This is a genomic window from Nitrobacter sp. Nb-311A (genome assembly GCF_000152905.1).
GTDB lineage: Bacteria > Pseudomonadota > Alphaproteobacteria > Rhizobiales > Xanthobacteraceae > Nitrobacter.
On record NZ_AAMY01000005.1, the window covers coordinates 1 to 57,671 of the forward strand.

Consider the following 57,671-nt stretch of genomic DNA (forward strand, 5'->3'; position numbering starts at 1 on the left):
CGGTGTCATCCCTTGCCCTTGACCCTGAAGACGACCGGCAGCGTAAAGCTCAATCCTTCGTCCGCGATCAGCGGCGGCGGCGGGGGCACAGGGTCTGAGCGGTGCACCATGGCGAGTGCGGCCTGGTCGAAGACGGGATCGCCCGATCCCTTCACAATATTCACCGACACGACATGGCCGAGGCGATCGAGCACGAAGTTAATGAGAATCTTGGCGTTCTTCTGGGTGTGCTCCGGCGGATAACGCTTGTGCTTGTCGAGGTGGGCGACCAGTTCTTTCTGCCAGGTGGCCCGGATTCGGCGCGCGCTGGCGCCGGTGCCTTGCTGCGGCGCCACCGAACGCTCCGATTCCTGTGCGTTTTCAACGCTCGGCATCGCGGTTGCTTCAGAAGCCGCCGATTCCTGCGAGGCCGAGGTCTGCTTCTCCGCCTTCTCAGGGTCCTCTTCGACCGGCTTTTTTGACTCGTTCTCGGTGACGATCCGGTCCGGATCATCGGTCTCCGTCGGCGTGTCCTTGGGCAGATCGGTTTCCTTCTCGACCGCCTTCTGTTCGGCAAGCGCGGGCGAGGCCGTCGACGCGTCGGTGTCTGGCCCGGGCGGAAGGTCGGTCGCCTCGCGGCGCGGCGAGGATAGATCGAGTCCGATCTCGATCGCCGGCGCGCCAAGATCCTCGGCCGACTCATCCGTTTGCATCTGGGCTACCGCCAGCGCCACGCAGCCGAGGTGGATGGCAAGCGCGGCGGCCGCTGACAAAACCCAAAGACGGCGGGACGGCGCTGGCTCTACGACGATCTCAGACATGGTTCAGGGCTTTGCGTTAGCCGCGGCAGGAACCGATTGGGCGTCCGGAACCCCCTCGAGCGCGACCAGCTTGATTTTGGTGAAGCCGCCCGCGCGCAGGATCTCCAGCACGTCCATCAGGTCGCCGTAAGGCACCGCACGATCCGCGCGCAGGAAGATGAAACTGTCCTTGGTCATGTTCGGCGTGCTGTCCAACGTCCGCACCAGATCGACCCGCTTGACCATCGTCTCGCCGATGGCGACGGCAAGGTCGGCCTTGATGCTGACATAGGTCGGCTTGTCGGGCTTCTTCTGCGGTGTCGCGCTCGACGTCGGCAGGTTGACCGGAAGATCGACGGTCGACAGCGGCGCGGCCACCATGAAGATGATCAGAAGAACCAGAATGACGTCGATGAACGGCGTGACATTGATATCGTGCGCTTCAGCGTAATCCTCGTCGTCGTCGAAGCCGCCTTCTGCAATCGATGCGCCCATTGATCTACTCCGCCGCGCGCGAACTGATGGCCCCGCCATGGGTGCGGTCCAGATCGCGCGACAGCAACCGGCCGGCCGATCCCGACGCCCGGCTGACGAGTTCGATATAGCCTTTCGTCACCCGTGCGAAGTGATTGTAAATGATGACGGCCGGAATCGCCGCGACGAGACCCAGCGCAGTCGCGAGCAGGGCTTCGGCGATGCCAGGCGCCACCACCGCGAGGTTGGTGGTCTGCGCCTTCGAAATCCCGATGAAGCTGTTCATGATGCCCCACACGGTGCCGAACAGGCCGACGAAAGGCGATGTCGCGCCGATGGTCGCAAGCAGCCCCATGCCGAGCCGAACCCGCCGGGATTCAGCGCGGACGATTTCGGCGAAGCTCGACGCCGCTCTCTCCTTGATGCCGGCGTCGCTGGAAATGCCGGCCGAGAGCCGCGCCTCGTGCATCGCCGAAGCCAGCAATGACGCCAGCACGCCGTCCCTTGCGCCGAGCGCCATTTGCGCCTCCGCCAGCGACCGCGATTCGCTGATCTCCCTCAGCGCCGTGCCGAGATTGCGCCGCGCAAGCGACAGCTCCACCATTTTCGCGATGCAGATCGTCCACGTCACCAGCGAGGCAAACGCAAGACCGATCATCACCAGCTTGACGATGATGTCAGCCGACAGAAACATCGACCACGGCGATAATTCGTGGGACGATGCCGAGTCATTAGTGGTGACAGCGCTTGACGCGGATGCGGTGTCGGCGACAGGTGCGGGAGACGGCGGCGTCTCTCGGAATCCAGAACCAGCGGTAGATGATATGTTCGATGCGGACCCCTTGGAGGGAGAGCTGGGCGCGGTGACGGCCGGCGGATTCTGCGGGCGTTCTTGGGCGCGAAGCGGCCCGGATATACCGATCAGCAGGGCAATGCTGACAGTTGCGATGCCGGAGATCTGAGCATGGCGTCTTTTTGAGATCATCGTTCGCCTTGCACCAGGAAACGCTCCGGACCGGACTGATACTCTCCCGGTTTCGAACACCGAAACGATGCATGGCGCATTGATGGCGATCAGGACCGGCGTGAGAAGCGGGAGATTGATCATGTGAGCAAAAAAGGAAGCAGACACGAGACACCTTCCATGCGGGACGAATAGCTGACCGCAAGTTCAAGAATGTGAATGCGTGGGCTGCAAAGCCTCCGCAAGCAGACCACCGGCCACGTCAGGTTATGATGAGTTCCACGCTGTTTCTGCAGCGCAGCGACGCGTCAGACCGCGCGTGGAGGCGCTCGTGACAGGAAATTGTCAGAGGCTCGGACAACGGGTTGATATTCGTAGCCAACGAGCGAAAACCGCGTTACTGACGCCAGTTGAGCGGAGCCGACAACAGGCGCCTCGCCGACGATGCCAAGACTGGAAATAAGTGTGCAGGCAACACAGCAGGCCGGTTTCAGGACCGTAGGGTCTTCGTCGGTGCTGCCGGCTCCTCCCGAGCACAGGATCGGAAAGGAGCCGTCCGGAAGAGTGTATTGGGCGAGTTCGGCAGAGGACGAATGTTGGTTGGCAGGTTGATGAGCCATGCCCAACGTGACCATCGCCAGCGCGTAAAGCACTGCAATAGTGATAGTCGCGCACCTTCTCCTCAACGTCGCAAGCACGGGATTTGCTCCACTCGGACTCAATGACCCTAAGGTAATCGACTTAGCTTCGCAAGCTGCCGGCGTCCAAGTGTCCTTGACCGCAACGCGCGACGAATTGTCTCCTGCGTATCAAATGGAGGCTGGCGTGAGCAGTCGCACGAGGTCAACTTGCTAAGTGCCGGCAACGATCAGATCCCTCGAGCTCGTCTCTGGATAACCCGAGGGACGCTGAAGAAGGCTTTGATCTGCTGACGTGCAGTAAAGTGTCGGCATCTGTCCGGCTTTTCAGTTGCCGGGGCGTCGCGGGTGACCATACCATCTGATCTCTCCGGCTTGGCGGCCAGCGTTTTCGTGCTGCAACTGTTGCTCATCGGGAGTGAATTTTCAGACGCCGGATGGTTGCTTTAACATCACGGTAGCGCAGCTCGTGCCAGGACGCAGCGGAGTAAGGCTCGAGCGCCGAACGAAGACTTCGCGGGCGGTGTTCACTCTCGGCGCGAGTCGGTCGCAGACGCATCTTCTCGACACAAGAACCTCACCATGATAGTTCCCGTCGCGAAAGGCTGAGGGATCATGCGCCGGCGGCTGGGACGTTTTCTTCCGATCGTCATGCTTGCGATGCTGGTGCAGATATTCGCGCCCATCGCCGCGTGCCTGGCGTTCAGCACGACCACGGCCGACCCGCTGGCAGGCGCGATATGCTCGCACGCGCCCGACGCGCGTTCTCCGCAAGACCGCGAGACCGATCCGCAACAGACGCACGGCGCCTGCTGCGCACTGTGTTGCGTCATCCACGCTGCAACTCCACCTCCCGACCCGCAAGCGGTTGCTGTCAGCATCGCGCGTGACGCAACCGCCGTCGTTTGGCGAGGCGTAGCTTTCGGGCTTTCGCCGTTCTCGGTCGACTCCAACGCGCAGGCGCGCGCGCCTCCGTTCATGTCCTGATTCAACACATCCGCTCGACCGCCGCGACACCTTCGCGTTCGCGGCGATCCGATCTGCTTGAATGCGCCGGGCGATTGCCCGCATCAGGAAACGAAATACATCATGTCGAACGACACCGCCCTCGGCCGGGGCGGCGCGCTTTGCTGCGTGCTTGCAACCGTGGCCGTGATTGAAACTCCTTCGACTGCTTCCGCGCAGCCGAATTCCGATACCATGCTGCCGGCGGTGACGATCACCGAACCGGCCCGGCAATCCCTTCGATCCCAGCCAGACCGTGCGTCGCGCGCCTCCGCCGCACGACGCGCAACGCATCAAGCGGATTCCCGAACCTCCGCGACGCTGCCGTCAGCCACGCCTCCCGCCACCGCGCCCGGCACGATGAATGTGGAAGGAGAGCCAGGCCCGCTGAACCTCGGTGTCCCGAATGCGGCCGGCAGCCTCGTCGGGCTGACGCCGCGTGAGACACCGGCGACCGTCAACATCGTCACGCAGCGGGATATGCAGGAAAAGGGCCTCCGCACGATGGTTGAGACCTTCAATTCGGTTCCGGGCGTCATGTCGGGAAACCTTCCCGGCGAACCCGGCGTGATCTCCATGCGCGGGTTCTCCCGCGCGGCGACCGGATATGCGATCGATGGCGTTCGCGCGCCGGATCCTTTGATCGTCTCCCGGGATTTCGACACCTTCAATTTCGAACGTGTCGAGATTCTGAAAGGACCTGCTTCCGTCATTCAGGGTGTCGGAGCGCTGGCCGGAGCCGTGAACCTTCTAACGAAGCAGCCCATGCTCGGCCAAGCAGGCGCCCAAGGCCTGTTGAGCTATGGCAGCTTCAACTCGCTGCGGACGGGCATCGACATCAATGCTCCGCTCTCAACAAACGCGGCCGTCCGCTCGACGCTGAGCTACGGACAATCCGACGGCTTTATAGACGATACCCGATCGCGCAAGGTTGGCGCTACGACCAGCGGAATGCTCGCCCCAACCGACAGACTCACCTTTACAGGTTCCGCCAGCTTCTTTCACGACGAGTTCCGGACACCCTATCAGGGCATCCCGCTGATCGCCCGCTCGGCGGCGCGCGATCCCACGAACCTCATCTCGGCCCCCGGCGGGCTTGTGATCGACAGGTCCATTCGCAACCAAAACTACAATGTCGAGAATGGGCTGATGACGTCGGACACTATGTGGCTGCGCGGCGGCGCCGAGTACAAGCTGACCGACAACTGGACACTGAAGAACAACCTGAGCTTCTTCAAGGCCGACCGCTACTGGGCCAACTCCGAAGACTTCACGTTCAATGCCGCGACCGGCCTGCTCGACCGTTCGACCACAAAAATTACGCACGCGCACCAGTTCTGGTCGGAACGCGCGGTGGCGTCCTACGACGGCATCATCGGAGGATTCCGTAACCGTTTCGCGACCGGGCTTGAGTACGTCGAGATCGATTTCGACTCGAACAGACGGTTCGGATCCACCACGCCGGTCGATCCGTTCAATCCGGCTCGCGGCTACTTCCCTGCCGATACGGCTGCAAACTTCTCGACACGTCAAGACTTCACCAGTGGCCTTAAAACGTTTGCAGCCTTCGCGGAGAATGCCGTCAACCTGACGCCGGACTGGCTGATGCTCGCCAGCATCCGGCATGAGAGCATGAAGCTCGATCGCCGGATCGATGATCTGAACACGGGCGCGGTCAACCGCTTTGACAAGACCTTCGACAATCTGTCGTGGCGGGTCGGAACGGTTTACAATGTAACGCCCGGAACGGCGGTGTTTGGCCAGTATAACCGGGCTGCCGTTCCGATCGCGACGCTGGTGCTCAGCAACACCGCCAACGGGCGGTTCGACCTGTCCACGGGCTCTTCGATCGAGGGCGGAATCAAGTCGTCGCTCTGGAATGACCGCGTGGTGACGACCGCTTCGGTCTATCAGATCGAGCAGGACAATATCCTGACCCGCGATCCGACAACTCCGGCGTTGACGGTGCAGGGCGGCAGCCAGCGTTCCCGCGGCGTGGAGCTTGATGTCGCGGTGTCACTGACGCCGCAGTGGAAAGTGAGCGGGAACGCGTCCTTCATCAAGGCGGAGTTCACCGAGCTGTACAGCGCCACCCAGGATCTGCGCGGAAATCGCCCGATCAATGTGCCGGCGCAGGCATTCATGGTCTCCACCAGCTATCGGTTCGATCCGGTGCCGCTGACAATCGGCGCATCGGCGCAGCACGTCGGGTCGTTCTACACCGACACCGCCAACACCATCGAGGTGAGAGGGCGGACCTTGCTTGACGCCTGGCTGGCCTACGACATCGGCGGCGGAACGTTGCGGCTGCGCGGCCGCAATCTCACCAACGCATTCTATGCGAACTGGTCCGGATACAGCCCGACCCAAGTGTATCTCGGCGCGCCGCGCAGCTTCGACCTCTCCTACAACATCAAGTTCTGATGCGCGAATCGTGGCGGCTCGACCATCCGGCGAGCCGTCCCCCTTTCCGATGTCTGAAAGCAAATGCCGATGCCTAACTCCTTCTCAGCCCTGGCTCCGCACCGCACGGTCTGGCGCTGGCATTTCTATGCCGGTCTCGTGGTTGCACCCCTCCTGTTCATTCTCGCCGTGACGGGCGCGATCTATCTCTTCAATGACGAGATCAACGACGCGCTCCATCGCGACCTCCGCATCGTGGCGCCGGTGTCCGATCCCGTGCCGCTCAGCAAGATGGCCGAGGCTGCGGTCGCCGTCTATCCGGGCGGAAAGGTCACCCGCATTGATACGCCCCGTGCGCCGGATCGCAGCGTGGAAGTGTTCGTGACACCGGCGGCAGGGGATCCGGTCCGCGTGTTCGTCGATCCCGGCACCGGGCGGGTTCTCGGCTCCTATGTCTACGCCCGCACGCTGGTCGGCTTTGCCGACATCGCGCACGGCTCGCTGATGCTGGGACGCATCGGCGACAATATCGTCGAACTCGCCGCCTGCTGGGGCTTCATCCTTGTGGCGACGGGCCTTTACCTGTGGTGGCCTCGCGGTCGCTTTCGTCTCGGCGGTGTTCTCTATCCACGATGGGACCGTCAGGGACGGCCGTTCTGGAAGGAGTGGCACGCGGTTGTCGGAATGTGGTCCGCTTTCCTGATCATGTTCCTGATCGTCACAGGCTTGCCCTGGGCAGCCCTCTGGGGCGACCTGCTGCGCCGCGGCACCGACCTTGCCGGCATCGGCTACCCGGCAAGCCACCGGCTTCATGGATCGATTACATCCACAACGACGGTCAAGGACGCCGTGGGCAATGCCGCGCCCTGGACGCTGGAGCAGGCACCGATCCCGGATTCCGATCCGCATGCCGGACATCACGGGCACGTCACTGTAACCCGGCCCTCCGATAAACGCGCGCTCGATATCGATGACGTTGCCGCTATCCTGACGCGCGAGGGCTTGAGGCCTCCGTATCGCCTGACCCTGCCGAGAGACGCCAACGGCGTATTCACCGCCTTCACCTATCCCGATCAGCCGGAGACGCAGCGCACGCTGCATGTCGATCAGTATTCGGGACGCGTGGTCGGCGATATCCATTTCGCGGACTACGGATGGGCCGCGAAGGCCGTGGAGCTGGGCGTCCAGATCCACATGGGCAACTACTTCGGACGCCTCAACCAGATCGTGATGCTGATCCCCTGTATCGGGATCATCATCCTGACGGTGACGGGTCCGATTATGTGGTGGCGGCGGCGCCCGAAAGGAGAATTCGGAGCGCCGCAGCCGCTATCGCCGCCACGGCTGCGCATGTCGGCGATGATCGTCGTTGGTCTCTGCGTGATCTTTCCGCTGGCAGGGGCGTCACTGGCTATCGTGATGATTGCCGACCGGGTGTGGGAACGATCGTTGGCGTACCGGCTTCGGCCCGAGCAGCGAGCGATCGGTGAGTAAGCGCGGCGTGCAACAAGACGCTGACAGGCGCGTCTGGAGGTATCTTCTCGACAAGCCGACGCCGCGATCCAGGGTCGCTCCCGGCGCGAAACGCTGGAGGATTATGCGCCGGCGGCTGCGACGGTTTCTTCCGATCGTCATGGTTGCGATGCTGGTGCAGATATTTGCGCCCATCGCCGCGTGCCTGGCGTTCAGCGCGACCATGGCCGACCCGCTGGCGGGTGCGATTTGTTCGCACGCGCCCGACACGGGTTCTCCGCAAGACCGCGAGACCGATCCGCAACAGACGCACGGCGCCTGCTGCGCGTTGTGTTGCGTCGTCCATGCCGCGACCCCACCGCCCGACCCGCAAGCGATTGCTGTCAGCATCGCGCGCGACGCCACCGCCGTCATCTGGCGCGGCGTAGCTTTCGGGCTTTCGCCGTTCTCGGTCGACGCTAACGCCCAAGCGCGCGCGCCTCCTTCCATCTCCTGAACTGACAGGACCCTAACCGCACCAAAGTGCTTTTGTTTTCCATTCTCGGGAGAGAAACCAGTTATGTCTATTCGTGTGTTTGCGCGCTGCTTTGCGGCGTGCGCGACGTCTTCCGTCGCGATTTCATTCATGGTCAATAGCGCTTCGTCGCAGGAACAACCCGCTCCGCGAGGTCAGAGCGCTACGCTTCCGCCGATCACGGTGGAAACGAGCCAGGCTCCCAAGCGCAAGCCGAAGCGCGCCGCCGCGAGACCTTTGGTGCGCGCGACCACGACATCCAGCCAGCCCGCGCCCACCAATGCTCCGGCCGCGCCGGTCATCGAGCGAGGGACCGGTTTCGGCACCCGAACGGCCGACAGCGCCGGCAAGGGTTACGCGATGCCTGACGCCACCACCGCCACCAGGATGAACGGGCGGGTGTTCGAGACGCCGTATTCGATCCAAACCGTTCCGAGCGATGTCATCAGAGACCAGGCGGTGACGACGATAAACGATGCGCTCAAGAACGTCAGCGGTGTGCAGATCGACCGTGAGGGCATTTACGACGGCATCATGCTGCGTGGCTTCGCGCAGAATTCCGGCAATCGATGGATTTACCGGGACGGCTCGCCATTTCAAAATTCCAAGTTCGACTTTGCAAACATTGATCGGATCGAAGTGCTGAAGGGAACGGCGGGCGGCATTTACGGGCGTATCGATCCGGGTGGCCTGGTCAACGTGGTGACCAAGAAGCCGCTTGCGACGCCGCATTATTCGATCGAACAGTGGGTTAACAGTAATAATCTCGGCTACCGCACCGTCGGAGACGCCACGGGCTCGCTCACGAAGGACGGCTCGGTGCGCTATCGCGCCATCGGGGCCTTCGAGGATCGCGATTCATTCCGTGACTTCGTCGACTCGCGGAACGTCCTGCTGTCGCCATCCATCAGTTGGGATATCACGCCGACCACCGAGCTTTATCTGAACTACGAATACAGGCGCATGGAGCAGGTCTTCGACCTCGGCATTCCCGTATACAATAACGTGATCCCTGACGTTCCCCGCAACCGCTTTATCGGGTTGAAAAATCAGCCTCCCAGCGTAGTCGAGAGTCATCTGATCGATGCGATTCTGACGCAGCAGCTCGCCGAGGGTTGGACCGCGAAAGTGCGCGGAACCTACTCCAAGAGTAAGACCCATTCTTTTGATTCCGAGCCTGGCGGGTCGATGGTGGCTCCGGGTTTCACCAACATTTATTATGGTGAGTTCATTGGCACTTACGAAAGTCACTTCGTCGAGGCTTCGATCACGGGCGACACCCAGATCACGCAAGACATTCGCAACCGCCTGTTCGCCAGCGCCGAGTCCTATCATAGCGCACAAAACTACGGGTTTAACGGCACAACCGATCCGACGATCGTTCGTCCGCTCAGTATTGAGAACCCGGTCTACCAGAGCTGGCGGGAAGTCGCTGGGCTCCCGCTGACGATGGGGGGCAGGCCGTTTACGGAGTGGCGCGCTGTCAGCTTTCAAGACCAGGTGACCTTGTTCGACAGGCTGGATCTGATTGCCGGCGGCCGCTGGGACGGGAGCAATGCCGGCAGCGCCTCATGTGCATTGAGCGGCGGCGCGACGAGCTGTCCGCCGTCCACGCCAATAGATGCCAAGGCATTCAACGTCTTTAAGCCCCGCGCCGGCATCAACTTCCGGGTCACGCCGGAGCTCGCGCTGTTCACCAGCTATTCGGAATCGTTCGGCCCCATTGTCGGATTTGGCAGGCTTTTGGATGGCTCCTTGCCCGATCCGAGCGAAGCGAAGCAATATGAGGTCGGTGCGAAGTTTCAAACGTCTGATGGCCGCCTCAACGCTACGGTGGCCGCATATGATCTGACCAGAACCAACCTCGTAACGCCCATACCGGGCAACCCGAATGTTGTTAACCAGATCGGCGAGGCCCGCTCCCGTGGCGTCGAGGTGGACGTTTCCGGGAATTTGACGGATCGTCTCCAGGTGATGGCCAACTATGCCTACACCGATGCGCGGATCACCGTAGACACGACGGATGCTGGCGGCGTGGGTAACACCGGGCACAGGCTGTACAACGTGCCGCTTCACCAGGGCGGTATCTGGCTTCAGTACAGTCTGCCGTCGGGATGGCGTTTCGGCGGCGGCGCGTTCGCGGGCAGCAACCGATGGGGCAACAACGAAAATACGTTCAGGATCGGTGACTATGTTCGCGTCGATGCCAATGCGTCCTATAGCTGGGACACCGGATTCGGAAAGGCGACGGCGTCGTTCAACGTCCAGAACCTGTTCGATGAAAGATACTATGTAAGCGCGACCTACGTTCCCGCGGTGCTGCCCGCGCCGGGACGCACCTTCATCGCCCGCTTGAGGTTCGAACGCTGAATAAGGACTCTGCGAGCGGAGCGCGCCCAACCAACTGGCGCGTCCGCCGCTCACAGATTGCCATGAAGGGGTTCGCGATACATAGACGCTTCCGGGTGCTGCGGGTCCATCGATGCGCCGGCCTCTATCTTGGGTTCTTCCTATTTATCGCTGGTGTGCGACTGGCGCGATGACGCGAGCTTGACGATCCGCTGCATCGGTCCACGAAAGGCGACGCAAATTCCAAGCTATGTTGCTGCGACGGCATGGCAAGCCGTTCGTCGCGGTGCTGGAGCAGATGAGCGACCATGTTCACCCTCCGATTCTCTCAACGTCCGGCCTCGTTCTTCGAGCCAGAGTTCGATTTCGATGACGGCGGCGGCTCCGATGCCAGGCTCGGCCAGGAGCTCGTCCCGGGTGTAGGCGGCGGCGATCTCAAGCAGATGGTGGCCGCGTTTGGTAATGGTCTTACCGCCGAGCGAGGCGTAGCGGCCTCGAAGCAGCGCCTTAATGGCCCGCCGAGGAAGATTGCGAGGCGCGGCTTTATCGCTCTGCTTCCGGCAGAACGTTCGGACGTCATGTTCCTCGATGTCGAGGAAAGCGGCGATCCGACGATGATCGAGACCGAGCGCGCGGAGGATATTTACTTCCTCGCGCAGCCGCGCGAGAAATCGTCGTCGGTCGTGACCGCGCTGGCGTGCCATTGACCTTGGTTGTGACGCCGGCCATCGAGCGCGGTCATCGTTTACCTGCGAATGATCTTTCAACTGCGTCAGCATGATATGTTCTCCACTTATGAGCATGTCGATCCTCGCGGATCGTTTCTACTTCGTGAGTTCTGTCACCCGCGCCAACTCCATGGCAAAGCCGTCGAATGAGATGTTGAAGATGACTGAGAGGTTGAACGAGATGACGACGAGATCGCGAACGGCGCGCGGATGGCGATCTGGCCCGGGACGAGCAGCCGATCGGCGAAATCAGCAAGGATTGAAATAGACATGAGTTTTCTTCCACGCAGGGTCAGCAGTTGACCGCGAGTTCGGGGATTGCGAACGCTCACGCACGCCGGCCCTGCGCGCACCGGTCGCCAAGTCGCATTTCGGTTTGATGAATGCCGCGCCAGGTCGCGCAGTTACACGTCAGGCTATGCGTGGAGGCGCACGCGACCGGAAATTGTCGGAGGCTCGCGAAACAGGCTGATACGCATAGTTCGCCTGATAAAAGCCGGACAGCACCGCCAGACGTACCGGATGGACAACGGGCGGCTCCCCGATGATTCCGGGACTGGAAATAAGTCTGCAGGCGTCGCAGTGGGTTGATTTCGGGACTACACGGCCATCGTCCGTATTGCTGGTGCCTCCGGAACACAGGATCGGAAGTGTGCCGTCCGGAAGAGCATATTCAGCGAGTTCGGCGGAAGACAGATGGCGATCGGCAAGAGACGCATGTTGGCTGGCCGGCTGATGAGCCACACCCAAGGTCACCATTGCCAGCGCATAAAACGCCGCAATAACGATCCTCGCGTACCTTCTCCTCAACGTCGCAAGCACGGAATCCGCCTCACTTACATATGAGCATCCTAACAGCGGACGAAAGAAACGCAATCTGCGGACGAGATGTTCTGGACAATCAAAGCGCGACTGATTGTCCGGTTTGTTGCGTGCCTCGCCAGTTCGAGAGAGGCCATGAGCAGTCGCTTACCGCGCTATCCCGCATCGATGCTCAGTTTCAGCTGTCGTGAGCGTAATCGAGAACGTCCGTGACTGCGCCGAAGAATGTCGCAATATGTCAGCATAAGGCACCCAGAGTAAGGACGGGCTATACGACGACTACGGGCCGTGCGCTGGCGTTTATGATGTTCTTCAATGGGGCCGTCTTGCCGGCGTGCGGAGCGTCGGTACGCGCTATTGAGTTTACTGACCCCGGTGCAGCGCGAGGACGGATTCCGCGACCACAGCAACGGTCACCTCGAGCGCGGCAGCGGCAACTTCGGCTACCGGTTCTCGCCGGATGCGGAAACGCGGTTCTACGTGAACGCCAATACCTGGCGCCAGCGCCTGCCGGGCGAGTTGTCGAAAACGGTGGCGCTGAATACGCCGCGAGCAGCCGACCCTGAATTCGTGCGGCAAGACCAGCAGCGCAATATCGACTCAATGCGTGTCGCCAACAAGACCACGTTGCGCTTCGGCCCGACGACTGTAGACCTCGGCGTCTTCACGCACCAGCGCCACGTCGATCATCCGATCTATCGATATCTCGACTACTATGTCTCCGACTATGGCGGCTTCGCCCGGACCACTGACGATCGCCTGATCGGAGGCTTTCGCAATCGCCTGATCGCCGGCGTCAATCTCCAGGCCGGCGTGATCGACTACAAGGAGTACGCCAACCCGGGCAACGCCGTGAAAGGCGAGTTGCTGACATCCGCGCTGCAAAAATCCCAGAACCATTCGGTCTATGCGGAGAACAGCCTCTTTGTGCTGCCGAACGTCGCTTTGATCGCCGGTGGTCAGTTCCTGCATGCGGTCCGCAACCAGGAGGATCGCATCCTGTCGAATGGCGACCAGTCAGGCCGCCGCACCTATGACATCTTCAACCCGAAAGTCGGCGCGCTCTGGGACGTCGACCCGACATGGCAGGTGTTCGCCAATATCTCGCGCAGCGCCGAGGCGCCCACCTTTGACGCCAACACATTCAATTCGCCTGTGAGTTCGAACGTCAACGCCCAGACCGCGACGACCTATGAGATCGGCACCCGCGGCCGCCGCCCTGACCTGACATGGGATATCGCGCTTTACCGGGCCGAGCTTCGGAATGAGCTGCAGTGCCTGAGGTCGTCGCCGTTCAGTCTCTGCAGCGTGGTGAATGCGGACAGGACCGTGCATCAGGGCGTCGAAGCCGGGCTGGGCGTGGCGTTCATCAAGTCGGCCTTCGCACAGGAGGACCGTTTCTGGTTCAATCTCGCCTACACCTACAACGACTTCTTCTTCGATGGCGACGCGCGCTGGGGCAACAATCGCCTGCCGGGCGTGCCGCCCCACACGATTCGCGCCGAAGTGATCTACAAGCATCCGAACGGCTTTTACGCCGGTCCGAACGTGGAATGGATGCCGCAGGCGTTTTTCGCCGACAACGCCAACAGTCTGACCATCGATCCCTATGCGCTGCTGAATTTCAGGATCGGGCACGATGCGGGCGGTCCCGGCTGGTCCGGCTATCTCGAAGCGCGCAACCTGTTCGACACTCACTACATCTCGAGCACGATAACCGCCGATATCGCCACCCCGGCATCCGCCCTGTTCAACCCGGGCTACGGCCGAACCATCTACGGCGGCTTGCGCTACAGGATGTGAGGAGAAGACGACTATGTTGCGGATATTGGTTGCTTTGATCGTTGCGTTTTTCGGTCTGACCGGAGCCGCAAGGGCGGGTACGGATGAAGACGCGGTACGGCGTCTTTTGCATGCGACTTTCGACAAACCGGAGCAAAAGCTGGTTATCGAGCCGTTGGTCGTCAGAGCAGGCTACGCGATCGCGGGCTGGACCCAGGGTGATATGGGAGGGCGGGCGTTGCTTCAAAACAAGCGTGGCAGTTGGACTTTGATTCTCTGTGCGGGAGACGGAATCAAGACCGCCGATGCCTTGCGGCGAGCGGGCGTTGCTTCCGATGCCGCCGCCGCGCTTGCGCAGGCCCTCACCAAGGCAGAGCAAAGCGTCGCCGCAGACCGCCTCGCGATGTTCGCTCGTTTCGAGGGGTTGCGGCGCATGGATGCGGATGACAAACACCCGCCTGTTCCGCATCGCACGCAGTGAGGATCGCGAGCCACACGCCCTGAACGTTTGCCATGCTCGGCTGCGTCCGCGGAAGGCATGGCGTCGTCATCCCGTAAACCTCAGAACATAGGGTCAATCAGTTCCTGACAGGCTCTGGTTGTCGTGCGCCGCGATGAGGGCGTCGATATCGTCTTCGGTAAGCGCGGGACGGCTCAGCAGGGCCGCAGCGACGCGCTGGATCGCAGGCCAGTTTTCCTGGACCAGATCGGCAGTCTTTTGGGTCGTACGGCTGAATAGGCGGCCGAACTCCTCTGTCTCGGGACCGTCCAACTCGACGTAGCTGCCCGGCACCGCCGGCTTGCCGTGCTGCCGCAAAACCAGCATCGCCAGGAGGCTGGTCGCGTTGGCGCGATCCACGCGCCAACCACCGTCGCATGCGCGATTCTGGGCCGCGAGGGACATGGGACGATAGTGATGCTGGGCCTGCGGGCCGGCCAGCGCGACAATGGCGTACTTCTCCGGCGCCTCAAGGTCGTCGGGGGCGAGGTGCGTCGCGCTAGACGCCGTCACCACTGCGCTGGCGCCGTCGAATGCATCGAGGGTCGCGTAGCTTACCGGGATGTTCAGCACGCGCGCGATCACGGCGTGTCCGGCCTCGTGATGCGCGATGGTCTCTTTCTTCCCCATGGCGGCAGCTCCGGAATCTCCTGACAAAGCGGCCGACCTGGCGCTCGAACGCCGGATCGGACTGACCTGACCTCGGAGGTTACCCGATGGCCAAGCGGAAGAAAGGTAGCAAGGTAGCAAGACGGTGTCGAAGGGCAAGGCGCTGCTCCGGGAGTTGCCCTTGCCTTACGAGTGAAGCTTCAACTCTCGTCTGGTGCTCTTTACCGAAACCCTGCCGTCATTTGGCTCGCCACCTGCCACATGTGACTGCCTTCCTTTCACATGGATACGGTGCTTAACTTAAGAGATCGCTGAATTTCTGACGGCGTTAGCGTAACCGCGCAGTCATGCCTCGTCTGTTTTTTGGACTCTGGCATACGGCATAGCCCGCGCATCCAGAACACAAGCACCGAAGGAGAATACCAGATGCCGACTCTCTACACGATGCCCGGCACTTGCTCGCTTTCGCCGAACATCGCCGTCGCGTGGCTCAATGCTCCGGTCAAAATCCATAATATCCCTTATGGCGACCAGAAGAAGGACTACTATCTCGCCATCAATCCTCGCGGGCAGGTTCCGGCGCTGCGCTTTGAAGACAATGACGTGCTGACCGAGGCGGCGGCGATCCTCGCCTGGCTCGGCGCGACCTATAGTAAAGAGAGCTACGCTCCCAGTAGCCGGCTCGGCCGCAAGGAAGCCGAGGCGCTCGCTTATATGACTTCGGAAGTCCACGCGACGTATGGCGGCCACTTCAACACCCAGAAATTCGCCGAGAGCGCGGCGGCACAGGACGAGGTCAAGCGCAAGACCTATGAGAAACTCGCCGACCATTACAAGCGCTTGAACAGCGTGCTGAGCGAGAATGGCGGCGAGTGGTATCTCGGCCAGCGTTCCTTCGCCGACACTTTTCTTTATGTCCTGACGCGCTGGATCGAGAAGACGCCGCTGTCGATCGGCGATTATCCGGCGCTGAAAGCGTACCGCGCGCGTATGGAAGCGGACGATGGTGTGAAACAAGCCCTCGCGCGGCAGGCCATGGAGCCGATTGGATGAGCGAGGAAAATAGGGATTGGCCGGCCTTGCCTTATGGCGATTGGGCCGAAACGTGCTCCGCGCTCCATTTGTGGACGCAGATTGTCGGCAAGTACCGGCTCGCGCACACACCCTGGGTCAATCACTCCTGGCACGCCACGCTCTATGTGACGCCGCGCGGTCTAACGACGGGCGTGGTGCCCGACGGCAAGTCCGCCATCACCTTGACCTTTGACTTCCACGACCATGCGCTGATCGGCGAAACGGCCGACATGCGTGAGAGCTTTCCGCTGGAGGCGATGAGCGTGGCCGACTTCCTGAATCGGACGACCACGCTGGTCGAACGGCTTGGCGGGCGGATGGATATTCATGGCGCTCCGAATGAAATCCCCGATGCAACACCGTTCGCGCAGGATACCGCGTCGCGGCCCTACGAGCGTGAGGCGGTCGAGCGGTTCCATCAGGCGCTGGTGCAGATCGACCGCGTGTTTGCACGCTTCCGCACCGGCTATCTTGGCAAAGTCTCGCCGGTGCACTTGTTTTGGGGCTCGTTCGATCTGGCTGTGACGCGGTTCTCAGGCCGCAAAGCGCCGCTCCATCCCGGCGGGGTGCCCGCGCTTCCTGATTCCATTACGCAGGAAGCCTACAGCCACGAAGTCTCCTCGGCCGGGTTCTGGCCCGGTGGCGCCGGGGTGGATGAGGCGATGTTCTACTCTTACGCTTATCCGGTGCCGGACGGCTTCGCCGGCCGCTCCGTCGAGCCGGCGGCGGCCCGCTTCGACCAGAATCTCGGAGAGTTCCTGCTGCCTTATGAGGCGGTGCGGACCAGCGCCGATCCTCAGGAGTATCTCACCAGTTTCCTGCAATCGACGTATGAAGCGGCGGCGGATCTTGCCGGGTGGGATCGGCATGCGCTCGAATGCGATTTGGGCATCCCGCGGATTCCAACCGGCCATTCCGAAGCGCATCGCAATCCGTCGTCAATCTCCAAAGATCGGCGTTGAATCGATATCAATGTCTGCCCCGGTTCGCGCTGCGACGCGGTGCCCATAAACCGTCCGACCGCCCCTAAATGTTTCTTGCGTTGACGGAACGCCCTGTGAATGCAAGCAGCCCAGCAGATTCCGGGATAACAGGCGGCACGCGAAAGCCCGACCGAAGCCAGGCTCCCTCGCAGGCATTAATCGCGGTTACGACTGTCCGCCCTTGCGTCCAGCCGACGAGGCTTTGTCGCGGTCGTTGGCGAAGTTGCCCGGATTGTTCTCCCTGCCCTGCGCCTGTCCGCCCTTGGAGGCGATGTCACGCTGCTTCTGTTCGTCCATGCTCGCAAAGCCACGCTCGGACTGGCTGCCCTGAACCCGACCGCCTTTCGTATGCTGATTCTCTTGAGCCATGTATACGCTCCCTATTGCTTTCGCGACGGCACCATCGCCGTCGCGTGGGTAATGAGCCGCCAGACCTCTCGTTCCTGGGTCTCGCAATTACCTTAATTAGCGCCGCAGTAGGCAAAACGCGGTTCGGATTCATTGCGACGATGACCTGTGTATCCTGACGGAGCGTTTGAAAACATCCCGGACCTCAATCATGCCGATGTGGCCCGAGATGACTGCGGTGTGATCGCAATTGAATGCCGGCTTTAGCGCGCCTATCATCGCCCCACCGTGAAAATGCCCATCGACGGCTGCTTTTGATGCAACGATTGTGTGAACCTGGTAAGTAGGGAGACCCCATGTATCGACGAATCCTGATTCCAACCGATGGCTCGGAACTGGCGCATAAGGGCGTCGTGCATGGGTTGTCGCTTGCGCGCGCGGTGGGCGCCAAGGTTGTTGTTCTTACCGTTGAAGCGTTCAATCCATACGATGCGTCCGAGTCACGGATGAAAGAGGCGCGGGAGCACGCCGCTTCGATTCTGAATGAAATTGCTGAAGAGGCGAAGTCCGCCGGCGTGGAGTGCGAGACACTGCAGCTCATTCAGCACGATCCAGACGTTGCGATCGTAGCCACCGCAAAGGAGAAAGGCTGCGACCTTATCGTGATAGCTTCACATGGACGAACCGGGATCGCAGCGGCGCTGCTCGGCAGCGTTACTTCGAAGGTGCTTGTGCATACGGCCATTCCGGTGCTGGTCTGCCACTGAGGGGAAGTCGCAGTCCCGGCGAGTTAGGTCAGGCTTCCATAGTTGCATTAGCGTGCATACCTTCTGCGAACAGATGCTTGATACCGACGGTCGGCCTTTGCGAATGGCGTCCAATATGGTCTTGGACGCAACCAGCGTTCCGGGATGTGCAGAGAAATGAACCACCGAACCTGCTGTGTTGTCGGCGCCGGCCCAGCCGGCCTGATGTTGGGCCTGCTACTTGCGCGCGCGGGCGTCGACGTGACCGTTTTGGAGAAGCACGGCGATTTCCTGCGCGACTTTCGCGGCGATACGATTCATCCGTCTACTCTCGAAGTCATGCACGAACTCGGACTGCTGGACGGACTCCTGAAGCTGCCTCACACGCAGGCTCCGAGGTTGCACGCCGAGATCGACGGCAAGGACATCACCATTGCGGACTTCTCACGTCTGCCGACGAAGTGTCGTTTCATCGCGTTCATGCCGCAATGGGATTTTCTCGATTATGTCGCGCGGGAGGCGGCCCGGTTTCCGAATTTCCGGTTGATCACGCAGGCGGCGGTGACAGAGCTTATCGAGCAAGGCGATCGGATCGCCGGGGTTCGGGCGGCTATGCCGGGAGGTGAGCTGGAAATCAGGACGGCGTTGGTCGTCGGAGCTGACGGACGCAATTCGATCGTGCGGGAGAAGGCGGGACTTGAGATCGAGCGCTTCGGAAGCCCGCGCGACGTGCTGTGGACGAAGCTTTCACATAGGCCCGATGATCCGCCCTTCGTCATGGGACACGGCGGACCGCGGCAGGGGTTCGTCATGATCGACCGCGGCGACTATTGGCAATGCGGTTACGTGGTCCGGAAGGGCTCGTTCGATGATGTGAAGGCCGCGGGGCTTGATGCATTCCGTGCGGCCGTTGCGTCGATCTCGCCGCTTCCGCCGGAACGTATGGACGAGGTACGGACGTGGGATGATGTTCATGTGCTCAGCATACGCATTGATCGGCTGCGCAGCTGGTGGCGGCCGGGCCTTCTCTGTATCGGTGATGCCGCTCATGCGATGTCGCCGATTGGTGGCTTCGGCGTAAACCTTGCGATTCAGGATGCGGTCGCCGCTGCAAACATTCTCGCCGCGCCGCTACGTGACGGTAGGCTGGCGGACAAGCATCTAGCCGCGGTCGAGGCGCGGCGGTCTTTCCCGACGAAAGCGACGCAAAAGGTGCAACTGATGATGCAGCGCTCGCGGAGTAAACGTGAGGCCGCGGATGGAAAACAAAGCGGGCCGCCCTCCTTCATGCGCCGCCTCGCGCGGTGGCCTGTGCTCGCTCATCTCGCGGGCCGCCTGGTAGGGCTCGGTTTCAGGAGCGAACATGTGCAGGAGCGGGCGCCACGGGTCGCGCGCGCTCGCGACGGCGCGCCCGCATGATGACCCGCCGCGCGCTGGTTAGAACTCGCGCTCGACATAGCCGGCTTGCGGTCTGCATTTTGGCTCCGGATCGGGCTCATTCCACCTGTGGGTTGACTCGTAAATGGATGGGGCAAAAGGCTTCCCGGGTAAGCGGGAGCGCAAGAGCTTTCTCATACCGATAGAAGCCACGATCCGCGCGGGGATCACTGTGAACTTCTTTAGGCCGAATTGGTGGCATCAGCCGCACAGCAGGTCCGCGCCGTGAATACGAAAGGGATCTCAGCTCTGGCCCGACTCGTTCAATCGTGATATATATACTAATATATCGACAGGTAGGCTGCGACGTAAATCATGGAGCCGGATCATGTTTGATGCCCAATGCGATCTTGCCGCTTTGGTCTATACGGAGGGAGAAAACCCCGATCGGGTCCTGCATGAGTTTGCTTCCGCTCTGAACGCCAACGGCCACCGCGCTGTGGGCATGGTTCAGCTTGGACGCCACTGTGTTGATGCCGACCTGTCAGCGATGCTGATGCCGACCGGCAGGCAGCTTCGGCTTCACCAGGAGCCGGACCCTTATTCGGCTGGATGCCGGCTCGATCTCGGACAGTTGACGAGCGCCGGAGAACAGATTGCAAGGACCCTTGAGGAAGGTGCGGACGTCCTGATCGTCAATCGCTTTGGCCGGCAGGAGCGTAAGGGCAAGGGTCTTGCCCCCCTGATCGAGCGCGCGCTCGGCGATGATATTCCCGTCGTGATCGCGGTGCCGAGCCACCATTTTGCGGACTGGATCAAGTTCGCCGACGGCATGACGGTCAAGTTGCATTGCGACCATGAATCGCTGGATGCATGGTGGACCCGCGTGTCGACACGCACTGGCGGCATGAACCCACCCGGTCATCTGACGGTCTGCGAAGTCATCAAATAGGAAGGGAGGCTCATCGCCCCCTGAATCAATCGGCGCTAGCCTGTTTCCGAATGCATAAGTGCCCGATCGGCTTGTTGCGAATGTTTGTTTGCGGCTCCCGGCGGGCGTCAGCGCGCGAGCGTCTCGATGTGATTGCGCTGCTGATAGATCGCGCGTCTGGCAACGTGCGGACGTTGTGTTGACTGCCAAGTTGCCGTTATCACCGCCATATATATAACGTATTGAAAAGAAACGGATTATCGCCTTTGTCGGGATTGACATATATTCGGCGGCATACCACTGTTTCAGTACCAACGGAGCCCGGAGCGATCCTTCGGTATCGCTGAAGAGAGACCTCCGCCGGGACGATGGCATCGATTTAAGATGAGCGTGGAATAGAGCGAACCGCACGACGAAAGGAAGCTCCAATGGCAACAACGACCGCGCAACTTGAGCAGCTTCTCATGCAGCGCTCGCTGACCGACGCGCAGCTTCTGGCTGCTGCGGATGCGTCGGCGGATTTTCGGATCCTGCCTGACGCGACGGTTCTCAAGATCGGCGGACAGAGTGTGATCGACCGCGGTCGCGCGGCAGTCTATCCGCTCGTGGACGAAATCGTCGCCGCCCGCAAGGACCATAAGCTGCTGATCGGCACGGGCGCGGGAACCAGAGCCCGTCATCTTTACTCGATCGCGGCCGGGCTCAGCTTGCCGGCCGGTGTGCTCTCGCAGCTCGGGGCCTCGGTCGCCGATCAGAACGCGGTGATCCTCGGGCAACTGCTCGCGAAGTACGGAATCTCGGCGGTCGACGGCGCCGGGCTCTCGGCCGTGCCGTTATACTTGGCCGAGGTAAATGGTGTCATCTTCAGCGGCATGCCGCCTTATGGCCTGTGGATGCGCCCCGATTCCGAAGGAGTCATTCCTCCTTACCGGACGGATGCGGGATGCTTTCTCGTCGCCGAACAGTTCGGTTGCAAGGCGATGATCTTCGTGAAGGACGAAGACGGTCTTTACACCGCGAATCCGAAGACCTCGAAGGGCGCCACTTTGATTCCAAAGATATCGGTCGCCGAAATGAAGGCGAAGGGTCTACAGGACTCGATCCTCGAATTCCGCATGCTCGATCTGCTCGAGTCGGCGCGCCATGTCCGTCAGGTGCAGGTTGTGAATGGCCTTGTTCCCGGCAATCTGACCCGCGCGCTTGCCGGCGAGCATGTCGGCACCATCATCACCGCGAGCTGAGAGGGCATCGCCATGGCCAACACGACCAATGACATCAAGCACGTCACCTCGCCGCTCGCGCGTCAGACCCTGCTCGACAGCCAACTCACCGACCCCGTCGCCGGCAAGCGACCGATTCGCCTCTTGCCCTGGTTGCAGGTGGTGAAGATCGGCGGCCGCTCCATCATGGATCGCGGCCGGGACGCGATTCTCCCGATCGTGGACGAGATCCGAAAACTTTTGCCGGAGCATCGTCTGCTCATTCTGACGGGCGCCGGGATCCGCGCGCGCCATGTTTATGGCGTCGGTCTCGATCTCGGCCTTCCGGTTGGATCGCTTGCTCCGCTTGCCGCGAGCGAAGCGGGTCAGAATGGTCATATCCTCGGGGCTTTGCTGGCCCCTGATGGCGTCTCCTATATCGAGCACCCGACCATCGCCAGTCAGTTGGCGATTCATCTTTCGGCGGCCCGCGCGGTGGTGGGAAGCGCCTTTCCTCCATATCACCACCACGAATTTACGGGGCCGCGTATCCCTATTCACCGGGCTGACACCGGCGCGTTTCTGCTTGCCGATGCGCTCGGCGCGGCCGGCCTCACGATCGTGGAGGATGTCGATGGTGTGTATGATGCCGACCCTAACGGCCCCGATGGAAAGAAGGCGGAATTGCTTCGCGAGACGAACGCCGCCGATCTTGCAAAGTTCAAGGGCACGCTGCCGATCGATACGGCGCTCGTCGAGGTGATGGCGACCGCACGCCACATCGAGTGTCATTCGGCATGCAAAATTGACCCCGTAAGCCGGGGGATCGGCGTCCAAAATTGACCCCCTACAGGTTGGCTGTTGCGCTGCCTGCTTTGTCATGAAGCAGGTGGTCGGGGATGCTGATCGTGGAGACGATTGCGCGGATACGGCGCGAACACTTCATCAAGGGCAAGACGATCAAGGAGATCGCCCGTGACCTGAAGGTGTCGCGGAACACGGTCCGGAAGGTGCTGAGGTCGGGCAAGACCTTGTTCGAGTATGAGCGTTCGATCCAGCCGCGCCCCAAACTCGGGCGTTGGGCGGCGGAGCTTGATGAACTGCTGGCGGCGAACGCGGCCAAATCGGCTCGCGAACAGCTGACGCTGATCCGGATCTTCGAAGAGTTGCGCGGACGCGGCTATGACGGCGGCTACGATGCCGTACGGCGTTACGCCAGGCGTTGGAGCAAGGAGCGCGGGCAATCGACCGCGGCGGCTATGTTCCGTTGAGCTTTGCGGCGGGCGAAGCCTACCAGTTCGACTGGAGCCATGAGATCGTTCTCCTCAACGGCGTGACGGCGATCGTGAAGGTCGCTCATGTCCGGCTGTGCCACAGCCGCATGCTGTTCGTGCGGGCCTATCCGCGGGAGACGCAGGAGATGGTATTCGACGCCCACGACCGGGCGTTCGCACTGTTCAAGGGTACCTGCAGCCGCGGCATCTACGACAACATGAAGACGGCGGTAGAGACGATCTTCGTCGGCAAGGATCGCCGCTACAATCGCCGCTTCCTGCAGATGTGCAGCCACTATCTGATCGATCCGGTCGCCTGCACGCCGGCGTCGGGCTGGGAGAAGGGTCAGGTCGAGAACCAGGTCGGGCTGGTCCGGGAACGGTTCTTCACGCCACGGCTGCGGTTCAAAACCCTGGACGAGTTGAACGCGTGGCTTCTGGATAAGTGCATCGCCTACGCCAAGGCGCACCGACATCCAGAACTGGCCGAACAGACGGTCTGGGAGGTGTTCGAAGCCGAGCGGCCCAAGCTCGTTCCCTATGCTGGCCGGTTCGACGGATTCCACGCGGTGCCGGCATCGGTCTCGAAGACCTGCCTGGTGCGCTTCGACAACAACAAATACTCGGTCGCTGCCAGCGCCGTCGGGCGCCCGGTCGAAGTTCAAGCCTATGCCGATCGCATCGTGATCCGTCAGGACGGGCGCATCGTTGCGGAGCATCCGCGATCGTTCGGACGCGGCGAGACGACCTACAATCCCTGGCACTACGTGCCGGTGCTCGCGCGCAAACCCGGGGCCTTACGTAACGGCGCACCCTTCAAGGACTGGGTGTTGCCGGCCGCGATCGAACGGATCCGGCGCAGGCTCGCCAGCACCGACGACGGCAATCGACAGATGGTCGACATCCTCAATGCGGTGCTGACGGACGGTTTGTCGGCGGTCGAAGCCGCCTGCGCCGAGGCGATCGCTCATGGCGTTCATTCCGCTGACGTCGTTCTCAACATCCTGGCTCGCCAACGCGAACCCGCTGCACCGGCCAACATTATGACGCCGGCGGCACTGACGCTCCGCCATGCGCCGATCGCCGATTGCGCCCGTTACGACAACCTCCGGAGGACCATCTGATGGAACGAACCCAAATCTTCGACCTCATGGGTGAGCTCAAACTCTACGGAATGAGGGCTGCCTTCGACGAGATCATGGCGACGGCCGTCAAGCGCCAGCACGAACCTCAGCACATCGTCGGCGACCTGCTCAGCGCCGAGATCAACGAGAAGCAGGCGCGGTCGATCAAGTACCAGCTCACCATCGCCAAGCTGCCATTGGCCAAGGATCTCGATGACTTCCAGTTCGAAGGCACGCCGATCAATCAGACGCTCGTCAATGATCTCGCCGGCGGCGGCTTCATCGCCCAGCAGCGCAACGTCGTGCTCGTCGGCGGCACCGGCACAGGCAAAACCCACCTGGCCATCGCAATCGCCAGAAGCTGCATCCGATCCGGCGCCCGCGGTCGCTTCTACAACGTGGTCGACCTCGTCAATCGCCTCGAGATCGAGACCCGTAACGGACGTCAGGGCCGGCTTGCCGAACATCTGACCCGGATGGACTTCATCGTGCTCGACGAACTCGGATATCTGCCCTTTGCCCAATCCGGCGGCCAGTTGCTGTTCCATCTCGTCAGCCGGCTCTACGAGCGTGCTTCCGTCATCGTCACCACCAATCTCGCCTTCGGCGAATGGCCCAGCGTGTTCGGCGACGCCAAGATGACCACCGCGCTGCTCGACCGGTTGACCCACCACTGCGACATCGTCGAAACCGGTAACGACAGCTGGCGCTTCAAAAGCCGCGACGATGATCACGCCACCCGCGCTCGTCTCGTCTCCGCAATCCCGGCCAGCTCCGACGAGTCGAGCGCTACCCTCAAACCACGCCGCGCGAAGGGGTCAAAATTGAACGCCGATACGGGGTCAAATTTGCGAGCCGATTGACACTCCAGGAAAGTCCGCATTCGCCGTTTTCGATGCCGCGCCCGTTATCATCGCCATCAACTGAAGAGAAGCCGGTTTGCGTGGGGTTGATCGCTCCTGGTGGCATCGCGGCCAGTGATAAGGCGTCGGGGTTTCCAAGGAACGCGATGGTCGTTTGAACAAATCTTCGAAGATTTCCCAGACGATTTGATCTGACGTGCTTTCGTCACGCGAGCTGGTATCCATCCTCCGGTTTAGGACATGCTTCGCTCGAAAACGCTCTATTTCTTCTGCCGCTTCTTGACGGTCTTGGCTACTGCTGCGACCGCGGGGATTGCGATTGTCTTCAGCGCTTCCAACTCTTTTTTTAGGGCGGCGATCTCCTGATCGAAGCGAGCAATCGTCTCTTCCCGGCGGATGGACAGCGCGTCGATGCTGGCTTGGAGTTCCGCTGCGCGCCGATCGCGCATCTCCTGCGGGAAAGTCAGATCGCCGTCCCCGACTTTCGGAAACACTTTCGAGGTCATGCGCTTCTGGATGGAAGCGGCGTGCTCTTTCAGGATCTTGTCGAGCGTCATGGCATACCCCTACGGCGTGATGATATTGAAGGCGCTGGCGGGCGCCGGAAAATCCGTGTGTTGAAGAGTTTCGCCGGCGGTGATGTTGCCCATATAAGGCCCGGGCATACCGTTGAAATTCACCGAAAAGTAACGGCGCGTCGTCGCCTTGATGTGATTGCCCGACACGCTCGCGGCACGTCCCGTCAGCGAGACCGTGGCGCGACGCTCGTCACGCTCGCGCGGCGAGACGTGCATGCAGTAGTTCTGGTCGAACAAAACCCTTTCGAAGCGGATGACGGCCGTATCCGTCTTACCGTCGCGAAGTTCGACCAGGGCCGTCTGACCGGTGCCGATGAATTTATTGTTCTGGATCTGAATGGCATAGCCGATGACCAGGTTGTCGCTGATCTCCCACTCCAGCCAGCCGCGCATGGCGAGGGCGCGATCCTCGCGGCTCGGGTCGCGATTCAAGGCATTCGAATAGGTCACGAGATTATTGCTGACACGCGCTTCAAGGATCAGATCGCCATAGATGCCGTAATCGGCGTCCGTGGTGGCCGGGACCTCCGGAAGTGATCCCGTGTTCATGATTTCATTGCCCACCACATGGGCTTCGCCCGCCACATACATCAGCGCGATCGCGCGCGCCGTCTGGGTCATGGCGCGGCCGCAGGCGACGACACGGTTGTCGATGATCTCGCAGCGGCCGATGATCAGCAAGGTCGCCACGCCCCAGGTTTCCAGGTCATTGATCCTGTTGCCCACGATCGCCGGCCCCCATTCGCGCAGCAGCGAAATCCCCGACTGCCCGCCGCGGATGTCATTCCCGGCGATCCTGTTCTGGTTGCCGTCGATCAGAAACACGGCGGCGGCGACGGAATCAAAGCGATTGCCCGCGAAAAGCGAACTGCGCAGCCGAGTGCCGAGTATGCCGTAACCCAAACCAAACCCGGCGAGGACATTGTCTTTCACCACGAGGTCGCCTGCTCCAATCGCAAACAGCCCGTGCTGCACGCCGGACATGATGTTGCCCGTCACGACACATCCGAGGACAGGGATGTCCTTGTCGTCGACGGTCGTGCCGATTCGGATCGCGACGGGGCCGCTGGCGTCAAAGTCCTTGTTGCCGGAGATCAGCGTATTGCCTGTCACCCCGCAGAGTGAGCCGGTGATACGGATCCCGCTGAAGAAGCGGTTGCGGTAGCGTATCTTGTTGCCGGCAATCGTGCACAGGTCGGCGGCGCAGTCGATGCCCGGGAGCACGGCGGTGGTGCTGAAGGAGTCCGCCAGCAGCGGCATCTCGACGAGGTTGTCGGTGATGATCGACTGATCGGCCCGAGAGCCGGCGAGCTTGTAGGGGTCGTCGTTGACGACGATGCCGAGCAGGGCGCCCTCAACGAGATTGCGGGTGATCCGGCAAGCAAAGGCAGAGCGCTGGATAAGAATGCCGGCAAGGCCGGGCGTGCCGTCCTCGCCCCGGCCGAGATTGAGATCGATGACATTGCCGTCGGCGCAAAGCGCCTGGCACCGTTCGACGACCCAGATGCCGGTCGACACGTGATCGATACGGCAACTCAGGATGCTGACATGATCCGAGCCGATGATCGTGAGACCCGTAACCTGGCGGTCTTTGATGCTACGCATGGCGCAGTGGGCGATGCGGATATTGGCGGCGAGGTTGACGGTCACCACGCCTTGCTCCGGATCGTGGATGGCAACGGCTTCGAAGACGATGCCGAGAACATCGACGCCGTCGACCAGCGCCCCCGCGGGATTGCCGATAACGAGCGCTGATCCGACATCGTCGATGCGGACGGTCGTGCCCGGGCTTTCGGCCTTCAGCACGATGTTGCCGCGCGCGATGCGCAACGGGGCGCGGATCATATGGAGGCCGGTCTTGAGGCAGACACAACCTCCCTGCGGCGGAAGGGCGTCGATGCCCGCCTGGATATCCTCGCCCGGCCTGACGATGATCGTGCAGCAGCAATCGCCAGCGTCTTGCACGGGCGGCGGCGGGCGGCAGTCGGAAACCGTCGGGTTAGCCGTGCCGAGTCCCGTGATTGCCGCGATCTGCACATAATGATGCTGGATGCCGCGCGGCGGCGCCGCGGTCAGTATCTCGATCTCGGCGGTGGCCGTTCGCGCCCAGAACACCCAGTAATCGCCGGTTCGGAATGAGCCGCCGACGGGATCGGCGGCAAAGCGAATCTCGATCCCGGCCTCGATGGCGATCGGTCCCGCCGCCGTGGTGATCAGGCCGCTTGTGGGATCGAGTCCGGGATTGGCGGCGGCCGTCTGATCCCATTTCTGGATCCGCGTATGGCGAGCCGAGACCTCATCATCATTCGCTCCAAAGGCTCGCGCCCCGGCCGAAGGGATGGCCCGGTCCAGCACGATACGCAGGTTGGCGTCGTCGATATCGGCAACCATGGCCATTTCGCCTGGCTCGCCCATGAGTTCGCGATGGTCGTCGGTGACGGTCACCCAGTCGCCGATCTGAAAGCGCATGAACTGGTCGCGGCCGATACGGTTGACAGCAAGCGTCGTCTGGGTGCCGCTCACCCCGATCGAGCGCACGACCGAGACGATGCTCCCGTTGTCCCTGGACCATTTGAAGCTGGCGGCGCCGAGCGGCCCCCCTTCATGGACCTCGATCCGATACAGACGATTTTCCAGCCCGCGATAGCCGCCGACGGGAGGCAGGATGCAGGGATCGTCGGGATCCGGCGGCGCAATGGCTGCGGTCGTCAATCGGCCCGCAGACGGTGGTTCTCCGATATCGGCGCCGCAAGCGGCTCTGTCGCGCGGATCGATGCGCAGTTGCCAGACGGTCTGGATGCGGGTCGTGGTATCGGCTCCGCCGAGAGCCACATCGAGCAGCGTGGGTTCCTCGATGTAGGTGACCTCGCGCTCCCACACGTCGAGATAGACGACCACATCTCCCTGCGGCAGCGGTTCGGCGAGCGGTGTCGGTAGAAAGGGCTGAGTGAGATAGGTGGCGTTTTCTCCCTCGAAGGCTTCGATCTGGATGCCATCGACGTACAAGCGCCCTGTCCCGATCGAAAGATCCAGCGGCGGGCCGGGAATGAGCCCGACCAGAAAGGCATCCGGGCTTATCGAATAGGGAATGCCGAGGGGGCCGAACATGTCGAGGGTCGTGGTGCGCTGACGGCGCTTGAGGATGTCGATCTCCTCGTTCCAGTCGGAATCGAGTTGGACTCGGCCCTGCTGCATCAGAACGCCGGAATAGCGCTTCAGAGGATCGAATCCGAACCTCGTATAATCGCCACTCATGTTCTTGCTCCCTCGTTTGACCCCAACGGCCAAGGTTGGTCAGGTCACGTAGATCACGCCATAGTCCAGTCCGAACGGAAGATATTCACGCAACCGCAAGCGCAGATTGGCTTCGCGCTGCGGCTGCTTGAGGTGGCAGTAGACGCCCATTTCGGAGCCGTCCTCGGCGCCGCGAGCAATTTCCACAGGACCTCGAAGCGACAGCTGAAGATAGGCAGGCAGGCCATAGGCTTCGGCGCTGTATTCGGGCTTCAGCCTCAACCTGACGGCCGCGCGGATCGCGGCGCGCTGGGGATCGGTGAGCGGACCGTTGCGCGCCTCTTCCTCGGTTATCGCCTTGCGCTCGGCGAGATCGGGCTGGCAGCGGTATCGCCGCGGGGTCCGCGAGCCCGCGGGTACAAAGCTGAAGCGCACGCAGCCGGTCTGGACCCGATCGGCGCGTGCGAGTCCGTCGAAGATCGTCTCGGTAACGAAATCGAACTGGCGCGCCAGGCAGCGGCCGCGCAACGTGCAACGCTCGAGCCGCGCTGCGGGGCCGGGACTGTCGGCGGCGCCGGGACCGGCAACCGCATCACTGCCGAGCCCGTCGATGATGCTATCGAGCGCGGTCAGGCTCTCCGCATGAGGCGGCAGTCGGATGGGACCGCATATGGAAAAAGCAAGCTCCACACCAAGCTCCGTATTGGCTGGCGCGCCGGTCGGCAGGCTGGCAGCGGCGAGGATGCTCGGTTCAGGCGGATCAGGAGCGGCGGGCGGATCCTGTTCCGCGATCGACACGCCTGGCACCAGCGTCGAATGGAGCACGCACAGGCGGTGAAGCGATCCTTCGATCTCGATGCGCCCTTCGATCAGTAATCCGCCCAGGGTGAGGGCAAAATCGGGGCGATCGCCGCTGACAGCCAACGGTCCGCCGAGACGGAGATGCGGCCGGACACCGTCGGCCGCCTCGATCGCGAGCGTGGTTCCCGATTGCGGGCCGACTTGGGTGACATCGATGGCGATGGTCTCGGCATAGCTGCGATTATCGCGAATCCGGATAATGGCGTTGCGCTTGCCGTCGGCGGCCCATTGCGTGATGGCCGCGCCGAGTGTGGGGAAGGTCCCGGGTTGCCCGCTGTCATCGACGAACAGCATCTGCACGTCGGTTGTGAAATCGGGACGCGTAAGCCAGGCACGGCGGCGATAGGGGCCGCCGCCCAGATCAGCGGGGAAGCCGTAATGGTAGCTGACTTCCACGAGATTTGCCGGCATCAGGTCGGGGCCCAGCGTCAGGCGGCCTCTCGCGACGTCGACCGCGATATGATTCGTCGAAGGCTGCGACCAGACGGACAGATTGCGGCAAACGACCTGTTCCGGCTGGATAGGCACGCCGTCTACATGGACCATGAGGCTCGGGGCATCGGCGGCCTGCAAGGGCGGCTCCGCTTCGAACAGGCCGTAGAAATCCGCGATATGGCCGAAGAACCGGGCCGGACGGATCGGCTGAGGGACATGCAGTTCGGTTGCAAGCCCGGCCTCGTCGCCTTCACGCCGGCTGCGGCTGAACAGCGGCGCCGAGTTGCCGAGGGGACTGAAGTGGAACCGGAAATCGCCCGCCGCACCCAGACGACGTGCCACGCCGCGCCTTAGGCCGTAAGCGCTGAGGCGCCAAAGGAAAAAGCCGATATTGCGGATATTGTGCCAGCCTTCATCCTGGGCGATCGGCCGCACATCGACCGTATGCGCGATCTCGTCGAAGGCGCCGCCGAGCCGGTCCATACGCTCAACGCTGCGGATGTCGGGCGTGCGCAGCGCATGTGGGCGAAGATGATTGCGAATCCATTGCGTCCAGCCGAGCAGTTCAAAAAACTCGACCGCATGGGCCGACCATCCGGTGACGTCGCGCGCCAGTTCCTCGAGCATGGGCAGGGTGCCCTTGCGGCGGCGGTAATAGATCGTCTTGGCGACGTCGGCGCGGGCCCGCAACGCGATCGGGGGCCTGAGGCTCGGGCCGGTCAGCGATTTGAAAAGCTCCGCCGCCGTATCGCCGTCCCTGACGCGGCTTTCGTCAAACAGGGGCACCGTACCGACAAGATCGCCGAGATAGGCCACGGCCCAGGGTTCACAGGTCTCGATGAAGGCGTTTTCGTAAAGCTGTCGGATATCTCCGTCGATGTGACCGGCCTGTTCGTCGATGATCGACAGCAGCGCTCTTAGCGGTTCGCCCTGGGCCGCATCCTTTTCGCGGATAAAAGCAGGCAGCAGTCCGTAGAGCTTATCCTGCGAGGCGTTGGAATAGCTCATCTCACAGCGCCTCCACGACGGTGAGGCCGATATCGGTTTCCGGCGCTTCGATGAAGGCCTGCTCGGCCGGAAGAACGAAGGGTGGTGCAGGGCCGTCGAGGCCTGCGCGGGCGAAACGATCGATTTGAGCGAGCGGCGGCGTCGGCCGGGCAGGGAAGATGCGAATGTGGGGCTGGAGTGGTGCTGCGGTGACGGCTCGGATCGCAAGCTCCATCGGCGTGAGGTCGCCATATCCCTTGAGTTGGAAGACGTCGATATCGACCGCCGCCACCCCTTCGGCGGATTGGAGAGCCGCATAGATGCCGCTGAGAAAAACGGCTTCGCCCAGGCCCATTGTCTCGAACGCGAACAACGCCATGAGATGGGCCCTCGCCGTCGTTAGAACATGGTCCGCCTCGAAGGCCGGATCACGCTGCAGACGAGCGGACACCACGATCGGCACCCGCGTGAGATTTGCGAGGAATAGCGGGTGGTTGATGTCCCGGGCGCTGTCCATGGCGGAATGCAGCGTCGCCAATGAGAGCGCCGATAGCCTGGCGCCGCCGGGGCCTGCGACCGTCACATGAACGGCCCGCTCCAATTCGCGCCAGACCCAGGTCACATGCGCGCGCTGGGCCAGGCCGGAGCTGGTCGCAATCGCGGTGAAATCCGCCAACGATACCGCGCGCCCGAAAGTGCGCACGGTGTTCGGGGCCGCATTGCGGGCATCGTCCCGCGCTTCGGGATCAGCAGCGCCGTCGGCGGGCAACGGGTTTGTTACCGTGCGCAGGCCTACCGGGCGCTCCATGGCGATTTCGAGCTGGCCCGCCTTCATGAGGCCCTCAAGGCCGAGGCCGGTGCGGTAGCGGGCCACGACGTTGAGGGCACCCGACGGCAGCCTGGCGCCGGTCTTGCCATCGCCGAAGGTCACCACGGTTTCGCCCGTATCGTTTTGCCGGGCGGTGTAGACCCGATCCTTGGGACCCTGGCCATAGAGACTGCCGACTTCCCGCCACAGCGCGTCATTGACACGGATATCGAGCATGGCCGTCCCGTCCAGCTTGCCAGCCTGCTGGAGATAGGTGAGTCCGGGCCGCGACAGCTTGAACTTCTGAAAGGCCTTTGCCGCCTCGCCGTGACCGAGCGGCTCGTCCCGCTGGGTTTCGCCATGGCTCGCCGCAGCTATATTGCCGATCAGGCGCGCGTTGGCGAAACCGGAGGGCAGGATGGGGCTGAAGTCCACGAACAAATGGTCGGGCGCCTCGCCGGGGATGGCTGGCTGCAGGCTCGTCTTGCTGACTGTCGCGAGATGGTTGGCGGCGTCTGCGCGCAGCAGAATGCGCCGGCCCTTGGCGAGTTTGTCGAGCCCGGCGAGCGCGCCGGCTTTCTGTTCGGTTGTGAGGCGAAGAGCGATGCGGCCCTGTGTGGCGACAGCAGGATAGTCGTAGTCCCGGAACTGGATGTCGTCCTTCGAGAGGCGGTAGAGCGCCGTCTTGCGCCGGTCGGGAACCTCGCCGATTCCCTCGCCCAGACTGCGCCAGGCGGTCCAGCCACTCGACAGCAGCGCGCGATAAGCGATTGTGCCATCGCCACCGCGGGCATAAACATGAAGCCCGGTCCCATCACGCGCGGCCGCGGGCGGCGAGGAAAGCCGGCTCTCGAGCGGTATCCAATCACCCCAGGTGGGCCCGTTGCGGGCCCTATGCCAGAGACCGCCATCGACGCCGCGGCCCAGAATGTCGATTCGGTTGGGCCCATTCGCGACAATCGCAACCTCGCCTTCCAGCGCCCCGCTCAAATCCCGCCAATCGGACCATGTGGCGCCGTCGAAGCCCCGGTGCATGGCATGGCCGTCGTCATTGAGGGCCACGACCTCCATGCGGTTCGGCGCGGTGGAGACGGCTGCCGGAGCGCTCGCCAGCACACCCTTAAGCGACGTCCAGCCGCTCCAGGTCACACCGTTCCAGCGGCGGTACCAGAGCGCCCGATCGGCGCCTCGCACGAACACCGCCAGTCCCGACCCGCCGACGGCGACCGGCGCCGGGGCGGAGGTGAGAACGCCGCCCAGCGAACTCCATGCGCCGGGTGTTCCTGCGGTCGCATCCAGTTGCCACAGCGCGAGGTCGAGGCCGCGGGCGAAGACGGTGACGTTGCCGCCCGGACGGCTGACCGGTCGCGGCTCGCAGGTCAGTATTCCGCCATGATCGATCCACGCGCCGCCGCCGGGGAGAATGCGCTGACGGAGGCGTAGCGTCCGATCGCGGACGAAAATATCCATGCGGACCGCGGAAGGACTCACGCCGGTTACATCCGACGAGACGCCGTCGAGCGACGTATAGGTCCAGCGCCGGGGGATCGCGGCAGCGGGATCCAGCCGCAGCACGGCGCCGGATCCTGAGCGGGCAAAAACCTCGTGGCCGCCTGCGGCGTCGGCGATGACAACCGGCCGGCCGCGAATGGTCTGGCGCAAATGAAGATGGGTGACCGTGTCCTCGATTGTCCCGAGGTTCGTCGGAAGGTCTTCCGTCTTGATCACGCTGGCTGTCCGCAGCCTCGGACTTGCCGCAGGGCCCGCATCGACCAGCAACTGATCGCCGGCGGAGATGTCGGTGCGAGTGCCGTCCAGGGGATAGACGCTTTCGGCGGACGCGAATGCCGCCACCACCGGTTTGGACACCCAGCTCGGCCACAGTACGGCCGGGGGCGACGCAGGAACATAGACATTGACCGCGCTCGGTGCATTGTGCCCGAAGAAGCGGAGCCTTCCTTCGAGCCTGGCGACGCGGGCGATGTCCGGACTCCAGCCAGCGGTCTGCACCGGTGGATCGAAGACGAGTGCTTCACCATCGGCTCTCTGGCTGACGTTCGACACTACCTTTTCCTCGAGACCGCCGAGCCCGAACACGACAAGCCTGTCGCCGATCGCGAGACGCTCCGGCCGGGCCGATAACGGACCGCCCGTGCCGCCGTCACGCAACGCATTGAACGGTGCTGGCACGCCGAAGGCCGGAACGTCATTGAGATCACCATGAGCAATGATCGGCTCGATAGTCTCGAAGGTTTGCGGGCGCTCATCCTGCCCGGGTATGCTCATGACCTTGAGGCCTTTGCGAATCCGTGTCTCGGCGCCGGGGTCGAGGCCAAATTCCAGCAGGGTCTGCGCGGCAAGTCCGGGACGCATGCGATAGCCGATCAGCCGGGTCTGGCGCCGCACCGAGTCCCGCTCGCGGGCGGTGCGCAGATAAAGCTCATTGGCAATGCGCTCGTTATAGAACGTGAGCACGTCGCCCACGGCGGCGAACAACTCCATCATGGTGATCGCGTAGTCTTCGCTGTCGCGGCTGGTGAGCGCGGCCAATCCGGGCCTGGTGAAGATCGCCTCCAGCATGGTCTCGCGGAAGGTGGCGAAGGTTCCGATCCGATAGCTGATGGCCGAAAGCCCGGGACGATTCCAGATCGCGATCGGCACGGAAGGGGCGGGCGAAGCGCAACAACTGCAGAAGTCCGGGCCAGACATGTCAGAGCCCTCCGACCGCTGTCAGTCGCAGCACGCCGTTCTCGGGAAAATTGCGGTCATTGTCGAGACGTGCGATTTCGAAAGGACCCATCTCGATCCGACCGCGCGCCAGGTCATTTCCCGGCGCCTCCCAATAGCGCTTGAAGACCAAAACTTCGGCCGAATTGATTCCCTCAATGGCCTCGACCGCCGCATAAAGGCGGGACAGATAGACAGCGGCTCCAAAGCCGAAGCCGAGAGGATGGAAAAAGCCGCGCGTGCCGTCGGCGAACGACCGGTTGGAGAGCACCCGACCAGCCTCCGCCAGTACATCGCCACGGAAATGTCCGGTTCCGACGCAAAGCCGAATCTCGATCTCAAGCGGCACATAGGTCGCAGCGCGCACGTTCAGATCGTAGCCGGCGAGCTTGAAGCGGACGAGATGTGCTTTGACCGCCGCCGCGAAGTCGGGCTGCAATTCAGCTCCGCCGCCGGGGAGCCGCCGCAGGTTTCCGGCATCGACCGGATGGACGGCGAGGAAGACCGTGTGCCAGCTTCCGGTCCAGTGAAAGCTGGCCTTTGCTGCCGCCAAAGCCGGGTGGCGGAGGGCCATCTCTTCCCAGTCGGCGACCGTCACGGCGCGGAATTGGAGCGCGTGAAACGCTTCCGGGGCGATCTGCCGGACATGTTCGACGGACTCCGGCTCCTCCCCTGACCGGGCGGGCACAGGCTGCCGCACAGCCTCGATAGCAGAGGCCGCGGCACCGCCGGCAACGGCGTGGATCAGCGTTCCCCAGCCGCAATTGCCTCGGGTGCCGTTGCCGATCCGGTAAGTGGCGGCGATCCGGACCGCATCCAAAGGGCGCCGTCCATATTGGTCGTCGCCAAAGCGCAAGATCGCTGCGCCGCCATTGTCGATCTCAGCCGCGAACTGCTGGTCGAACGGCCCGCTGTCAAGCAGGTGCGGCACGGCGATCCAGCGTTCTGGATCGGGGATGCCGAAACTCCAGACGTCCAGCGATACGGAAGGGCCGGCCGCGGTCTGGGTCAGCGGCGCGTCAGGCAAGGCAAGCGACGGCAGCGGCCAGCGTCCGGCGCCGGCATCTGGAAAGCTTATGGTGCCCGCGGCGGTGTCGCGGGTGATTGTGCGGCCGTGATCGGCGGGTGCGACGTTACCGCGGGCAACCGACACGGGATCAACCAATACGTCCTGATCCGTGACGGCCGAGATGCAGAGGGGAAATGTCAGTGCATCCGCTTCGGTCCAGGTTATGCGCAGGAGCGGCAAGGGGGGATCGGCGGGATTAAGCCTCGGGGTCAGCGCGGTGCCGGTCAGCACGTTGGTGAAGACCGCATCCTCGCTTGCCTCGGCGGCTTCGATGCGGACCACCTGACGATGGCGCGGATCGGCATCGGGCGCAGCCCCTGTCTCGGGGCTACGGATTTCCTCCAGCAGCAGGTATTCGCCGGGACGGAGATCGGGGGGCACGAGGACACCGCCTGCCTCAATGCAATAGAAGAAGGCATGGGTGGCGCCCTTTGCGAGGCAGCATTGCGTATCGCCCCAACCATGAAAACGAATCTCGTTGTGAAGGCCGACAATGCGGGTCTCGACCTGGGTTTCGAAGACAATCACCTGCGCCAAAGCGGGATCGGTGTCGAAATCGGCGGACAGCGGCACGATGGTGCCGGGCGCTGCGAGATCGCCCCTGAGAGGCTGGCCGATGCGGCTGGTCAGTTTGGCGCCCGACGCAAGAACTTCGCTGGCGCCATCGACAGCTGTGAAGTGGACGAATGTCGAGGCATTGCGGCCATTGGACATCGCATAATCCACGAGCCGAGCATGGCGCGCCGCGGAAATGCGATGCAGGCAAGTGTCGAGAAATCCTTCGGTCGCTGGACCCGCATCCTGGCTATAGCTGAGATAGTCGCCGGCATAGGCCATCAATTCGACCAGCGTCATGCCGAGATCGGCGGGAAGCCTTTCCTGCCAGGATGGATTGCGTTCGGCGATGAGATCGACAAGCAGCCGCCGGAAGCTCTGGTAATCCTTCGCCATGTAATCGAGCGCCGGCTCGTCGAGAAGAGTCGGCGGGCAGTCGGCAGCGGGCCGGCAATCGAGGTCGCTCGGGCAGCTTGCCTTGAAGCTGAAGCGCGCCTGGGATCGCTCAAGGTCGATGTCGGCCTGCTCCATGGCGAGCACATAGGCCGAGAAATCGCCTTCGCGGTCGATAAAAAGCCTGAGCGCGAGTGGATCGGCCGGATCGGCTTCCACGTCGAGCACCCTGAGATCAACGACGCGGACACCTCCGATGATGGCGAAATTCGCTGCCGTCACCGCAGGTGGCAGCGGGGGCGGTTTCAGGAAAGTAACCTGGAGCACGTGGCGTCGAGGAGGTGGCGCCAGGAGGTCGCGACGATATTCGACGAAATCGATGCCGTTCAACGGATGGGCCGGATCGAGCAGGACGCCCGACCGCTGCTCATCCCCGCAAAGCACCAGACCATCGGACGACAGCACCGTCATCTTGCCCTCACAGCGGAATCGGATGGCTGAACACGTCCTCGCGTCTCTCGCCAGTATCGCGCCGGGAATAGACGACGGTGATTTCGAGCGTAGCGTCGAGGGCGAGGACCGAGACCTTTTCCACCGACACGACCGGGTCAAGCCAGCGGATCAAGGCACCGTGGATGAGTTGCTCGGTGGCGGCGGCAAGCGCGTCGGACGCCGGCCCGAAGATCAGTTGCTTGATGCCACAGCCGAATTCCGGCCGGTTCACCCGTTCGCCCGGCGCCGTGAACAAGACCAGGTAGATCATGTCGCGGACATGATCGTCGGTGTCCGTGACCGCGCTCAGCCCATGCTCATCAATGGCGAATGGAAAGTCGAGGTAGGGGCGGTCGGGGTTCATCAGCGATAATCCACATCGATCTCGGTAACCGGCATGGTTTGATTATGCTGGCAAAAGGTAGTGATGGCGGCATGGTTGTCCTGAAGGTGGCGGACGACGCCGCGAGCGATTGCCACGAAGAAGCGGCGGCGGTCGCGCACGGTCTGTTGCGAAGCGTTGAAATCGAGACCAGGCAGGTTGTCAGCGCGCATCAGCGAATCGAGCTCCTGCTCGATCGCCTCGGCCATGGAGTCGGCGAATTTCGGATCCGATACGCCCACAGTCGCGGCGGGGCTGAGATTCCCGGGGATCAGCGCGTTTCCCATGACACCTCCAGAAAATGACTACTCCAGAAAGACCTTGATCGACAGCAGGCTTGGGCTTGGCGGCGGCATCGGGGCGACAGGCGGGGCGGGCGTGACCGGCAGGATGCCCAGCGCCAATTCGCCGGGATGCACATGGGTATTGAACAGGGTGACGAGCTGAGTGAGATAGGCGAAAAGCTGATCGCCCAATACGCCCGGATGAGCGGCCGAGGCGCTGCCCTCCTGGACGAGGGGAGCGCTGGAGACGACCCGCGCAGCACCTGTGATGGTGACTGTTCCTGTCTTGACGTTGACCTCGACGGAATTGAGCCCGAGGCCATCGGTCAAGGTGATCGTCTGGCCGACATCATCCATGACCGTGGTCAGCCCGAAATCGCTGCGCCAGATCTTTGTTGTTGGTTTGCTCGGAGCGCCCGGGGGCTTCATCGGCAGCTCTCCGGCGGCCCAGAAGCAGCCCGCCCAGATGGGCCGCGAGACGTCGCCTGCTTCGAACTCGATCCAGACGCCGGCGCCGATCGGCGGCACCGAGAAGAAGCCGGAGGTGGGCCCCGCATAGGGCGTGCAAGGCCTGGCCCAGCCGGTTGGCACCTCACCCAGGACTTCCGGCACGAAGGCCTTCAACCGGCCCTGGGACAGAGGGTCCATGTTGTCCATGACTGTCCCTGAATACTTGCCGTAGGCCGGGGTGCATCCGCCGTCCTGGTTTTGTTCGGTCGTTATCGTGTCGAGCACGGAATCCTCCTCATGCCACTGCCGCCAAGGGATCGACAAAGACTTCGGCGCCCGTCAGGCCGACCGCGTTGCGCCAGGCCGAGAAACTCTGGCTGTAGCCGTCTCGCGAGATCCGATGGGTCACCGACTGCACGTAATAAAGGCCGCTGTTCTGCCGCCCGGCTCCTCGCACCAGCACCGGCAGGCCCGCCAGCAGGACGCGGGCGTATTTCAGCCCGTCGATCTCGCCATGGGCGGTGATCGCCCGGCTCGACTCGTTCGCCTTCGCCAACGCCTGCGCCTGGGCCTCGGCGGGGCTGGCGGCGTCGGTGGCGCAAGGACGCATGATCGGCGGCGGAAGGATGCGGCCGAGGGCGGGCTCCAGTCCCATGGGCAACTCGGTGGCGGCAGGCGCCATCGAAGGAATGGGAGCTCGGGTTCGCGGGTCGACGGTCGTGCCCGTGATGGATGTCGGCCGCAGCATGTCGTTCGAGGTGGAGAACGAGGTGAGGTTGGTCTGTGTCCCGAAGTCGATCGAGAGCACGCCCTGTGGCGGCACCGCCGTCAGCGGCGGGTGAAAATGGCCCATGTCCAGGCCGACGACGGGATCCGGTTGGATGTACAGCTCGTAGCTGTTGCGGCGTGCGAGCTGAAACAGATAGGTCGCATCATAATCGCGCTGGTTCGAAATCGTATCGAGCACCGTGCGGAAGGGCGGGGTCGGGACGACCGACGGCAGGATCGCATATTTGCTGAAGATTGCCGCAGCGGCGACGCTGTCAGGAGAATTCGGCCACGGGAAAGGCTGTTGAATATGGGCCATGATCGTGCCCAAGGCGTCCATGCCCACGACCTCAAGTCGCGAGGCGCCCGGTTGATTGGCGGCGCTTAGTTGAGCATCCTTGACATAGCCGTTGATGAGGGCTTGCGGCATTCCAAGCCCTGACGAGATCCTGATGGTGATCGGCACCAGGGGCCGGAAGATATCGAAGGCCAGCGCATCGAAGTCACCGAAAAAATTGCGGCTCAGATCGAAATGCAGACGGAACATCGACGACTTGCCGACGGATGTCTCGACCTCGATCTCCCGCAAGGCCTGGAAGAACACGACCGGCATCGGCGCCATGGCGACCTGAACGGTGAAGAAGGCCGGAAGAAGCGCCATGGCGTCACAGGCCTCCGTCCGGTCCGGGCACTGCGACGCGCGCGCCAGGGCTGGCGGTCAGGTCGGCAGGCCGGCGGATGAGGTTGGCATCACAGAGCCGCCAGAATTGCTCGGCGTCTCCGATCGCGCGCCAGGCGAGCAGATCGGGCCGGTCGCCGTCCTCCACTTTGACCCGAAGCCGAACCGTGGTTGCGGGAATGAAGCGCATGCGCTTGTAGCGGATCTGTCGGCCATCCGGACCATCGATGACCGCATCGGCAATGTTTTCATATCGGCTGCCCCGGAAAAACATGGAGGATCCCTAGATTGGCAGCCCGGCGCCAAGGCCGGTCTTGTCGCCGAACAGATTGAGGGCGGACATGGCTTCCTTTCGGGTGAAGGAGGCGAGATAGACCCAGTAGCCCGGATTGGTGACGTCGAGGTCGCGATAGGTCAGCACCCGCAGCGTGAGATCGGCCTTGGCGCGGATAGGGTTCAATGCCTGGTCGAAGGCCTCCTCGCGGATCGACAGGCCCTGGACCTGCACCGGCAGCACGCGCTTGGGCCCCCAGATGAGCAGGGCCAAGGGCGCCTGCTCACCGAGCACGAAGGCGCTGCCGGCAAGCGCCAGTGCCTCATTGGCGATCACCATCGGATAGGACGGGTAGACCAGCCTCTCCAGGGCGGCGATCACGGGATGAAGTCCGTTTTCGACCGTGACGGCGTTCTCGGACGGATGCTCGAGCTGATCGGCGGCATCGATCTCGACGGAAAAGCTCAACGTCTCCTGAGGAGGGCCATTGACGCGATTGGCATCGCCGCGGCCCCCGCCATTGGCGCCTTGAATCTGAAGCGACCGCGAGACCTCATCGGGATTGTACTGGAAGACGATGACGGTCGGCAGGAGCGAGGGAAGCTGATAGGCGACGATGCCTCCCTTTAGGACGCGTGGACTGCCCGGAAAGTCCGACCCCATGAGACGTTTCCCCTCGATCCAATCCCACACTCTTGCGTGAGACTACCATCAGGAACCCAAATTTGAAAGTAGAGATAAACACAATACTTTATATTATAAATAAAACTCACAATAAATCATCCCATCAGGCTTCCTGATGAAGTAAAAACAAAACTTATATTTCATTCAAATCCATGTTCTACTTCATTCGGTATCCCTTACCGTTGCTCTCAATGCTATCATGTCAGCTTGTCGAGCTTGGCTTCCAGACCAGGGTCGGCTCCGACGCCTGAGATTCTGAAGAGGCGGCCATCGAGCTTGGCCGGTGGTGTGAGTTGATCGAAAATTTTCCGGTAGGCCTTTATCTGGGCCTGATGGAGCCGGCCTGCACTGAGGTTTGTCCGGGTATCGTACGGCCAGATATTGTTGAATTTGTCCTCGCCGCCGAATTGAAGCTCCCGGATGTGATCCATCTGCACGGTGCCCTCGTTGGGAGGCGCTCCGTCGTAGTAGGTGTCAAGGCCTGTCATCAATTGGCGGAAATGGTCGGATTCGTTGCGATCCTTCGGGGATTGAATGTAATTGAAACATTTCGCCCACTGTCCGGTTTCCGGCCAGTTTTCCCCGTCAAGTCCTATCCAATTGGGGCCGGTAACCGGCTCGCCCGGAACGGGACCCTGGCGAGTCCACCTGGTGGTGGGGACCTCCAGATGGGAGACGAGAACCGGATCCTCATCCTGGCTGACGCTCTCCGGATAGACCCCCGGCGCATGGAAACTCAGCGTCTTGGGATAAAGCGAGCGCGGCTTGAACCAGTGCAGCGGCAGAGCCTTGTCGCATGAAAGACCATCGAGCTTGAGCTCGCCGTTGGTATCCTTGATTTTCGATTCCACGAGTTCGCGGACCGGAATGCCGTCCTTTTTCTTCCTCGCCGCGGGCCGGCTTGGACCCGCGACGCGTAGCGCGCCGGCTTGGTGCTGGTTTGGGGAGCCCTTGGCAAAAGCGCCGAGGCTCGGCTGCGGGATGAAGGAATTGTCGAAGACAAGGCCTCCGGTCCAGCCATAGCTGAGATTGCCCTCGGCAAAGGTTGTCTGGCCGTCCCAGAGGCTGAAGCCAAGAAAGTCGAGGCCGGCCGAACCCGACAGCTTGGCGCCGATGGCTGCCATTGCGGCGAGCTCAAGGTCGGTTTTGAGGCCGAAGGGCTGCTTCTTCTTCGGATCATATTCGATTTCCGCCAACACATTGACGTCACCCGAGACGGAAGCATCGAGATCGAGCTTGATTTCGCCGTGGGCGGTCAGAATGTCGACCAATCCGAGCGCCTCGACGGCGGCCTCTACTCCGACCGCGATCTCCATGTGGAGATCCGCCGCGCCGCCGGTGGTGAACTGTGCCCGGCCCGCCAAAGGCATGCTTGGATCGAGCCCGGCCACGCGGCCCAGCGCCGCCGCCGTATCGCCGGCTCCTGGCGACAATTTGTCGAGGGCCCCTGCGGTGGCGTCAAGCGCATCCGCGACCCGGTTCTCGCCCTTGGCGGTCTGCTTGATGTAACCGGACAGGCATATGTCGTCGAGAACCCCGGCATCGTAGCTGTAGGCAGCCTTGGCCTTGGCCTCCACGCCCACCCGCACGGCGATATCGCCCAGGCCGAATTCCGCGAGCTTCCATTCGAACTTCGGCACTTTCGGCAGATATTCGCTGAGATCTTTTTCGTCGCCGCCGTCCGAGAAAAGTGTCTGCCGCGGCAAGGTGACAAGGCATTCAGGCCGGAAGTTCTCCAGTTCCTTTGGATTGGCGCCAAACTCGAAAAGTACATTGTCTTGATCCTTGAGCAGATCCTTCGGGCTGGGCTGCCCCTTCTTTCGGCTATAGCCGCCCCTGAAGACCCGTCGCCGCCCTCCGGTGTGGAAGACGAACTGAACGCCTTCCTGGATTTTGGTTTTCTTTCCGCCCTTCTTGAGGTCCTTTGTCTCGATAGGCTCGACGCTGGCGGTGTACTCACCCGCCGGAAACGTCTTGTCGCATTGATAAAGCCTGTACATGTAGGTCGCCCGCCTGGTCTGGATCGCCATCCGGCTGTCGGCGCAGGACACGAGGATCTTCTGGACCCGGTCATTGACGAGTGTCACGTCGGTATTGTCATCGCTCTCCTCAGCGGACTCCTCGCCCTCGGGCTCGGCCGCGATCGGGGCGGGATCAGACTGGGGAGCTGCATCGGCATCCGGCGCCGCCGCATCGCGCCTGATCACGGCCTCCTGCGGCGCGCGCTGAACGGGGCTTGATCCGCCGCTGCCGGTCTGCTGCACCACATGGGCGAGTTCGTGAGCCAGAAGATGATCGCCATCGGTTGTTCCGGGGGAATATTCGCGAGACGCGAAGGCGATGTCGCGCCCCAGCGTGTAGGCGCGGGCGTTGATGCCGTCGGCCGCGGAGGCGGCTGCGGCGTCCGTGTGCAGACGAACCGCTGAAAGGTCCTGGCTCAGCCGCGGCTCGAAATAAGCGCGTTGCGCGGCGCTCAAGGGAGTGCCGCCTGATCTCAGGGCCGATACCGCCTGATCGGCAGCCTGCCTTTGGAGTTGGTCTTCAGCCTCGCAATGTCCGCATTTGCGCTGGATGGATTTTTCTTCCTCCTCGCAGGCGGAGCATTTGCGCTGCGCGATACCGCTCGCGGCCGTGGCGATCGGACCACTTGGCGTATCGCCGATGACAGCATCGGCGATACGATCGGCCTCGCGCTCCAGAGGGTCGTCGACGGGACCGACGCGTGTCTTGGCCTGGATCGCTGTCGGCGGCGGTCGCGCGCGCGACGGCGTCGCGTTGACCTTAGCCGGGGCAAGCGCTCGCATCGTCATGGGAGCCTCCGTGTTGCGCTCCGCTGCACCGCCTGCCGGATGGCGCGTTCGATTTCGGCGCGTCCCGCGCCGGCCGTCAGGCGCAGTTCGATCCGGTCGATATGAAGCGTGCGCGGCAGGCTGGTCGGCAGCTCGGCAGTGGCGGCAAGCCCGCCGGCAATGTCGCTGGCCAGTTGTCGGGCTGTTTGACCTGAACCGTTACCGCGCGCCGATACGGGGCCTAGAGCGATTGACGGGCTTTGCGAGGCTTGCTTGACCATCTAGACCGACTCCGTCCAGGGAATGCGAAATTCCTTGTCGAGCTTGCGGAATTCGGCGCGCGCGGCGCGGGCGATATGGCGCATGGCCAGGGGCACGCCCTCCGCTGCCGCCAGGAAAGCCGAATTGATCGCGATGACGCTGATGTTGCCGCCGGCAATCTCGAGCCGCGCCAAGGCCGCGAAATCCAGTGATTCCTTGGGGAGTTCCTCGGGAAACGACCGGGCCCAGATCTGCTGCCGTAGCGCTGCATCCGGAAACGGGATGTCGAGGGCAAAGCGCAGCCGACGCAGAAACGCGCTGTCGAGATGGCCTTTCATATTGGTGGCGAGGATCGACAGCCCGCCATAACTTTCCATTCGCTGGAGAAGATAGCTGATCTCGATATTGGCGTAGCGGTCGTGGCTGTCCTTGATTTCGCTGCGCTTGCCGAACAGCGCATCCGCTTCGTCGAAAAACAGCACGGCGCCGCTTTGGTCGGCGGCATCAAAGACCGCTTTCAGGTTTTTCTCGGTCTCGCCGATATATTTCGACACGACCCCGGAAAGGTCGATGCGATAAAGGTCGAGTTCAAGCGAGTGCGCGATCACCTCTGCCGCCATCGTTTTTCCGGTTCCGCTCGGTCCCGACAGCAGCAATGATACGCCGCGGCCCCGATGCAGCTTGCGCGCAAAACCGTGGCGGCCATAGACGGTGGCGCGATGGCGGACCTGGGCAGCGACCGCCTTGAGATCGTGGATCAGATCCGGCGCCAGCACCAAGTCGCGCCAGTCGTAACGAGGCACGATACGCTCGGCCATTTTGTCGAGGGTGAGACCGGCCCGGTCGCGGCAGGCCTGCCAGAGCGGGACGCCTGCGGCGGCGATCGCCGCGATCTCGGAGGGGCCGAAGCGGAATTGCTCGGCGACCGCCTCGATTTCTTGATCGGCTTCGGCGATCCGGGGGCCGAGGGCCTGGCGCCAAAGCATCACCTGCTCGTCAGCACAGAGCGGCTCAAGCCGCAGCACGGGAATAGGGCCGGGGAGATCGGGACGACTCCCGGAAATGGCGATCACCAGCGCGTCGATGCCGTCATCAATCAAGCGCCGGCTCTCCGCGTCATCCGCGTCGACAAGCAGCGCGAAGTTGCCCAGAGCCGCTTCCCGGGCCAGGAGCGAGGGTAATTTCTCGGCCGGTTCGAATGAGCGCGGTTTGAACGCTGCCAAGCCTAGGCCGAGAGTGCTCGCAAGCGCGCGCGCCGCGGCGCGGCGGCCGCATCCCTTGGGCCCGACAATGGCAACCATGGGCCGAGCGGCCTGCGAAATCTGCCGTGCCAGGAGTTCGACGCCGCGACGGTGCTTGTCAGGAAAGGGCGCGGCCTCCGGTGCGGAGAGCATGGGGCGCAGGCGGGAGTCGGTGAAGTCCTCGCCGAGCAGCAGCCGCGCCATGCGTTCGTCAAGCAGGATCGGACTCAGCGGCCCGGACTGTCCATCGGGCGTCTCGATCAGGCAAAAACGCCGCAACGGAGCCGTCGGTGAGAGCCGTTGCCAGATCCTGGCCTCCGCCTCGATGCCAACCGCCCCAAGCAGCGAAAGAGCAAGATGCGGGGTCGCCGCGGCAACGGACGCGCGGCCGTTGGCATGGCTGTAAAGCGTTGCGAAACTGGAGCGTAGCTGGGGCGCGAGCGCGAGCAGCAGGAGATCTTCATCGAAGGGGGACAGGCCGAACAGCTGGGAAAGGCGGTCGATCTGTGCCGGCTCTTCCCGTTCGATCAGCTGGCGGCGGCGATTGTCATAGGCTTCACGGGCAATCCCGACCTCTGTGCCCGCCGCTTCGCCGAGCAAGGATTGAAGCCAGCGCAGACCAAGTTCGATGGCGCTCAAATTGGCTTCGAAGCGAGGTTCGCCATCGGCCGCAACAGAATAGGGAGGGGGCTTGGCGGCAGGTTTCATCGCACTATGGCCCCAGCGTAAAGGCAAGCCCGACATCGCGGCTTCGCGCGCCGTCGACCTGTACGGCGATCGGATAAGGTGCTGCGGACGGCTCGAGGATGTCCGCGGCATCGGCGATCGGCACTTCGACGGCGGTGGGTGTGGGCGCCGCCCATCCATCGCCGGGCCCCGGCTGCCGCACGGGGATCGCCGCGTCACCGACGATCACCTCGACGGTTCGCGCTCGCGGATGCCAAAGACGCTCGCCGTCGATGTGAAGGATCGTTGTCATATCCCCCGTGCCCGGCGTGACTGAAACGGCGCGGGGTGTCAGCTGCAGGAGCAGGATGTTTGAGGGATAACGCCGATCACCGGACACTGCCGTGCCGAGCCCGAGCGCTCCCTGAACGCCCTCCGCCGGATGCACGGCGATCAGCTGCACCTCCAGTGGACCCGGCTGCAAGCGCTGGACGGGTGGTATCGGATGGGCCGGGCCATCGAGATCGGCATCGTACTGGTCGTCAGGGACGAGAATCGTCATCCGGCCATCGGGGGCGGGACTCACGCGGATCGGATCCAACGATCCAAGCCTGACATAAAGACGATCGGCCAAAGCTCCCTGAGACAGCAGCGTGATTTCGTCACCGATGCGGGCGCGGGTCTCGCCCGTCGGCCCGTTGAGCGCCGGCGTCACATAGGCGTCCAGCAGCTCAGGCCGTCGCCTCACCGTCGTGAAGATGCGGCGCGTCTCGACCGGCCTTGGGCTGACGCGCGCTGCTGGTGTCTCGATCTGGATGGTGGTGACTTCATAGACCACGGAACGGCGGAAATTCGTGGTCGACAGCGCCGACCAAACCTTGGTGATCTCATCCAGATTTGCAGGATGAAGCGACACTTTCAATCGTTCGAATTCATCCGTCAGCGCCAGGTCGAGCACCGGATCGCCAACGGGTCCGGCAGCGGCGTTGACGATGGCAAGCTGATCGATCCGATTACCGAAATCATGCAATACCCGCATGGCATCTCCCAGAAGGGTCTGGGCGTTGAGATCGGCGTCGGGCTGGGTCTCCATGGCGCTATAGGTGGTCAGCAGATAGCGCAAATTGAGCGAGAGCGGCGGATGTCCATAGGCGCCCGGATGGCCTTGTTGTGGAATCTCCTGATTCTTCAGCCCGGCATTTTCGAATAACTGCATCAGGTAGAGATTGACGCGCGCGCCGTCGATGCCGGACACGGTGACGTCGGGCGGCGATAGGGTCACTGAGGCGCCGGTCACCATCCGGTCGAGCAACAGCGTCCGGAGTGTCCGGCTGACGGCGGCGATGGCTGCATAATTTGCCATCCCACCTCCCTAGCGGGGTATGCCGCGCCGCGCGCGAGCATAGGCGCCGAAGCCACTGCTTCGAGGCGGCGACGGTAACGCAGCCGGCGGGGCCGGCGGCGGAAGGAACTGCACGTCAATTCGTCCCACCGTGACAGTGACCGGCGCATGCGTCTCCGCCATCGCAAAGGAAGAGTCCTCCCTTGCGCCAAGAGACGGGGGCTCCCTCCAGCCCGGGGTGGAGGCCTCAGGCGTGGCGTCCGCGGACGATGGAGTCGCATTCGGAATATTGTGGCGGGGTGGACTGGCGATCGCTTCGACGAATACCCTCTCCGTCGTGATTGGCGGGGCCTGTATCTTCAGGTTGTCACCGACGGATCTGACCGGGGAGGAAATCTCGTCGGCAGACCTGACCGGGGAGGAAATTTCGCCGGCGGCATCGGAGTTGCGTTCTGCCGCGAAGGCTTGCTTGCGTGGAGCGCGGTGCAGGTTCGCCGAAACGTCGAAAGAATCGGTCCGGCCCTCCGTCTGGACCCGCCAGGGCGGTGTGGTTTTTTTTTCGGCAGGCTCCGGCGCGTCGAAGGCGGGCGGGGACGAATCTGCAATGGTAGAGCGCCTCGCGGCTGGTTCGTATTGCTCTGGCCTTCGCAGGTGTGAGAAGGCTGGGTTTGAGAAGATCCGGGGGCTGTCATCGATGACGGGGGCGGCCTCGCCAGCCAAAAGAGGCCCGGCGTCACCTGCTTCGAAGGAGGACACCGGACGCAACCGGAGCGTCGCCGCCCGCTCGAGAAGGGGAAGGCCCGCGCCGCGGGCTACGATCCGATCCACGAAGCCGGTCATGGCAGCGTCTCCATCTCGTCTGCCAATGCGAGATAGCGTTTGCGGCGGGTGCGGGGGAGCGTCAAAATTTCCCGCTCCGACCAGTGATAGCGCCGTGCCATCCGATAAACGTCGCCGAGGATCCCATGCGATTGTCCAAGCGCCGCGCGCAGAATTCCCAGCCCGTCGACGGCGGCATCGAACGCCGCGCCGCAGTCAGGGCATGTCATCGTGGCTGACAGATCGGCCATTTCATCGGCCTGCTCGAATTCTGCCGACAGGATCGACTCAAAGGCCGTCGGAAGATCCGTGACCGCGACCGGCTTTCCCTCGGGATCGATGAGGCGAAGTACGCAGCCGACCACCAGATCGCGTGCCGCCCGGCTCGGATCGGTCAACGCCGTTGCCGCGCAACGTTCCTGGTCGGCTCCGTTGGGAAGCCGCATTTCGACGCGCCAATCGCCCTCGGATTCGGAAATGAGAATTGTGCGATCCGCCTCGCTTCCGGCGTTTTCGGAGTCGAGCATTTCGCGCAACGGCAAGCTTATTTCGAGTTCCGCCGCGCAGGAGGGGCAGTCGGCGACAAGATCAATCTGCGATCCTGCAACCATTGTGCAAATCGCAAGAAGCAACCGTTCGCGATCACCGACCGGCAAGGCCGCGCATTGATCGTAGCTCGGTGACCGCACGCTGCCGATCCGCTCCGTCATGGCGGCAAGCAAAGTGGTCGTACAGGCGGCGGGCGTCAGATGATCCGCAAGCTCGGCCATGAGGAGCTCCTCATTTCCGGTCAGTTCGCGCAAATGCGCCAGCCTGTGCCGGATGCCATCTTTTTCCAGTCCGAACGCCAGCCGAACCTGCATCGTCAGGCCGGTATGGTAAAGCTCGGCTCCGCAGGCTCTGCCACCGCCACATCGCGCAACCAGCCCTCATTCTCCAGCTTCATCGACTGGATGGCGATGGCATTGGCGTTGGCGTCGAGATCGGGCAGGGCCTGATACTCGGACACCCAGCAGCGGAAGACCTGGTAGGAAAGAACCTTTTGCCCCGCCTCGTTGAATACGTCGATGATCAGGTCCTTGCGAAAATCGGCAAGCGAGACCTCCGAGCCGAGGCCCGCGCCGAAATTCCACACCTTGTTCGCCCATTGCTCGAAATCAAGATCGTGAGTTACCCCGCGCTCCAATGAGATCGCATCATACTTGGTGCGCCCGGGGGACTTGCGTCCTGTGGAGGGATCGCCGCCCTCGCGGTGCTCGATGACCTCGGTGCTGCGCTTCAGCGCGCCGACCTTGCTGATCCCGGCCACGTAGCGGCCGTCCCATTTCACGCGAAACTTGAAATTCTTGTAAGGATCAAATCGGCGGGGATTGGTTGTGAAGGGTGCCATGACTTCGTCCTCACTCGACTGTCTGCCGGACGATCTGCTGGATTTTCAGGATCACGAATTCGGCGGGCTTCAACGGGGCGAAGCCGATCTCGATGTTCACGATCCCCAGATCGATATCGCTTTGCGGAGTCGTGCCGCTGTCGCAGCGGACGAAATAGGCTTGCGCCGGCGTCGTACCCTGGAACGCGCCCTGTCGGAAAAGCTCATGCATGAAGGCGCCGACGTTGAGCCGGATCTGCGACCAGAGCGGTTCGTCATTGGGCTCGAACACTACCCATTTGGTGCCACGATAGAGACTTTCCTCGATGAACAGCGTCGTCCGGCGCACCGGCACATATTTCCAGTCGGACGCGATTGCGTCCGCGCCGTCCAGGGTCCGCGCGCCCCAGCAAATATTGCTATAGACCGGGAAATTGCGCAGGCAGTTCACGCCGAGGGGATTGAGCGTTCCGTTCTCCAGGTCGGTGAGGAGATAGCCGAGACTGTCCACATTGCGCAGGCGCGCGTCGGTGCCGGCCGGCGCCTTCCACACGCCTCGCTGCGCATCCGTACGTGCCCAAAGGCCGGCGATAGTGCCGCTCGAGGCCATCAGCCGCGGCCTGTTGCCGTTGAGAGTATCAACGATGTTGGTGCGCGGGAAATAGACGACAGCGTTGGGATGACGCAGGCTCTCGTTCTCGGTGAGCCAGGTCTGCATCTGGTCCAGCCGTCGCACCGTGTCGGGAATGTCAACGATGAGCATCGCCCGGCGGCCTTCAACATAGGTCTCGGCAAAGGAGTAGAGAGTTCGTGCCTCGTCCGCGTCGAGATAGGTCGCTTCGGGCACGCACAGGATGTTGAAAAGGTCGATGTCCTCAAGCGCATTGATGCCGGTACGGTCGATGGCCGATCCTTGGAACACCGACAGCGGGATCGGCCGGAAATTTGTCCCCGCCGCGGGCGGCTGGCCGTCATGGCCGTCCGCCAGCGGGATCTGCTGATCATTTTCCAATGCGCCTTGCCCCGCACTCAGATTGACGGCATCAGCTCCTGCGCCCGTCAGGATGATCCGCGTGGCAGGGTCGAATGGCCGGCCGTTGCGTCCGAGCTGGACCGCGAAGCGGGCGTCGTTATTGACGGTGCTGTTGCCGATCAGCTTGACGGTCGCGCCGCTGAGGATGGGCTTCTGTGCATTCGGCACCGTGCCGTCATCAGCCGCGCGCCGGATCGCAGCCTGAATGAAGGGCAGCAGGCCCGCATAGGTGGTCGGCGGGGTAGCTCCGCCATAGTCGATCGTGCCCGCAATTGCGCCGCCGCCGATATCGACCGAGAATACAGCTCCGTCCGGCGGTATGGAGGCGGGTATCGGCAGCACGTCGCCGAGCGTGCCCGTCGAGGCCGGCCGGAAGACCGGATCAAACGGGGCCGGCAAGGTCGACCCCAGTGATGCTTGAACGAGGCGCGATCCCTGATTGATCACCTCGATCGCGTTGTTGATGACATCCGGCTCCATCGTCAGATTGCGGAATGTCTCGCTTTGCAAGACAAGAGTACGGTCTCCATCGACTCGAACCTCACTGATGGTGAGGTTGAACTGGGTCGCCGGATCGGCGGTCTCATAGCTGACTTCGGCTCGCAACGCATTGCCCCAGGATCCAGGATTTTCAGCGGATTCGCCCCGAATTTGCCGGCCGGCCGTCAGCAGCAATATGTCCGTGCCGCCGCCTGGATCCGAGGTCAGCATGATCGTGGCGGGACGCGCGTTGGTCGGCGGCGTATCGGTAGCACCCGTCACGGTGTCGGCAAGACGAACCACCCAAGCCTGAGTCCCGCCATTGAGAAAGAATTGCTGGATCGCGTAGGAGGTCTCGCTGTAGCGGTCGATGCCGCCATATTCGCGCTCGAAGTCGGCCATGCCGAAGAGCTGAACCGCCTCGTCGCGCAGACCCCGCTGGAACGAGCCAACGAAAGCCGCAATCGAGGTCGCGACGCCGGCCACGGGTCTCACACCGCTTGGAATTTCCTCGATGTAAACGCCAGGAAAAGTTGGGTGAACAGGCATCGCATCCTCCAGGTTATGGAGGTGTCGTCCGCCTGCGCGTCAATATACGCTTGGCGAACCGTGCCTCCGACTAGACTGCAGGCCTCGAAACTCTACAAGCTGTAAACGCACACGAACTTTCAGCGCGCGATCAGTTTGGCTGCAATGCGTCGCCTTGTCCATAATAACCTGTACGTCCAAGTCCCGACGGAAAAGAATCTGTCGAATTGTTCAGCGCGGTTCACGACCATTGCAGGAATCCTCTCCTGACGACCGAAATCATCGCTGAAACAAGCTGATGGCAACTTAAGACGGCATACCGAAGCGAGATTTGGCTATAGGTCGGATACTACGATATATATACTAAAATACGACAGTTGGAAATTAGCCGGCATGATGCGGGATATCGTTACGCGGCCGGACCTGCTCGGACGGCGAGGCAATCGGCTTTCAGGACGTCATTGGTCGTCGCGGGCTGTCCAGTCTTCGCGGATGCGTGACTCTCTGAACGAGAACGCCCCGGGATAGCGCCAGGCGGCTATCCTCGGCTCCCGCCGCGTCATGCTCAAACAAAAGATGAGCGACGAGTCTGGTTCAACGCAGTTGATACAGGCTCCAGAGCCTTTCCGCTTCATTGATGGCTTAGACGACACTTATCCAGCCGGGATACCGGATCGGATCAGGCTGCTGATCCAACCTCAACTTCGTCGCGGCGTGGTTTCCTTTATTTGCGATAGAGAGGCGCGCTTCATTCTCGGGTTTGCCTTTTTCTTTAACGAACGCCTCTGCCTCTGCACGGCCAGTCTCGACCATGCACACGGCCAAGACCCAAATCATGCGCCAGCCAAAAGGGGACTGTCGCCTCTTGAGCCCCGTATCGCACGACAGGCACCACCGGTCCGCCACATGGATCTACTCGATCGTCCTCAGGACGATACCGATACCGCGGAACGATATAGGAGTCCCAGTAAGGCTGCGGGGTTGGAGGCGTGACGATGATAACCCGCCTGGGCTTGGCATGGGCCGCAGGAATGAATATGCCGGAGCAACACAGCGCCAAGGCCGTTCCGAGAGCGAACGCGACGGTCAGTATCCTCATGCCTCGACCTCCTTGCCGACCACTGGCTTCAATCCGGCGAGCATATGCTTATGGTATTATTTGGCAATGACGGCAGAGCCGTTTCCTGACGGCAAAACCGGAATTCCAACAGCACTTTCACAGTAGGCCGGTTCCTGAGGCTGAGCTTGGAAGCGGCCGCTGGACGGGTTCATCGCTCGCGTCTCAATTTTACTATCAAAGGCGGGGAGGCGCGTTTGCCGTCAGCGGGGAGGCGCTACGCCTCCAGTTTGGAATACCAAACTGTGTCCGCGCCTCCGTCACGCCTGTGTCGAATCCTGGTCGATGGTCGCCAGCATCTCGCGAACGGTTTCGACCAGCTTTGTCTCTGTGACCGAGATCTGCGCCACGTTATTCTGCCTCCACGTTTTATTGTCGGCAATTGAATCTGCGGCACGAGCGCCTTCGATCAGGTTTTTGATTTTCACTTCGCCGTTCTGTCTTTCGTCCGTTCCCTGGATGATGGCGAGCGGGCTGTTTCTGCGGTCGGCATATTTGAGCTGGGCCTTCATGCCAGACGAGCCCAGGTACATCTCGGCGCGAATTCCGGCATTGCGCAAAGCCTGCGTCATCTGCATGTAAGCCTGCTTTTTATCGCGATCCATGACCAGAACTACGACCGGCCCGTTTCTGGCAGGACTCGCACTTTTGATGGCCTCAAAAGCGGCGATCAGCCGCGACACCCCGATCGACGAACCGGTCGCAGGCACCTTCTGTCCCGTGAATCTTGCAACGAGATCATCGTAGCGGCCGCCGCTTCCAACGGAGCCGAACCTTGGTACGTCGGCGTTTCCTCCCAGGGCTTCGATCTGGAGGTCCGCTTCGAAAACGGGCCCGGTATAGTATTCCAATCCTCGGACAATGGATGTTTCGATACAGATTCTGTCCGACCCGAAACCGCATCCCGTGAGGATGCTATCGATATTGTCCAGCTCGGCGAGGCCCTCGCGCCCGACCGCGCTTGTCTCGACGAGTGGTGATATCCTGTCGAGTAGCTGCCTGCGGTTGCCCGAGCCTACATTCACAAACGAGAATATGAGGTCTATCTCTTTGCCCGAGAGGTCAGCTCCGCGTGTAAAATCGCCGGACTCGTCCCTTCGACCCTTGCCGAGGAGTTGCGCCACTCCCTCAACGCCGAACTTGTCAAACTTGTCGATTGCCCTGAGTATCGTCAGCCGTCGCGCCTGGCCATTGATTGCATCATCAAGCCTGAGACCCGCTGCGTCCAAGGCTCCGTCCAGAATCTTCCTGTTGTTGACTTTGACGAGGTAGCCGCCGCGCGGAATCCCGCAGGCTTCGAGGGCATCCGCCATCACCATGCAAGCCTCGGCATCCGCAGCCAAGTCCTCGGTGCCGACCGTGTCTGCATCGAATTGCATAAATTGGCAAAACCGTCCGGGACCAGGTTTTTCGTTTCTGTAGACGTAGCCGCTTTGATATCGACGGTATGGTTTCGCCAACGCCTGAGATTCAAGCGCGACGTAGCGCGCCAGAGGTGCGGTCAGATCATATCGGAGGGATACCCATGCATCTTCTTCCATTTTGAAGGAAAAGACCCCCTCGTTGGGCCGATCCTGATCGGGGAGAAACTTGCCAAGGGAATCGCTGTACTCGAATGTCGGCGTATCGAGAGGTTCGAAGCCGTAGAGGTCGTAAACGCGCCTTACATTGCCTAATAGGCTCTCAATCAGCCTGACTTCGGAGGCCGGGACGTCCCGCATCCCCTTGGGTAGGCGGGCCAAATTGGAAGCTCTAGCAGACACCTGCTTCTCTCCTAGATGGTTGGTGTTGGATGTTCAGGGGCCGGCCAGCGAGCTCAATGCAGCATGTCCAGATTACTTCGGTCGCCTGATATTGCCCATTCTATCCGGATGGTTTCATTAACAGTGGATCGCAGGCCATGTCCGGCGAGTCTCGATGCTCATCCGGCCCGCGAACCGTCTTGACAAGAATGCGCAAGATTTCCGATCAATGCCATTCTTCGCTGGCGTTTTCCATACTGGAGAAAGCCGCGATTGAAAAAAGACAGTTGCGCCAACGCCTCCCCTTTCTGCCCACGCCGTGTGATCGCTTGCCATCGCGTCGTCGCTAGGATTTTATGCCATTGTGATTTGACGAGAACGCAGCCGGAAATTATTGCCGTGCAGCAAGCGAGGAGACAGGCGATGACCAGGTTTCGGCACCTGACCCTGGCGGTTGCCGCCATGGGTAGCCTGATGCTTTCGGCGACGCTTGGTTTTGCACAGCAGTTCGACGGCGATCAGCCTGGTCTCGTTGCCGACGATTCGTTCCAGCTCGACCCGGAATACCGCAAGCAGGTGGTGCTCTATCGCACGAGCGAGCCGCCCGGCACCATCATCATCCAGACAGCAGAACGTCATCTTTATCTCATTCAGGGCAATGGCCGCGCGATTCGCTACGGCATCGGCGTCGGCCGCGCAGGTTTTCAGTGGCAGGGCATTCTCAATATCACGCGCAAGGCGGAATGGCCGGACTGGACGCCGCCTCCTGAAATGATCGCGCGCCAGCCTTACCTGCCGCGCTTCATGGCGGGCGGCCCCGGCAATCCGCTCGGCGCCCGCGCGATGTATCTCGGCACAACAGTCTATCGCATCCATGGCACCAACCAGCCCGATACCATCGGAACTGCGATCTCCTCGGGCTGCTTCCGCCTGGTCAACGCCGACGTTATCGATCTCTATGATCGCATTCCGGTCGGCACGCGTGTGATCGTGCGGCAAAAACCCAAGCTCTAATCATCGTCGCGTCATTCACGCCGATACTTTCCGATATTGCGAGAGGGGCTATCCATGCGGACATTTCGAGGCGGTCTCCTGATAGGCCTCGCCATCGCCACCGCCATCGCGGTGATGGCGATCACCTATGAGCGCTATGATACCAAGACGCTGAAACGAACACTTCGCCGCGACGCGGTGTTGTGCGGCGTCAACGCCGGCGTGCCTGGGTTTTCGAATTCGGACGAGAAGGGCAATTGGTCAGGCTTCGACGTTGATTTCTGCCGCGCAGTAGCGGCCGCCATCTTCGACGATCCGGCGAAGGTGAAGTTCGTTCCGCTCGAGTCTGACGAACGCTTCAAGGAATTGCAGAGCCGCAAGGTCGATATCCTCGCGCGCAACTCGACCTGGAGCATGTCGCGGGAAACCAATTACAATCTCTACTTCCCGGCGGTCGCTTATTATGACGGCGAAGGCTTCATGGTCCGTACCTCGCGCAAGGCCGACTCGGCCCTCGACCTCGGTGATACGAAAATCTGCGTGCAGGATAGCACGACCACGAAGCTCAACCTCGCCGATTACTTCAAGGCTAATAACCTGAAATATGAGGAGATCAAATTCGGGAAGCTGGAGGATATGCTAAGGGCCTATGACGAGGCCAAGTGCGATGTCCTGACTGCCGATGTTTCTCATCTCTATGCGTTGCGGCTGCGGCTGACCAAGCCGAACGAGAGCTTCATCCTGCCCGACGTGATCTCGAAGGAACCGCTGGCGCCTGTTGTCCGCCAGCGCGACGACGACTGGATGATGATTATCAAATGGACGCTCTACGCGATGATCAATGCCGAAGAACTTGGAGTCACCTCGAAGAATATCGATGAGGCGATGAAGTCGAAGAAGCCGGATGTGATGCGGCTGGTCGGCACCGATGGTCAATACGGTGAGGGCCTCGGATTGACGAAGGATTGGGCGGCGCGCATCGTCCGCCACGTCGGCAACTACGGCGAAGTCTACGACCGCAATATCGGCAGTGATTCAAGGTTGAAGATTCCGCGCGGCCTCAACCAACTCTGGAACGCGGGCGGCATCATGTATGCTCCGCCGCTGCGGTAATCCGCGCCCCATTGAAGCGGCCGCGACGCTTTATCTTTGATTTCGTTCGAACGCCAGGATCAGATTATTGGCGGGCATTTCGGTGATCTCCGTCAGGGTCAGGCCATTTTGCTGCGCCAGCGTCGACACCTCGTCGACGTCGCGCACGCCCCAATCGGGATTGTTGTTGCGAAGGCTGGCATCGAACGCTTCATTGCTCGGCGCGGTGTGTCGTCCGTCCCGCTTGAACGGTCCATAGAGAAACAGCCGCCCATCAGGACGCAGATGATGTGCGGCGCCCGCGAACAGGCCCTCGGCGACGCGCCACGGCGCGATATGGATCACATTGGCGCAGAATACCGCAAGCAGCGCGCGCGGGCCGTGACAATCGTTCATTTCCGCCAATTGCCAAGGATTCGACAGGTCGAGCCGTTGGGGTGGGCGGACGTTGGCCAGCTTCTCATGAGCGGTCCACGCTGCGATGCTCCGGAGATGATGGTCGTTGAGATCGGTCGGCCACCAGGTAATGTCTGGCGAGCGCCGCGCGAAGAAAACCACATGCTGCCCGGTGCCGCTGCCGGCTTCGAGCACATCGCCCGTCTTGCCGCTCAGGAATTTTTCGAGAACCGTCCAGATCGCGGCATGGTTGCGGTGAAACGCCGCCGCATCGAGCCGTTCATCGGATGCTTCTCTTCGGCCGTCGTTGCGGAATTCACCGATGTAACCGGTCATGGGCGGATACCTTCATTTCAGCACGACATTCTGCAGGATCGATCGCTCGCCCTGGTCTCGTCCCGGCGGGCCAGACATCCGGTATGGCGCCGATGAGGTTGTGGATGAGCTGAACGATCCTTACTAACATGCGTGTGGAGAAGGTGGAGATCAAGCCGGGGAGAGTATGCGGGAAGCAACTCCCGTGCTTCACGTCGCTGTTATTGGACGGGCGCTTGCCAGCAAGGTGGCTCATGCAAGCTGGCCTGTTACAAAGGCCGGTCGATGACTGCGCGATATGCGGAAGCTTGAGCTTGCCAAAGGCAAGGTGCGCGACGTACGTTGGTATTAACCGGTGTTTTCCGTGCTGCTCGGGCCGATCCCGCGATTGGGAATTTGTTCGAGATCATGCACGCGCCGACACAGCGACCGTGACCAGAAGATCGCGACGACGACCACAGGAGGTATTAATGCGCCGATTTATGCGTCCTATCATCGCCGCAGCAGGGATATTGATCGCATTCGCCTCGTATGGTTTTGCCGCCGAGCCGCAGCACCGCCTGGTCATTCAGGTCGACCAGAACGATCGGCACACCATGGACTTCGCGCTGACCAACGCCACCGACGTGATCGATTACTATCGCGGACTGGACGAGACGGTGGCCGTCGAAATCATGGCGTGCGGCCCGGGCCTCCATATGCTGCGCATAGACACATCGCCTGTGAAGGATCGCATCAAGCAAATTCGGGAAAGCGCATCTCCCAGCAAGATTCAGTTCTCAGCGTGCAATAACACTAAGCAGAGCATGGAGAAGAAGGAAGGCCATCCGCTTGAGATGTTGCCCGGAACGACGATCGTGCCTTTGGGCA

The 57,671-nt window shown here is 62.0% G+C and carries 47 protein-coding genes and 1 pseudogene (1 of these 48 running past the window's edge); 20 read left to right on the plus strand and 28 right to left on the minus strand.

Annotation, left to right across the window (positions count from 1 at the left end):
- Nucleotides 1-5 precede the first annotated feature (5 nt).
- From NB311A_RS02785 to NB311A_RS02800, 4 genes are all read right to left on the minus strand, one after another.
- Complete coding sequence (locus tag NB311A_RS02785; protein ID WP_009796922.1) at nt 6-800, minus strand: energy transducer TonB; 795 nt, start codon at nt 798-800, stop codon at nt 6-8.
- 3 nt (nt 801-803) lie between these two features.
- A complete protein-coding gene (exbD, locus tag NB311A_RS02790; protein WP_009796322.1) occupies nt 804-1,274 on the minus strand; it encodes a TonB system transport protein ExbD in 471 nt (156 codons plus the stop codon).
- Between the two features lie 4 nt (nt 1,275-1,278).
- Nucleotides 1,279-2,238 (minus strand): tonB-system energizer ExbB, encoded by a 960-nt coding sequence (exbB, locus tag NB311A_RS02795; RefSeq protein WP_040673841.1) that lies wholly within the window; start codon nt 2,236-2,238, stop codon nt 1,279-1,281.
- 287 nt (nt 2,239-2,525) lie between these two features.
- The gene (locus NB311A_RS02800) at nt 2,526-2,837 is read right to left on the minus strand and encodes a hypothetical protein (protein WP_131522872.1); all 312 of its coding nucleotides are present in this window, start codon (nt 2,835-2,837) and stop codon (nt 2,526-2,528) included.
- 633 nt (nt 2,838-3,470) lie between these two features.
- Here NB311A_RS02800 and NB311A_RS02805 point away from each other — a divergent pair.
- From NB311A_RS02805 to NB311A_RS21735, 6 genes are all read left to right on the plus strand, one after another.
- Nucleotides 3,471-3,842, plus strand: a complete 372-nt coding sequence (locus NB311A_RS02805) for a DUF2946 domain-containing protein (protein WP_009796924.1) — start codon at nt 3,471-3,473, stop codon at nt 3,840-3,842.
- A 102-nt stretch (nt 3,843-3,944) separates the two neighbouring features.
- A complete protein-coding gene (locus NB311A_RS02810; RefSeq protein WP_050752052.1) occupies nt 3,945-6,284 on the plus strand; it encodes a TonB-dependent siderophore receptor in 2,340 nt (779 codons plus the stop codon).
- A gap of 69 nt (nt 6,285-6,353) precedes the next feature.
- A complete protein-coding gene (locus NB311A_RS02815) occupies nt 6,354-7,757 on the plus strand; it encodes a PepSY domain-containing protein (RefSeq protein ID WP_040673842.1) in 1,404 nt (467 codons plus the stop codon).
- Between the two features lie 103 nt (nt 7,758-7,860).
- Nucleotides 7,861-8,232, plus strand: coding sequence for a DUF2946 domain-containing protein (locus NB311A_RS02820; RefSeq protein ID WP_040673811.1), 372 nt, complete (start codon nt 7,861-7,863; stop codon nt 8,230-8,232).
- A 129-nt stretch (nt 8,233-8,361) separates the two neighbouring features.
- Entirely contained in the window at nt 8,362-10,620 is a 2,259-nt protein-coding gene (locus NB311A_RS02825; protein ID WP_165475214.1) for a TonB-dependent siderophore receptor, read from the plus strand.
- 287 nt (nt 10,621-10,907) lie between these two features.
- Nucleotides 10,908-11,306, plus strand: a complete 399-nt coding sequence (locus tag NB311A_RS21735; protein ID WP_009796929.1) for a hypothetical protein — start codon at nt 10,908-10,910, stop codon at nt 11,304-11,306.
- 432 nt (nt 11,307-11,738) lie between these two features.
- On the opposite strand, the gene NB311A_RS02840 is transcribed toward NB311A_RS21735, so the two are convergent.
- On the minus strand, nt 11,739-12,086 hold the full coding sequence (locus NB311A_RS02840; protein WP_009796931.1) for a hypothetical protein: 348 nt from the start codon (nt 12,084-12,086) through the stop codon (nt 11,739-11,741).
- Between the two features lie 420 nt (nt 12,087-12,506).
- On the opposite strand from NB311A_RS02840, the gene NB311A_RS02845 reads away from it, so the two are divergent.
- Both NB311A_RS02845 and NB311A_RS02850 read left to right on the plus strand, forming a co-directional pair.
- Nucleotides 12,507-13,952: a TonB-dependent receptor gene (locus NB311A_RS02845; protein WP_245256910.1), complete on the plus strand. Its 1,446-nt coding sequence runs from the start codon at nt 12,507-12,509 to the stop codon at nt 13,950-13,952.
- A 13-nt stretch (nt 13,953-13,965) separates the two neighbouring features.
- The gene (locus NB311A_RS02850) at nt 13,966-14,412 is read left to right on the plus strand and encodes a copper uptake system-associated protein (RefSeq protein WP_009796933.1); all 447 of its coding nucleotides are present in this window, start codon (nt 13,966-13,968) and stop codon (nt 14,410-14,412) included.
- Nucleotides 14,413-14,505: 93 nt separating this feature from the next.
- Here the strand turns inward: NB311A_RS02850 and NB311A_RS02855 are convergent, their stop codons facing one another.
- The gene (locus NB311A_RS02855; protein ID WP_009796934.1) at nt 14,506-15,060 is read right to left on the minus strand and encodes a hypothetical protein; all 555 of its coding nucleotides are present in this window, start codon (nt 15,058-15,060) and stop codon (nt 14,506-14,508) included.
- 405 nt (nt 15,061-15,465) lie between these two features.
- Between NB311A_RS02855 and NB311A_RS02860 the strand changes: the two genes are divergently transcribed.
- On the plus strand, nt 15,466-16,092 hold the full coding sequence (locus NB311A_RS02860; protein ID WP_009796936.1) for a glutathione S-transferase family protein: 627 nt from the start codon (nt 15,466-15,468) through the stop codon (nt 16,090-16,092).
- A complete protein-coding gene (locus tag NB311A_RS02865) occupies nt 16,089-17,075 on the plus strand; it encodes a DUF5996 family protein (protein ID WP_009796937.1) in 987 nt (328 codons plus the stop codon). The genes NB311A_RS02860 and NB311A_RS02865 overlap by 4 nt, the downstream gene beginning before the upstream one ends.
- Before the next feature lie 186 nt (nt 17,076-17,261).
- On the opposite strand, the gene NB311A_RS02870 is transcribed toward NB311A_RS02865, so the two are convergent.
- Entirely contained in the window at nt 17,262-17,465 is a 204-nt protein-coding gene (locus tag NB311A_RS02870) for a general stress protein (protein WP_009796938.1), read from the minus strand.
- 335 nt (nt 17,466-17,800) lie between these two features.
- On the opposite strand from NB311A_RS02870, the gene NB311A_RS02875 reads away from it, so the two are divergent.
- The 7 genes and pseudogenes from NB311A_RS02875 (at nt 17,801) to istB (ending at nt 24,958) form a co-directional block, all read left to right on the plus strand.
- Nucleotides 17,801-18,211: a universal stress protein gene (locus tag NB311A_RS02875; protein WP_009796939.1), complete on the plus strand. Its 411-nt coding sequence runs from the start codon at nt 17,801-17,803 to the stop codon at nt 18,209-18,211.
- 156 nt (nt 18,212-18,367) lie between these two features.
- A complete protein-coding gene (locus NB311A_RS02880) occupies nt 18,368-19,609 on the plus strand; it encodes an FAD-dependent oxidoreductase (protein ID WP_116394702.1) in 1,242 nt (413 codons plus the stop codon).
- Nucleotides 19,610-19,955: 346 nt separating this feature from the next.
- Nucleotides 19,956-20,519, plus strand: coding sequence for a DUF2478 domain-containing protein (locus NB311A_RS02885; protein ID WP_009796941.1), 564 nt, complete (start codon nt 19,956-19,958; stop codon nt 20,517-20,519).
- A gap of 407 nt (nt 20,520-20,926) precedes the next feature.
- A complete protein-coding gene (locus NB311A_RS02890) occupies nt 20,927-21,739 on the plus strand; it encodes a uridine monophosphate kinase (RefSeq protein WP_009796942.1) in 813 nt (270 codons plus the stop codon).
- 12 nt (nt 21,740-21,751) lie between these two features.
- Nucleotides 21,752-22,540: a molybdenum storage protein subunit alpha gene (locus tag NB311A_RS02895; RefSeq protein WP_009796943.1), complete on the plus strand. Its 789-nt coding sequence runs from the start codon at nt 21,752-21,754 to the stop codon at nt 22,538-22,540.
- A 56-nt stretch (nt 22,541-22,596) separates the two neighbouring features.
- Nucleotides 22,597-24,095 (plus strand): annotated as a pseudogene (gene istA, locus NB311A_RS02900) (IS21 family transposase).
- The gene (gene istB, locus NB311A_RS02905) at nt 24,095-24,958 is read left to right on the plus strand and encodes an IS21-like element helper ATPase IstB (protein ID WP_009796681.1); all 864 of its coding nucleotides are present in this window, start codon (nt 24,095-24,097) and stop codon (nt 24,956-24,958) included. Before istA ends, istB begins: the two are co-directional and overlap by 1 nt.
- A 260-nt stretch (nt 24,959-25,218) precedes the next feature.
- On the opposite strand, the gene NB311A_RS02910 is transcribed toward istB, so the two are convergent.
- The 20 genes from NB311A_RS02910 to hisS all read right to left on the minus strand — a co-directional run bounded on the left by NB311A_RS02910 (nt 25,219) and on the right by hisS (nt 54,026).
- Nucleotides 25,219-25,515, minus strand: coding sequence for a hypothetical protein (locus tag NB311A_RS02910; protein WP_009796946.1), 297 nt, complete (start codon nt 25,513-25,515; stop codon nt 25,219-25,221).
- A gap of 9 nt (nt 25,516-25,524) precedes the next feature.
- A complete protein-coding gene (locus NB311A_RS02915; RefSeq protein WP_009796947.1) occupies nt 25,525-28,791 on the minus strand; it encodes a DUF6519 domain-containing protein in 3,267 nt (1,088 codons plus the stop codon).
- Between the two features lie 39 nt (nt 28,792-28,830).
- A complete protein-coding gene (locus NB311A_RS02920; protein ID WP_009796948.1) occupies nt 28,831-31,074 on the minus strand; it encodes a hypothetical protein in 2,244 nt (747 codons plus the stop codon).
- 1 nt (nt 31,075) lies between these two features.
- Nucleotides 31,076-34,570, minus strand: a complete 3,495-nt coding sequence (locus tag NB311A_RS02925; protein ID WP_131522873.1) for a hypothetical protein — start codon at nt 34,568-34,570, stop codon at nt 31,076-31,078.
- A 1-nt stretch (nt 34,571) separates the two neighbouring features.
- Nucleotides 34,572-37,076: a hypothetical protein gene (locus NB311A_RS02930; protein WP_009796950.1), complete on the minus strand. Its 2,505-nt coding sequence runs from the start codon at nt 37,074-37,076 to the stop codon at nt 34,572-34,574.
- 7 nt (nt 37,077-37,083) lie between these two features.
- The gene (locus tag NB311A_RS02935) at nt 37,084-37,461 is read right to left on the minus strand and encodes a GPW/gp25 family protein (protein ID WP_009796951.1); all 378 of its coding nucleotides are present in this window, start codon (nt 37,459-37,461) and stop codon (nt 37,084-37,086) included.
- Nucleotides 37,461-37,766, minus strand: a complete 306-nt coding sequence (locus tag NB311A_RS02940) for a hypothetical protein (RefSeq protein ID WP_009796952.1) — start codon at nt 37,764-37,766, stop codon at nt 37,461-37,463. Before NB311A_RS02940 ends, NB311A_RS02935 begins: the two co-directional genes overlap by 1 nt.
- Before the next feature lie 18 nt (nt 37,767-37,784).
- A complete protein-coding gene (locus NB311A_RS02945) occupies nt 37,785-38,498 on the minus strand; it encodes a phage baseplate assembly protein V (RefSeq protein ID WP_050752053.1) in 714 nt (237 codons plus the stop codon).
- A gap of 10 nt (nt 38,499-38,508) precedes the next feature.
- Nucleotides 38,509-39,603: a phage late control D family protein gene (locus tag NB311A_RS02950; protein ID WP_245256911.1), complete on the minus strand. Its 1,095-nt coding sequence runs from the start codon at nt 39,601-39,603 to the stop codon at nt 38,509-38,511.
- Between the two features lie 43 nt (nt 39,604-39,646).
- Nucleotides 39,647-39,934, minus strand: a complete 288-nt coding sequence (locus NB311A_RS02955; RefSeq protein WP_009796955.1) for a hypothetical protein — start codon at nt 39,932-39,934, stop codon at nt 39,647-39,649.
- 9 nt (nt 39,935-39,943) lie between these two features.
- Nucleotides 39,944-40,597, minus strand: a complete 654-nt coding sequence (locus NB311A_RS02960) for a hypothetical protein (protein ID WP_040673814.1) — start codon at nt 40,595-40,597, stop codon at nt 39,944-39,946.
- Between the two features lie 218 nt (nt 40,598-40,815).
- On the minus strand, nt 40,816-43,428 hold the full coding sequence (locus tag NB311A_RS19565) for a DUF4157 domain-containing protein (protein ID WP_009796957.1): 2,613 nt from the start codon (nt 43,426-43,428) through the stop codon (nt 40,816-40,818).
- Nucleotides 43,425-43,688, minus strand: coding sequence for a hypothetical protein (locus NB311A_RS02970; protein WP_009796958.1), 264 nt, complete (start codon nt 43,686-43,688; stop codon nt 43,425-43,427). Before NB311A_RS02970 ends, NB311A_RS19565 begins: the two co-directional genes overlap by 4 nt.
- Nucleotides 43,689-45,728: an AAA family ATPase gene (locus tag NB311A_RS02975; protein WP_083780365.1), complete on the minus strand. Its 2,040-nt coding sequence runs from the start codon at nt 45,726-45,728 to the stop codon at nt 43,689-43,691.
- Nucleotides 45,622-46,938 (minus strand): DUF4255 domain-containing protein, encoded by a 1,317-nt coding sequence (locus NB311A_RS02980; RefSeq protein ID WP_009796960.1) that lies wholly within the window; start codon nt 46,936-46,938, stop codon nt 45,622-45,624. Before NB311A_RS02980 ends, NB311A_RS02975 begins: the two co-directional genes overlap by 107 nt.
- Before the next feature lie 9 nt (nt 46,939-46,947).
- Nucleotides 46,948-47,757 carry a hypothetical protein gene (locus tag NB311A_RS02985; protein ID WP_009796961.1) on the minus strand — a complete coding sequence of 270 codons (810 nt, stop codon included), beginning with the start codon at nt 47,755-47,757 and terminating at the stop codon, nt 46,948-46,950.
- Nucleotides 47,754-48,599: a hypothetical protein gene (locus tag NB311A_RS19570; RefSeq protein WP_009796962.1), complete on the minus strand. Its 846-nt coding sequence runs from the start codon at nt 48,597-48,599 to the stop codon at nt 47,754-47,756. Before NB311A_RS19570 ends, NB311A_RS02985 begins: the two co-directional genes overlap by 4 nt.
- A 2-nt stretch (nt 48,600-48,601) precedes the next feature.
- Nucleotides 48,602-49,126 carry a phage tail protein gene (locus NB311A_RS02995; RefSeq protein WP_009796963.1) on the minus strand — a complete coding sequence of 175 codons (525 nt, stop codon included), beginning with the start codon at nt 49,124-49,126 and terminating at the stop codon, nt 48,602-48,604.
- A gap of 10 nt (nt 49,127-49,136) precedes the next feature.
- Nucleotides 49,137-51,167, minus strand: a complete 2,031-nt coding sequence (locus NB311A_RS03000; RefSeq protein ID WP_040673815.1) for a phage tail sheath C-terminal domain-containing protein — start codon at nt 51,165-51,167, stop codon at nt 49,137-49,139.
- 1,356 nt (nt 51,168-52,523) lie between these two features.
- Complete coding sequence (hisS, locus tag NB311A_RS03010) at nt 52,524-54,026, minus strand: histidine--tRNA ligase (RefSeq protein ID WP_040673817.1); 1,503 nt, start codon at nt 54,024-54,026, stop codon at nt 52,524-52,526.
- A gap of 402 nt (nt 54,027-54,428) precedes the next feature.
- Here hisS and NB311A_RS03015 point away from each other — a divergent pair, with 402 nt between their 5' ends.
- Both NB311A_RS03015 and NB311A_RS03020 read left to right on the plus strand, forming a co-directional pair.
- Nucleotides 54,429-55,019 carry a L,D-transpeptidase gene (locus tag NB311A_RS03015; RefSeq protein ID WP_009796968.1) on the plus strand — a complete coding sequence of 197 codons (591 nt, stop codon included), beginning with the start codon at nt 54,429-54,431 and terminating at the stop codon, nt 55,017-55,019.
- Nucleotides 55,020-55,073: 54 nt separating this feature from the next.
- Nucleotides 55,074-56,111 (plus strand): amino acid ABC transporter substrate-binding protein, encoded by a 1,038-nt coding sequence (locus NB311A_RS03020; RefSeq protein WP_009796969.1) that lies wholly within the window; start codon nt 55,074-55,076, stop codon nt 56,109-56,111.
- 30 nt (nt 56,112-56,141) lie between these two features.
- On the opposite strand, the gene NB311A_RS03025 is transcribed toward NB311A_RS03020, so the two are convergent.
- Nucleotides 56,142-56,822, minus strand: coding sequence for a DUF938 domain-containing protein (locus tag NB311A_RS03025; protein WP_009796970.1), 681 nt, complete (start codon nt 56,820-56,822; stop codon nt 56,142-56,144).
- Nucleotides 56,823-57,271: 449 nt separating this feature from the next.
- Here NB311A_RS03025 and NB311A_RS03030 point away from each other — a divergent pair, with 449 nt between their 5' ends.
- Nucleotides 57,272-57,671, plus strand: the 5' portion of a protein-coding gene (locus tag NB311A_RS03030; protein ID WP_040673818.1) for a hypothetical protein. The gene runs 53 nt beyond the window's last position; only the first 400 of its 453 coding nucleotides appear in the window; it begins with the start codon at nt 57,272-57,274; its stop codon lies off the right edge, out of view.

Bases quoted from the DNA above. Each gene is read 5' to 3' on its own strand.
- NB311A_RS02785 (WP_009796922.1), bottom strand. From the start codon at position 800: ATGTCTGAGATCGTCGTAGAGCCAGCGCCGTCCCGCCGTCTTTGGGTT.
- exbD (WP_009796322.1), bottom strand. From the start codon at position 1,274: ATGGGCGCATCGATTGCAGAAGGCGGCTTCGACGACGACGAGGATTAC.
- exbB (WP_040673841.1), bottom strand. From the start codon at position 2,238: ATGATCTCAAAAAGACGCCATGCTCAGATCTCCGGCATCGCAACTGTC.
- NB311A_RS02800 (WP_131522872.1), bottom strand. From the start codon at position 2,837: ATGGCTCATCAACCTGCCAACCAACATTCGTCCTCTGCCGAACTCGCC.
- NB311A_RS02805 (WP_009796924.1), top strand. From the start codon at position 3,471: ATGCGCCGGCGGCTGGGACGTTTTCTTCCGATCGTCATGCTTGCGATG.
- NB311A_RS02810 (WP_050752052.1), top strand. From the start codon at position 3,945: ATGTCGAACGACACCGCCCTCGGCCGGGGCGGCGCGCTTTGCTGCGTG.
- NB311A_RS02815 (WP_040673842.1), top strand. From the start codon at position 6,354: ATGCCTAACTCCTTCTCAGCCCTGGCTCCGCACCGCACGGTCTGGCGC.
- NB311A_RS02820 (WP_040673811.1), top strand. From the start codon at position 7,861: ATGCGCCGGCGGCTGCGACGGTTTCTTCCGATCGTCATGGTTGCGATG.
- NB311A_RS02825 (WP_165475214.1), top strand. From the start codon at position 8,362: ATGGTCAATAGCGCTTCGTCGCAGGAACAACCCGCTCCGCGAGGTCAG.
- NB311A_RS21735 (WP_009796929.1), top strand. From the start codon at position 10,908: ATGTTCACCCTCCGATTCTCTCAACGTCCGGCCTCGTTCTTCGAGCCA.
- NB311A_RS02840 (WP_009796931.1), bottom strand. From the start codon at position 12,086: ATGGTGACCTTGGGTGTGGCTCATCAGCCGGCCAGCCAACATGCGTCT.
- NB311A_RS02850 (WP_009796933.1), top strand. From the start codon at position 13,966: ATGTTGCGGATATTGGTTGCTTTGATCGTTGCGTTTTTCGGTCTGACC.
- NB311A_RS02855 (WP_009796934.1), bottom strand. From the start codon at position 15,060: ATGGGGAAGAAAGAGACCATCGCGCATCACGAGGCCGGACACGCCGTG.
- NB311A_RS02860 (WP_009796936.1), top strand. From the start codon at position 15,466: ATGCCGACTCTCTACACGATGCCCGGCACTTGCTCGCTTTCGCCGAAC.
- NB311A_RS02865 (WP_009796937.1), top strand. From the start codon at position 16,089: ATGAGCGAGGAAAATAGGGATTGGCCGGCCTTGCCTTATGGCGATTGG.
- NB311A_RS02870 (WP_009796938.1), bottom strand. From the start codon at position 17,465: ATGGCTCAAGAGAATCAGCATACGAAAGGCGGTCGGGTTCAGGGCAGC.
- NB311A_RS02875 (WP_009796939.1), top strand. From the start codon at position 17,801: ATGTATCGACGAATCCTGATTCCAACCGATGGCTCGGAACTGGCGCAT.
- NB311A_RS02880 (WP_116394702.1), top strand. From the start codon at position 18,368: ATGAACCACCGAACCTGCTGTGTTGTCGGCGCCGGCCCAGCCGGCCTG.
- NB311A_RS02885 (WP_009796941.1), top strand. From the start codon at position 19,956: ATGTTTGATGCCCAATGCGATCTTGCCGCTTTGGTCTATACGGAGGGA.
- NB311A_RS02890 (WP_009796942.1), top strand. From the start codon at position 20,927: ATGGCAACAACGACCGCGCAACTTGAGCAGCTTCTCATGCAGCGCTCG.
- NB311A_RS02895 (WP_009796943.1), top strand. From the start codon at position 21,752: ATGGCCAACACGACCAATGACATCAAGCACGTCACCTCGCCGCTCGCG.
- istB (WP_009796681.1), top strand. From the start codon at position 24,095: ATGGAACGAACCCAAATCTTCGACCTCATGGGTGAGCTCAAACTCTAC.
- NB311A_RS02910 (WP_009796946.1), bottom strand. From the start codon at position 25,515: ATGACGCTCGACAAGATCCTGAAAGAGCACGCCGCTTCCATCCAGAAG.
- NB311A_RS02915 (WP_009796947.1), bottom strand. From the start codon at position 28,791: ATGAGTGGCGATTATACGAGGTTCGGATTCGATCCTCTGAAGCGCTAT.
- NB311A_RS02920 (WP_009796948.1), bottom strand. From the start codon at position 31,074: ATGAGCTATTCCAACGCCTCGCAGGATAAGCTCTACGGACTGCTGCCT.
- NB311A_RS02925 (WP_131522873.1), bottom strand. From the start codon at position 34,570: ATGTCTGGCCCGGACTTCTGCAGTTGTTGCGCTTCGCCCGCCCCTTCC.
- NB311A_RS02930 (WP_009796950.1), bottom strand. From the start codon at position 37,076: ATGACGGTGCTGTCGTCCGATGGTCTGGTGCTTTGCGGGGATGAGCAG.
- NB311A_RS02935 (WP_009796951.1), bottom strand. From the start codon at position 37,461: ATGAACCCCGACCGCCCCTACCTCGACTTTCCATTCGCCATTGATGAG.
- NB311A_RS02940 (WP_009796952.1), bottom strand. From the start codon at position 37,766: ATGGGAAACGCGCTGATCCCCGGGAATCTCAGCCCCGCCGCGACTGTG.
- NB311A_RS02950 (WP_245256911.1), bottom strand. From the start codon at position 39,603: ATGGCGCCGATGCCGGTCGTGTTCTTCCAGGCCTTGCGGGAGATCGAG.
- NB311A_RS02955 (WP_009796955.1), bottom strand. From the start codon at position 39,934: ATGTTTTTCCGGGGCAGCCGATATGAAAACATTGCCGATGCGGTCATC.
- NB311A_RS02960 (WP_040673814.1), bottom strand. From the start codon at position 40,597: ATGGGGTCGGACTTTCCGGGCAGTCCACGCGTCCTAAAGGGAGGCATC.
- NB311A_RS19565 (WP_009796957.1), bottom strand. From the start codon at position 43,428: ATGACGATGCGAGCGCTTGCCCCGGCTAAGGTCAACGCGACGCCGTCG.
- NB311A_RS02970 (WP_009796958.1), bottom strand. From the start codon at position 43,688: ATGGTCAAGCAAGCCTCGCAAAGCCCGTCAATCGCTCTAGGCCCCGTA.
- NB311A_RS02975 (WP_083780365.1), bottom strand. From the start codon at position 45,728: ATGCCGCGGACATCCTCGAGCCGTCCGCAGCACCTTATCCGATCGCCG.
- NB311A_RS02980 (WP_009796960.1), bottom strand. From the start codon at position 46,938: ATGGCAAATTATGCAGCCATCGCCGCCGTCAGCCGGACACTCCGGACG.
- NB311A_RS02985 (WP_009796961.1), bottom strand. From the start codon at position 47,757: ATGACCGGCTTCGTGGATCGGATCGTAGCCCGCGGCGCGGGCCTTCCC.
- NB311A_RS19570 (WP_009796962.1), bottom strand. From the start codon at position 48,599: ATGCAGGTTCGGCTGGCGTTCGGACTGGAAAAAGATGGCATCCGGCAC.
- NB311A_RS02995 (WP_009796963.1), bottom strand. From the start codon at position 49,126: ATGGCACCCTTCACAACCAATCCCCGCCGATTTGATCCTTACAAGAAT.
- NB311A_RS03000 (WP_040673815.1), bottom strand. From the start codon at position 51,167: ATGCCTGTTCACCCAACTTTTCCTGGCGTTTACATCGAGGAAATTCCA.
- NB311A_RS03015 (WP_009796968.1), top strand. From the start codon at position 54,429: ATGACCAGGTTTCGGCACCTGACCCTGGCGGTTGCCGCCATGGGTAGC.
- NB311A_RS03020 (WP_009796969.1), top strand. From the start codon at position 55,074: ATGCGGACATTTCGAGGCGGTCTCCTGATAGGCCTCGCCATCGCCACC.
- NB311A_RS03025 (WP_009796970.1), bottom strand. From the start codon at position 56,822: ATGACCGGTTACATCGGTGAATTCCGCAACGACGGCCGAAGAGAAGCA.